Annotated in this window: 44 protein-coding genes and 2 tRNA genes (2 of these 46 cut by a window edge); 19 read left to right on the top strand and 27 right to left on the bottom strand. The window is 58.9% G+C overall.

All coding sequences use genetic code 11. The annotated features are described in order from the left end of the window. The 6 genes from ASG47_RS10955 to ASG47_RS20660 all read right to left on the bottom strand — a co-directional run. A protein-coding gene (locus ASG47_RS10955; RefSeq protein WP_061908811.1) for a hypothetical protein crosses the window boundary here: on the bottom strand, window positions 1-270 show its start. 438 nt of this gene lie to the left of the window's left edge; the window shows 270 of its 708 coding nt (coding positions 1-270); the start codon lies at window positions 268-270; its stop codon lies off the left edge, out of view. Between the two features lie 50 nt (window positions 271-320). After that, a complete protein-coding gene (locus ASG47_RS10950; RefSeq protein WP_082511674.1) occupies window positions 321-2621 on the bottom strand; it encodes a hypothetical protein in 2301 nt (766 codons plus the stop codon). Window positions 2622-2895: 274 nt separating this feature from the next. After that, entirely contained in the window at window positions 2896-4212 is a 1317-nt protein-coding gene (locus ASG47_RS10945) for an HlyD family type I secretion periplasmic adaptor subunit (protein ID WP_061908807.1), read from the bottom strand. Beyond that, window positions 4209-5858: a type I secretion system permease/ATPase gene (locus ASG47_RS10940; protein ID WP_061908805.1), complete on the bottom strand. Its 1650-nt coding sequence runs from the start codon at window positions 5856-5858 to the stop codon at window positions 4209-4211. Before ASG47_RS10940 ends, ASG47_RS10945 begins: the two co-directional genes overlap by 4 nt. A gap of 123 nt (window positions 5859-5981) precedes the next feature. Then, window positions 5982-18158, bottom strand: coding sequence for a hypothetical protein (locus ASG47_RS10935; protein ID WP_156464063.1), 12177 nt, complete (start codon window positions 18156-18158; stop codon window positions 5982-5984). Beyond that, a complete protein-coding gene (locus ASG47_RS20660) occupies window positions 18158-18931 on the bottom strand; it encodes a hypothetical protein (RefSeq protein ID WP_156464062.1) in 774 nt (257 codons plus the stop codon). Before ASG47_RS20660 ends, ASG47_RS10935 begins: the two co-directional genes overlap by 1 nt. Before the next feature lie 1241 nt (window positions 18932-20172). Between ASG47_RS20660 and ASG47_RS10915 the strand changes: the two genes are divergently transcribed. Then, entirely contained in the window at window positions 20173-20661 is a 489-nt protein-coding gene (locus ASG47_RS10915; protein ID WP_061908795.1) for a hypothetical protein, read from the top strand. Window positions 20662-21252: 591 nt separating this feature from the next. Here ASG47_RS10915 and ASG47_RS10910 read toward each other — a convergent pair. Continuing rightward, a complete protein-coding gene (locus ASG47_RS10910; protein WP_156464061.1) occupies window positions 21253-22893 on the bottom strand; it encodes a DUF6538 domain-containing protein in 1641 nt (546 codons plus the stop codon). A 99-nt stretch (window positions 22894-22992) separates the two neighbouring features. Then, window positions 22993-23082: transfer RNA gene (locus tag ASG47_RS10905), tRNA-Ser, on the bottom strand. Between the two features lie 224 nt (window positions 23083-23306). On the opposite strand from ASG47_RS10905, the gene ASG47_RS10900 reads away from it, so the two are divergent. From ASG47_RS10900 to ASG47_RS10890, 3 genes are all read left to right on the top strand, one after another. Then, complete coding sequence (locus ASG47_RS10900) at window positions 23307-23630, top strand: hypothetical protein (protein WP_061908791.1); 324 nt, start codon at window positions 23307-23309, stop codon at window positions 23628-23630. Between the two features lie 53 nt (window positions 23631-23683). Next, window positions 23684-24340 (top strand): peptide-methionine (S)-S-oxide reductase MsrA, encoded by a 657-nt coding sequence (gene msrA / locus ASG47_RS10895; RefSeq protein WP_061908789.1) that lies wholly within the window; start codon window positions 23684-23686, stop codon window positions 24338-24340. An 83-nt stretch (window positions 24341-24423) separates the two neighbouring features. Then, a complete protein-coding gene (locus ASG47_RS10890; protein ID WP_061908787.1) occupies window positions 24424-24792 on the top strand; it encodes an MmcQ/YjbR family DNA-binding protein in 369 nt (122 codons plus the stop codon). Between the two features lie 71 nt (window positions 24793-24863). Here the strand turns inward: ASG47_RS10890 and ASG47_RS10885 are convergent, their stop codons facing one another. Continuing rightward, window positions 24864-25766: a S1C family serine protease gene (locus tag ASG47_RS10885; RefSeq protein WP_061908785.1), complete on the bottom strand. Its 903-nt coding sequence runs from the start codon at window positions 25764-25766 to the stop codon at window positions 24864-24866. A gap of 195 nt (window positions 25767-25961) precedes the next feature. Here ASG47_RS10885 and ASG47_RS10880 point away from each other — a divergent pair, with 195 nt between their 5' ends. Continuing rightward, window positions 25962-26372, top strand: a complete 411-nt coding sequence (locus tag ASG47_RS10880; RefSeq protein ID WP_244487076.1) for a DUF4260 domain-containing protein — start codon at window positions 25962-25964, stop codon at window positions 26370-26372. A gap of 130 nt (window positions 26373-26502) precedes the next feature. Here the strand turns inward: ASG47_RS10880 and ASG47_RS10875 are convergent, their stop codons facing one another. Beyond that, on the bottom strand, window positions 26503-27102 hold the full coding sequence (locus tag ASG47_RS10875; RefSeq protein WP_061908783.1) for a dihydrofolate reductase family protein: 600 nt from the start codon (window positions 27100-27102) through the stop codon (window positions 26503-26505). A gap of 89 nt (window positions 27103-27191) precedes the next feature. On the opposite strand from ASG47_RS10875, the gene ASG47_RS10870 reads away from it, so the two are divergent. Continuing rightward, window positions 27192-27899, top strand: a complete 708-nt coding sequence (locus ASG47_RS10870) for a glutathione S-transferase (protein WP_061908781.1) — start codon at window positions 27192-27194, stop codon at window positions 27897-27899. A gap of 249 nt (window positions 27900-28148) precedes the next feature. Here ASG47_RS10870 and ASG47_RS10865 read toward each other — a convergent pair whose 3' ends face one another. Next, window positions 28149-28910 carry a TetR family transcriptional regulator C-terminal domain-containing protein gene (locus ASG47_RS10865; protein ID WP_244487075.1) on the bottom strand — a complete coding sequence of 254 codons (762 nt, stop codon included), beginning with the start codon at window positions 28908-28910 and terminating at the stop codon, window positions 28149-28151. A gap of 170 nt (window positions 28911-29080) precedes the next feature. Here ASG47_RS10865 and ASG47_RS10860 point away from each other — a divergent pair, with 170 nt between their 5' ends. The 9 genes from ASG47_RS10860 (at window position 29081) to ASG47_RS10820 (ending at window position 39513) form a co-directional block, all read left to right on the top strand. Further along, entirely contained in the window at window positions 29081-30361 is a 1281-nt protein-coding gene (locus ASG47_RS10860; RefSeq protein WP_244487083.1) for an aspartate aminotransferase family protein, read from the top strand. Between the two features lie 63 nt (window positions 30362-30424). Then, window positions 30425-31921, top strand: a complete 1497-nt coding sequence (locus ASG47_RS10855; protein ID WP_061908779.1) for a CoA-acylating methylmalonate-semialdehyde dehydrogenase — start codon at window positions 30425-30427, stop codon at window positions 31919-31921. Between the two features lie 70 nt (window positions 31922-31991). After that, the gene (locus ASG47_RS10850; protein WP_061908776.1) at window positions 31992-33242 is read left to right on the top strand and encodes a Zn-dependent hydrolase; all 1251 of its coding nucleotides are present in this window, start codon (window positions 31992-31994) and stop codon (window positions 33240-33242) included. A 152-nt stretch (window positions 33243-33394) separates the two neighbouring features. Continuing rightward, the gene (locus ASG47_RS10845) at window positions 33395-33898 is read left to right on the top strand and encodes an endonuclease domain-containing protein (protein WP_082511673.1); all 504 of its coding nucleotides are present in this window, start codon (window positions 33395-33397) and stop codon (window positions 33896-33898) included. 70 nt (window positions 33899-33968) lie between these two features. Further along, window positions 33969-35420 (top strand): dihydropyrimidinase, encoded by a 1452-nt coding sequence (gene hydA, locus ASG47_RS10840; RefSeq protein WP_061908774.1) that lies wholly within the window; start codon window positions 33969-33971, stop codon window positions 35418-35420. 160 nt (window positions 35421-35580) lie between these two features. After that, the gene (locus ASG47_RS10835) at window positions 35581-36366 is read left to right on the top strand and encodes an ABC transporter ATP-binding protein (protein ID WP_061908772.1); all 786 of its coding nucleotides are present in this window, start codon (window positions 35581-35583) and stop codon (window positions 36364-36366) included. A 160-nt stretch (window positions 36367-36526) separates the two neighbouring features. Further along, entirely contained in the window at window positions 36527-37393 is an 867-nt protein-coding gene (locus ASG47_RS10830) for an ABC transporter permease (protein WP_061908770.1), read from the top strand. Beyond that, the gene (locus ASG47_RS10825) at window positions 37390-38502 is read left to right on the top strand and encodes an ABC transporter permease (protein ID WP_082460699.1); all 1113 of its coding nucleotides are present in this window, start codon (window positions 37390-37392) and stop codon (window positions 38500-38502) included. The genes ASG47_RS10830 and ASG47_RS10825 overlap by 4 nt, the downstream gene beginning before the upstream one ends. Before the next feature lie 30 nt (window positions 38503-38532). Further along, window positions 38533-39513 (top strand): ABC transporter substrate-binding protein, encoded by a 981-nt coding sequence (locus ASG47_RS10820; protein ID WP_061908768.1) that lies wholly within the window; start codon window positions 38533-38535, stop codon window positions 39511-39513. 69 nt (window positions 39514-39582) lie between these two features. Here the strand turns inward: ASG47_RS10820 and ASG47_RS10815 are convergent, their stop codons facing one another. The 4 genes from ASG47_RS10815 to ASG47_RS10800 form a co-directional block, all read right to left on the bottom strand. Then, window positions 39583-39969: a GNAT family N-acetyltransferase gene (locus ASG47_RS10815; protein WP_061908766.1), complete on the bottom strand. Its 387-nt coding sequence runs from the start codon at window positions 39967-39969 to the stop codon at window positions 39583-39585. Window positions 39970-40256: 287 nt separating this feature from the next. Continuing rightward, the gene (locus tag ASG47_RS10810; RefSeq protein WP_061908764.1) at window positions 40257-40907 is read right to left on the bottom strand and encodes a GNAT family N-acetyltransferase; all 651 of its coding nucleotides are present in this window, start codon (window positions 40905-40907) and stop codon (window positions 40257-40259) included. After that, window positions 40904-41773: an SDR family oxidoreductase gene (locus ASG47_RS10805; protein ID WP_061908762.1), complete on the bottom strand. Its 870-nt coding sequence runs from the start codon at window positions 41771-41773 to the stop codon at window positions 40904-40906. Before ASG47_RS10805 ends, ASG47_RS10810 begins: the two co-directional genes overlap by 4 nt. A gap of 22 nt (window positions 41774-41795) precedes the next feature. Beyond that, a complete protein-coding gene (locus ASG47_RS10800) occupies window positions 41796-42473 on the bottom strand; it encodes a glutathione S-transferase family protein (RefSeq protein ID WP_061908760.1) in 678 nt (225 codons plus the stop codon). A gap of 112 nt (window positions 42474-42585) precedes the next feature. Between ASG47_RS10800 and ASG47_RS10795 the strand changes: the two genes are divergently transcribed. Next, complete coding sequence (locus ASG47_RS10795) at window positions 42586-43398, top strand: undecaprenyl-diphosphate phosphatase (protein WP_061908758.1); 813 nt, start codon at window positions 42586-42588, stop codon at window positions 43396-43398. Window positions 43399-43466: 68 nt separating this feature from the next. Here ASG47_RS10795 and ASG47_RS10790 read toward each other — a convergent pair whose 3' ends face one another. Further along, window positions 43467-44102, bottom strand: a complete 636-nt coding sequence (locus tag ASG47_RS10790) for a LolA family protein (protein WP_061908756.1) — start codon at window positions 44100-44102, stop codon at window positions 43467-43469. Window positions 44103-44199: 97 nt separating this feature from the next. On the opposite strand from ASG47_RS10790, the gene ASG47_RS10785 reads away from it, so the two are divergent. Continuing rightward, window positions 44200-44499 carry a hypothetical protein gene (locus ASG47_RS10785; RefSeq protein WP_061908754.1) on the top strand — a complete coding sequence of 100 codons (300 nt, stop codon included), beginning with the start codon at window positions 44200-44202 and terminating at the stop codon, window positions 44497-44499. A 171-nt stretch (window positions 44500-44670) separates the two neighbouring features. Here the strand turns inward: ASG47_RS10785 and ASG47_RS10780 are convergent, their stop codons facing one another. The 3 genes from ASG47_RS10780 to ASG47_RS10770 form a co-directional block, all read right to left on the bottom strand. Next, window positions 44671-47316, bottom strand: coding sequence for a DNA translocase FtsK (locus ASG47_RS10780; protein WP_061908929.1), 2646 nt, complete (start codon window positions 47314-47316; stop codon window positions 44671-44673). A gap of 436 nt (window positions 47317-47752) precedes the next feature. Then, window positions 47753-49123 (bottom strand): ammonium transporter, encoded by a 1371-nt coding sequence (locus tag ASG47_RS10775; RefSeq protein ID WP_061908752.1) that lies wholly within the window; start codon window positions 49121-49123, stop codon window positions 47753-47755. A gap of 20 nt (window positions 49124-49143) precedes the next feature. Next, window positions 49144-49482 (bottom strand): P-II family nitrogen regulator, encoded by a 339-nt coding sequence (locus tag ASG47_RS10770; protein ID WP_061908750.1) that lies wholly within the window; start codon window positions 49480-49482, stop codon window positions 49144-49146. A gap of 315 nt (window positions 49483-49797) precedes the next feature. Between ASG47_RS10770 and ASG47_RS10765 the strand changes: the two genes are divergently transcribed. Beyond that, window positions 49798-51012 carry an FAD-dependent oxidoreductase gene (locus ASG47_RS10765; RefSeq protein ID WP_061908748.1) on the top strand — a complete coding sequence of 405 codons (1215 nt, stop codon included), beginning with the start codon at window positions 49798-49800 and terminating at the stop codon, window positions 51010-51012. A 15-nt stretch (window positions 51013-51027) separates the two neighbouring features. Here the strand turns inward: ASG47_RS10765 and ASG47_RS10760 are convergent, their stop codons facing one another. The 3 genes from ASG47_RS10760 to ASG47_RS10750 are packed head-to-tail and all read right to left on the bottom strand — an operon-like array spanning window position 51028 to window position 52880. Next, window positions 51028-51258 (bottom strand): Trm112 family protein, encoded by a 231-nt coding sequence (locus ASG47_RS10760; protein ID WP_061908746.1) that lies wholly within the window; start codon window positions 51256-51258, stop codon window positions 51028-51030. Next, a complete protein-coding gene (locus ASG47_RS10755; protein ID WP_061908744.1) occupies window positions 51258-51923 on the bottom strand; it encodes an LON peptidase substrate-binding domain-containing protein in 666 nt (221 codons plus the stop codon). Before ASG47_RS10755 ends, ASG47_RS10760 begins: the two co-directional genes overlap by 1 nt. 12 nt (window positions 51924-51935) lie before the next feature. Beyond that, the gene (locus tag ASG47_RS10750; protein ID WP_061908742.1) at window positions 51936-52880 is read right to left on the bottom strand and encodes a thioredoxin family protein; all 945 of its coding nucleotides are present in this window, start codon (window positions 52878-52880) and stop codon (window positions 51936-51938) included. 295 nt (window positions 52881-53175) lie between these two features. Between ASG47_RS10750 and ASG47_RS10745 the strand changes: the two genes are divergently transcribed. Continuing rightward, a tRNA-Gly gene (locus ASG47_RS10745) sits at window positions 53176-53250 on the top strand. A 79-nt stretch (window positions 53251-53329) separates the two neighbouring features. Here the strand turns inward: ASG47_RS10745 and ASG47_RS10740 are convergent. From ASG47_RS10740 to ASG47_RS10720, 5 genes are all read right to left on the bottom strand, one after another. Next, window positions 53330-54493, bottom strand: coding sequence for an HPP family protein (locus tag ASG47_RS10740; RefSeq protein ID WP_061908740.1), 1164 nt, complete (start codon window positions 54491-54493; stop codon window positions 53330-53332). A 2-nt stretch (window positions 54494-54495) separates the two neighbouring features. Beyond that, window positions 54496-55311, bottom strand: coding sequence for an alpha/beta fold hydrolase (locus ASG47_RS10735; RefSeq protein ID WP_162243246.1), 816 nt, complete (start codon window positions 55309-55311; stop codon window positions 54496-54498). Between the two features lie 103 nt (window positions 55312-55414). Then, a complete protein-coding gene (locus ASG47_RS10730) occupies window positions 55415-56470 on the bottom strand; it encodes an ABC transporter ATP-binding protein (RefSeq protein WP_061908736.1) in 1056 nt (351 codons plus the stop codon). Between the two features lie 15 nt (window positions 56471-56485). After that, entirely contained in the window at window positions 56486-57565 is a 1080-nt protein-coding gene (locus ASG47_RS10725; RefSeq protein ID WP_061908734.1) for a Gfo/Idh/MocA family protein, read from the bottom strand. Next, on the bottom strand, window positions 57562-57671 hold the end of the coding sequence (locus tag ASG47_RS10720; protein ID WP_061908732.1) for a Gfo/Idh/MocA family protein. 910 nt of this gene lie beyond the right edge of the window; the window shows 110 of its 1020 coding nt (coding positions 911-1020); its start codon lies off the right edge, out of view; the stop codon is at window positions 57562-57564. Before ASG47_RS10720 ends, ASG47_RS10725 begins: the two co-directional genes overlap by 4 nt.

The raw sequence follows: 57671 nt of genomic DNA, 5'->3' as shown, positions 1-57671 counted from the left end.
GGAAGACGACAGAGAAGCGCTCATTGGGAGGAGGTTGTCTCGCAATGCGCTCAGGGCCAAGGAATAACGACTTCGACCGGAGGTAATGGACGCTACGTATTCGTACGGAATTAAAAGGAGTGTTACCTCGCCTTCGCCTGAGGTCATCTCATACGTGTAGACAGGCCCAGGAATTCTCGAGAAGTCGCACGAAGCTGCGACTTCTGTTGATTTGACGTTGGCCCCTCCGCAGAACACGAGGAAGATCAGCGCAATACCGAGTGCTCGCATTTTGCATCTTTCAATAAAACTAGAAGCCCGAGATGCGAAAGAACGGTGATCTATGCGATCAACAAGTATTCAGAGCTGATATTCGACAAAGCAACACCATAAAGTACAATCGTGTTCCCGCCAACGTTTAGCCAGCTATTGCCGCCCCATTCATTTGAGGCGTCGATGATGGAATCGAATGTCAACCCAGCGTGATTGCTAATACGCAGACTGTCGACCCCCAGTTCGAAATCGGCTACGCCGTCCGTGCCAAAAGTGCCGTCGAACACAAAAGTGTCGGCTCCCGCACCGCCGACGAGCCAATCGTTCCCTCTTCCTCCGTCGAGTGTGTCGACGCCCATACCACCAAAAAGCTCATCGGTACCATCGCCTCCGTACAGCTCGTCGTCATCCGCATCGCCGTAAAGGTAATCGTTGCCGGATCCTCCATTGAGTTTGTCTCTTCCGGAGCCACCATAGACCGTGTCATTGTCCGCGCCCCCCTCAATCAGGTCGTCTCCGCCGTATCCGAAAAGCGTATCATCTCCCGCATCGCCATAAATGCTGTCAGCGCCGCCGCTCCCAAAAACGGAATCATGTCCCGATTCGCCGAAAACGAACCCGCCGTCCCCTGCTAGAGTGACCGTGTCATCTCCTCCGCCGCCGAAGACATAAGCCCCATTCTCAACCAGGATGAGTTCGTCCGCATGCTCACTACCACGGATGGCTTCGAAATTCAGTATTCTGTCGCCCGCCGCATCGCCGGTATTTGCTTGAGGGTTGCCGGAATGAATGTAGATGCCCGCACCGGCACTGGCGTATGAAACGGTATCGAAACCGTCCCCTCCATCCATATAGTCCCCACCGGCGCCGCCAATGATTGTGTCATCGCCCGCATGACCCCAAATCCTGTCGTCGCCATTGTTTCCAACCAGAATGTCGTTCCCAGCGCCACCGACAATATTATCGTTTAAAGCCCCGCCGATCAGCGTATCGCTGTCAGCAGTTCCCTGCAGAATGTCTCCTGCACCATTCCCAGATGGCGGCGCGTTGCGCATCTCCCCATAGCCATCGATAAGGATGCCGAAGTCACCTTGGTAAAAGTTTCTGATGACGTACGATACCGTCACATACTCACTATGCTGGGCCAAAACCAGATCAAGAGCGTTAACGCCGTCATCCGGGTACAGATCAAGCAAGAACGCGTACATTCTCGTGCCATCGGACAGCTCTGTATAGAAACTGGAGGCATTGTTCGCCCATCTATCCGAGCTCGCCGCAAAGCTTGTTATTGTGCCGGTCTCGAACCAAACTGAATAAAAATAACCTTGCGCGTCGTCGAAGTAAGCGGAAGGATAGTAGATACTGCCGATGCCATCTTCATCGAAAATGTGGTCGACCTGGCTTGTGACCTCAGGGTTGAGGTCCCCAAACTGCCCCAACTCGGTCCAATAGTCGTCAACTAGGGCGAAAACCGTGCCTCCACCGCCATGATAGTGGTCGTGACCAGTTCCCCCGACCAGCCAATCAGCATCATCGTCGCTCGAGTGAAAGCCATCGCTTTCCATCGCTCCCGACCAGAGTTGGTCGTCGCCTTGGCCGCCATACAATCGATCTGCTCCATAGCCTCCATACAGGGTATCATTTCCCGCATACCCCATCAGCGTGTCCGCGAAAGCGGTGCCTGTGCCGACGTCAGGCGTGTTCATCAGGGCAATCAGCTTGCCGTCGCCAATCGAACGCTCAAAGCCACCAAGCTCGCCGGAGTCTCCGAGCAGACCTTCCAGAGAGGCATAACCGAGATCCCACGCATATTGAGCAAGTCTTTCAAGTGCTTGAGCCCCTGTTTCATTAGGGTTCAGCTCAAGCCAAGGGAGCGGTTGGAGCAGGGATGCGCCGCTGGACAATTCTCCGCTCGTTAGAAGCGAGATCCACAACGCACCGCGGTCTTCTTCATCAAGTTCATTTAATGCTCTGGTCGGCGTCCACGCATCGATATTGGCCCCAACCAGTTCGAACGCTTCCCGATGATATTCTGAGATTGCATGGTAGCCGATGTCGTTGCCATTGGCATCACGACGCGCTTCGAGGTCAAAGTTCATCAATGCAAGGCTTACCGTGGCCAGATCGTCTGGCTCAAAGACGCCCGATTGGTTTATGAAGAAGCGATTGGCTGTTCGCCCGGACAGCGTTTCTTGGGTGACCACTCCGAGCGCAAGTGCGCCATAGGCGTAACCCCACGCCGAAAGTTGCGAGTAGTAAGCCACACGATCGCCTGCATCAGCATGACTTTTAAGCAAGTCCAGGTCTGAAGAACTCAATATTCTTGACAAATTTCCATACCCCTCAAAAAATCTATACAGACTTTGCATACAAAAAACCGCACATCAACCGCGTTGTTTGCAAAATACATGGTTGAAAAATGTTAGAAATATCGATGGAAGACCCAAAACCATTTGTTCTGTACGAGCTCTGTAATTACGCTTCCAGCCTGAGTAGGACGACGGCTACAACAGTACCAGTCCAGCTGCTCAGCAGCACAAGCCGACTGCAAGTCCCATTCTGACGAGCTCTCGTGATGGCCTGCCTGAAGCTGCTTGATGGATCCGCCGAGAAATTAGCAGGATTCATCAGGGCTTTCCGCGCTCACTCCTCGCGCAGCGCCAGCCTCAAATGGTCCCAGAATGGCTGAAACATGTAGCTCAACACTGCGCGGTCCGAGAGCTGCACATAGGCTTCAACCGGCATGCCGGCTACCAACACGATATCTTCCGGAAGTTTCGCCAACTCATCGTCTGCTATCACCACTCGGACCGAGTAGAAGACAGCACCGGTGGCGGGATCGCGGGTAACGTCCGGAGCGACCGCACTGATTGCTCCAATCAGTTCTGGAGTGGTCCGAGGGTTCAGACCGGAGAACCGGAGAACAACCTCCTGGCCGACATGAACCTTATCAATATCGACGATCTCGATCCTGGAATTCACGATCAGAGGGTCATCGCTTGGCACGACGAGCATCAACGTTTGGCCGGCTTGAACGACGCCGCCTTCAGTGTGGATGGCAAGCTCGTGAATTATTCCGCTTTGGGGCGCACGTATCTCCGTGCGCTTGAGCCGATCCTGTTCTGCCAGCCTTCTCTGCGAAACCTCATTGATGCTTCTGCGAACCTGCGCCAATTCGTTCAGAGCGGCATTCAGGTGTTCATAGTCGATCTGAGAGATTTGCAACGTTTTCTCGGCGGATGCGGCGCGTCCCTCGGCTATGGATGCCGTGATCTGACCCAATTGCCCTTGTGCGACCGCCAGCTCTTTGTGCAACGCGGTTCCGCGACTCTCATTGACGAGTTGGCTGGCGAACAGGTGATCGAAGTCCGCTAGCTCGCTTTTAAGAATGCCAATTTGGTCAGAGATCGCCTTCTGCTGCTGAACCAGCCCATCTTCCTGACGATCGAGCTGGACCACCTGTTCCTGAAGTTGGGCGATGCTTCCCTTACGCGTGGCTTGACGAGCCCCGAGGATTCGCTCTTCGAGCAATTGCACGGGTCGCAAATCGTCCTCGGAGAAGGATTTGGTCGCACTCTCTGGAATTTCGAAAGTGGCGTCTCCAGACGCTTCGGCCAAGAGACGCGCTTCTTGCATCAGAAGCTGACGAAGTTGCGCGTCTGACGATTCCAAGGCCGCAGCAGCTGACGTTTGATCGATCGACGCAAGCAGTTGGCCAGCCTGCACCTTGTCCTCATTTTGCACGAGAAGCTGAGAGATGACGCCGCCTTCAGGGTGTTGGACCTGCTTGGCGCTGGATTGGACCATCAAGGACCCGTGGGAAATGATCGCACCTGAAACTTCTGTTGTGGCGCCCCAAGCGATCAACGCTCCGAACAGACCCACGATCGAAATCAAGCCGATCCAGCCATGAAGCTTGAGGCTCGCCAAGTCGTTTCGGTTTTGCACTGCATCGCTCATTGGGCGGGCACTTTGATCGGGAGGACGTTCTGTGCCGGCTGCATGATTTTCTTCAGGACTTCGTCCTTGGGTCCAAAGGCGGCTTGTCGCCCGTTCTGAACGAAAAGAACCTTATCGACCGTGTTCAACGCACTTGGTCTGTGTGCGACGATGATGACGACAGAACCACGTTCTTTCATCTTCTGGATGGCTGCTGAAAGAGCTGCTTCTCCCTCTGAATCCAGATTGGAGTTTGGTTCATCGAGCACGATGAGAAACGGAGAGCCGAACACTGCTCTAGCAAGGCCGATGCGCTGACGCTGTCCTGCGCTGAGCAGATCGCCTTGTTCGCCCACACGCGTGTTGTAGCCATCCGGAAGCGAGCTGATCAATTCGTGCGCACCGGCAGTCATCGCGGCCGCGATGATCTGCTCGCTGTCGGCTCCCGCTGCGAAACGCGAAATGTTCTCCGCGACCGAACCGTCGAACAACTCCACTCGCTGCGGGAGATAACCGCATATCCGCCCGATCTGACCGGACCGGTAGTGGGAGAGCAGCGCTCCATCGAAGCGCACCTCGCCTGCCAAATGGGGCCATATGTCGAGAAGACCTTTCGCCAGGGACGATTTCCCCGATCCGGATGGTCCCAGAACACCAACTGCCTCTCCGGCGGAAAGGTCAAAAGAGACGCCACCGACAAGAGCAGATTTTGAACCCTGAGGTGCCGTGGCCAACCCTCTGACTGTCAGCGTCTGTCGCGGCAAAGACAACTCGACTTCACGCTCGTTTCGTTCGGCATTACTCAAAACGGCCTTGATCCTTGACCAAGATTGCCGAGCCGTAACGAAAGCACGCCACTGACCCACGATTTGCTCCACGGGAGCGAGTCCGCGAGCCGTGACGACCGAAGCGGCGATCATTAGGCCGGCGGTCATCGAACCCTGGATGACAAGGTAAGCGCCGAGAGCAAGGACTGCCGACTGCAGAAAAAAGCGGAGACCTTTTGTTGTGGCTGAGAAGAAGGCTGCTCTGTCGCCGGCAGTAACCTGGGCCGAGAGCATTCGATCGGTCTGTTTGGACCATCGATGCTGAAGGGCCTCACCCATTCCCATCGCAACCACGGTTTCGGCATTGAGCCGAACGTCGTCGGCCTGCCTTTGCCGCAACTGCTGCTGCGACGTGGTCTCTTTGGCCGGATGCTTCGACAGAACTTCATTGGCGATCATGAGCATCACGACTACCAGGCTACCGCCCACCGCCAGCCATCCGAGCCAGGGATGAAAAAGGAAGACCAGACCCAAATAGAAAGGCACCCAAGGCAGATCCAGCAGCGTAAGTGGGACGGGACTTGCCAAAAATTGCCGCACGGCGTCTCCATCGCGTACGGGGTCGAGGTTGGACCGACTTCCGGCTGAGAGACGCATGCGGATGCCAGCCGAGAGGAGTCGCCCCGAGATCTTGGAATCGAGCACGTTGGCAAACCGTGCGGACATTCGCGATCGCATTGCATCTAAGAATGCGTAGAAAGCGAACAGCCCGGCTATCAAGATTGTGAGCACGACCAATGTGGGCACCGAACGACTGGCCAGCACCCGATCGTATACCTGCAGCATGAACAGTGGTCCGGTCAGCATCAGCAGGTTGGACACCACGCTGAGCACAACCATTGCCGCTATTGGGCCACGAAGGCCCTTCGTCAGAGACTTTGCGTTGGTAGTCAACTCATACACTCGGGCTGAAGCCTAGATGGTATTGCAGCGGGCATGCCCGCTGCAATTGCTGGATCGACTTCAGACGAAGCGGAAATCGCTGGCCGACAGATCGCTCAAGCTGATGTTGATGAGGGAAATCGTTCCGCCATCGTTCAGATGCAGCCAGGAATAGCCGCCGTACTCTTCGGCATTCGCGATCAGGCTGGCGAAGTTCATGCTTCCCTGATCCCGGATTTCAATGGTGTCGATCCCGAGCTGGAAATCGCCGATCAGATCTTCACCCATTCCGGAACGGAAAACGAACGTGTCCGCGCCAGATCCACCGTAGTGCGTATCGTCTCCCGCATCGCCGGATAGCGTGTCGTCGCCGTCCCCGCCGAAGAGAGTGTCGTTGCCAGCCCCACCAAAGATGATGTCGTTGCCGGCGTAGCCTTCGACGAGATCGTTTCCGATGCCACCATCTAGGTAGTCCGCACCATAATCGGACATCAGGTGGTCGTCACCGGCCTCTCCATACAGAGTTACGGCTGGCCCGTGCCAGATATTAATCAGGTCATTGCCAGCGCCGCCGTAAACGGTGACTCCAACATCCATGAGTTGGATGCTGTCGTCGAAGGCGGTACCAACGAAGATCTCGATGGAGTCGAATGTGTCGCCGGCGGCGTCGCCGGTGTATGTGCTCGGCGCCTTCTGATAGTCGATCGAAACAGCTGCAAGCGAACCTGCATACGAGACGGTATCTGTTCCGGCTCCGCCGAAGTGAGCGTCGGCGCCTGAACCACCTTTGAGGATGTCGTTCCCATCGCCGCCGTTCAACGTGTCATTGCCGGCACCGCCGTCGATGGTGTCGTTTCCGCCAAGACCGTTTAAGACGTTCGCCATGGCGTTGCCGGTCAGGACGTTGGCGAACTGATTGCCCGTTCCGTTGATCGACGCGTTGTCCGTGAGGATCAAGTCCTCAAGGTTCGTACTCAACGTGTAGGTGATCGAGCTTCTGACGACATCTGTGCCTTCGTTCGCATTTTCAACGATGACGTCGCCGACAGTATCGACGGTATAGGTATCGTTTCCGGTCCCACCCATCATCGTGTCATTGCCGGCAAAGCCATTGATTGTGTCGTTGCCAGTGCCCCCGTTCAGGTAGTCGTCGCCATAGTCGCCCCAGAGCGTGTCGTCTCCCGCTTCGCCATAGAAACTGACCGCCGGACCTGACCAGATATTGATAAGGTCGTTGCCGTTTCCGCCGTAGACCGTCGCCCCTTGTCCAATGAGATGGATGGTGTCGTCAAAGCCGGACCCAATGAAGATCTCGATCGAGTCGAAGGTATCGTTCGCTGCGTCCCCCGAATAAGTGCTCGGGTTCTGATTGCGATCAAACGCGATGGCAGCGGCAGCGTCGGCATATGTCACGGTGTCCACGCCATCTCCACCGAAGAAGGCATCTCCACCTGTCCCGCCCGACAAAAGATCGTTTCCATCACCGCCATAAAGCGTGTCGTTGCCGCCGCCCCCTATGAGCGTATCGTTGCCACCATTACCTCTCAGGGTATCGTTGTCGCCGCCGCCATCGAGATAGTCGTTGCCGGCATCGCCTCGTAGCGTGTCGTTCCCGGCTTCGCCGTAGAAGGCAATTGCTTGCCCGGACAGAATTTCGATGGTGTCGTCGCCAGCACCGCCTCTGACGGTCTGCCCTACGTTCAAAAGCGTGATCTGATCGTTGAAGGCTGAACCTTTTATCTCCTCGATGCTGCTGTAGGTGTCGCCTGCGGCATCGCCGGCGTTGGAGCTCGGTGTACCTGTGTGAATCGTCACCCCAGCGGTCGACGTCTCGTAGCTGGCGATATCGTAGCCTGCTCCACCGATCAGAACGTCCGCGCCGCCGCCGCCGATCAGCGTGTCATTCCCATCGCCGCCATTGAGCGTATTGGCGCCTGATGTGCCGGTGATGGTGTTGCTCAGGCCGTTGCCCGTGCCATTGAGCCCGGCCGAGCCCGTCAACGTGAGGTTTTCGACATTTGCAGAAAGGGTATAGGTGACTGACGAGAGGACCGTATCCATGCCTTCGCCCGAATTCTCGACGACGACGTCTCCGCTGTTGTCGACGACGTAGGTGTCGTTTCCGGAGCCGCCGAGCATAGTGTCGCTGCCCGTACCCCCGATCATCATGTCGTTGCCGCCGTAACCGTACATCTCGTCGTTGTCGGCTCCACCGTCGATGACATCGTCGCCGCCGGCGAGCGGGTTGCTGCCATTCATGGCGTGGATCACGTCGCTGCCAGTGCCGCCGTAGATGGTCGCACCGTTGCCCGATGTTCTCAGAACGTCGTTGCCGTCGTTTCCGTAGAGCGTCACCGCATCACCGTTGAGCGTGATGTTGTCGTTGAATGACGTGCCCTTGATCACCTCGATGCCGCTGAACGTATCGCCTGCTGCTTCGCCCGCACTCGATGTTGTGGTCGAAGTATTGAGGGTCACGCCCGCCGTCGCCGCCTCGTAGCTGACAGTGTCAATGCCATTGCCGCCATTCAGGACATCAGCACCGATTCCACCAATCAACACGTCATTGCCATCGCCGCCGTTGAGGGTGTCATTCCCGGCGCCACCATTGAGCGTGTTGGCTCCGGAATTTCCGGTGATGACGTTGTTGAGGTCGTTGCCCGATCCATTCAGCGAAGCCGAACCGGTCAAGGTGAGATTCTCGACGTTTGCCGTAAGCACGTAGCTGATCAAAGACTGGACGAGGTCCGTGCCTTCAGACGCTGCCTCTGTGACGACGTCGCCCGAGTTATCGACGACATAGGTATCATTCCCTGTGCCGCCCAACATGGTGTCGGAACCAGTTCCGCCATTCAGAGTGTCGTTACCGCCGCCACCGGTCAGCGTGTTGGCGCCAGAGTTCCCGGTAAGAACGTTGTCCAGGCTGTTGCCGGTGCCGTTGATGGCCGCCGAACCAGTCAAAGTCAGGTTTTCGACGTTCGAGGCGAGTGTGTAGGTGACCGAAGACTGGACGCTGTCCGTTCCTTCGCCGGTGAGCTCGTTCACGACATCGCCAATGTTGTCGACGACGTAAAGATCGTTGCCGCCACCCCCAGACATCGTGTCGGCGCCGCCTGCGCCATTCAGCGTATTTGCCCCAGCATTGCCTAGCAAAACGTTGGAGAGAGCATTGCCGGTAGCGTTGATCGAACCGGACCCAAGCAAGGTCATGTTCTCTACGTTGTCAGCGAGCGTGTACGACACGGTGGTCTGCACCAGGTCGGTGCCTTCTCCCGCATTTTCGACAACCAAATCACTGGCGCTATCAACAACGTAGGTGTCATTTCCCATCCCACCCATCATTGCGTCGTCGCCAGTGCCCCCAATCATCATGTCGTTGCCACCGAGGCCGTACATTTCGTCGTTGCCGGATCCGCCATCGAGGACGTCGTTCCCGCCGTTGAGGACATCGGGACCATCCTTTGCGCGCATCAGGTCATTGCCGGCACCGCCATAGATCGTGTTGCCGATACCATCTGCGATCAGATTGTCGTTTCCGTCGCCACCATGAAGCGTAACACCGTCGCCGACAAAAACGATCTCATCGTCGAAAGCCGTACCCTTGAGAATTTCTATGCTTGAGAAGGTATCTCCAGCGGCGTCACCGGTGCTTGAACTCGGGGAAGCCGTTTTGATGGTCAGCCCTATGGACGAGGTTTCGTAGCTCGCTGTGTCGGTGCCGTTACCGCCGTTAAGAGAGTCAGCACCTGCACCGCCGATGAGAATATCGTTGCCATCTCCGCCGTTCAGAACATTGGCACCGCTGTTGCCAATGATCGTATTGTTTAGCTCATTGCCTCGGCCGGTTATCGCGGCCGATCCAGTCAGCGTGAGGTTCTCGACGTTGTTGCCCAACGTGTAGGTCACGGACGATTGAACAAGGTCGGTGCCCTCAGCCGAAAGTTCGGTGACACCGTCTCCGATGTTGTCGACGACGTAGGTGTCATCACCGGTGCCCCCCGACATCAGGTCTGCACCAGTCCCGCCATTGAGCGTGTCGTTCCCGCCACCTCCGCTTAGCGTGTCGTCGCCCCCGCCGCCGTTCAACGTATTCGAAGCAGAATTGCCAATGAGGATGTTGGATAAGGTGTTGCCGGTACCGTTTATAGCGGCGGCCCCGGTAAGGGTCATGTTCTCGACGTTGTTGGCCAAAGTGTAGGTGACGGAGGAATAAACGAGGTCGATACCTTCACCCGGATCGCTGTTCTCAAGGACGACGTCGCCGACACTGTCGACGTAATAAATATCGTCATCAGCACCACCCAGCATCGTGTCGTCGCCGGTCCCACCGATCATGATGTCCTTGCCGCCAAGTCCATACATCTCGTCGTTACCGGATCCGCCGTCGAGGACATCGTTGCCGCCATTGAGGGCGTTTTCACCGTCTTTCGCACGCATCAAGTCATGACCGGCGCCGCCATAGATTGTGTTTCCAAGCCCATCGGCCACGAGGTTGTCATTGCCATCACCCCCGTCGATGGTGATGCCGCTGCCAACGAACACGATATGGTCGTCGAACGCTGAGCCGCGGATGGTCTCGATGCTCGTGTACGTATCGCCGGTAGCATCTCCGGTATTCGACGATAAGACGCCTGTGTTGACGGTCACACCGGACGTCGAGGTTTCGTAGCTGGCCGTGTCGCTGCCGGCTCCGCCGTTCAAAGCATCTGCACCGGACCCGCCGATCAAGACGTCGTTGCCATCGCCGCCATTCAAAGCGTCGTTGCCGGCGCCGCCTGAAAGCGTGTTGGCAGCGGAATTGCCGGTGATGACATTGTTGAGGGTGTTACCGGTGCCGTTGATCGCCGCAGATCCGGTTAGCGTCAGATTCTCTACATTCGAGGTGAGGGTGTAGTTGATCGAGGACTGAACGAGATCCGTCCCTTCAGACGCCAGTTCTGTAACGACGTCTCCGGAATTGTCCACCACGTAGGTGTCGTTGCCGGTTCCGCCAGTGAGTTGATCTGCGCCCGCGCCACCACTTAGGGTGTCGTTGCCGCCCCCACCGATGAGAGTGTTGTTCGCACTGTTACCCGTGATCACATTGTTCAGGCTGTTGCCAGTGCCGTTGGTGGCAGCAGAGCCCGTGAGCGTAAGGTTCTCCAGGTTGGCGCCCAGGGCATAGCTGATCGAAGACTGAACCAGGTCCGTGCCTTCGGAAGCAAGCTCGGTGACGACGTCGCCGGCGCTGTCGACGATGTAGGTATCGTTGCCCGCACCACCGGACATGGTGTCATTGCCCGCTCCACCGTTGAGCGTATTGGCTCCCGAGTTGCCAATAAGAACGTTGTTCAGAGAGTTCCCTGTGCCGTTGATGGACGCTGTTCCGATAAGCGTCAGGTTCTCTAAGTTTGCTGCCAAAGAGTAAGTTGCGGATGAGCGCACCAAGTCCAGGCCATTGTTCGCATCCTCAACCACAACGTCGCCGCCATTGTCGACGATATAAATATCGTTGCCTGACCCGCCAATCAGTTGGTCGGCTCCCGCTCCACCATCGAGCGTATCGTCACCGCCGTTGCCCGCAATGACGTCGTTCCAACGGCCACCGATCAAAACATCGTTTCCGTCTGTACCGACGATATTTAGCGACTGCCCATTTGCGTGAGTTGTCGTGATCGAATTGATCGTAAAGCTGCCGCTTCCCACACGCGTTGCAGTCGTTTTCACGGCGCTCCCGTCGACTCGAACCGTCACGATTTCCCGATAGTCGGCCAAGCCGTCATTGTTGGAGTCGCGGTCCAGTTGAGTGATCAGCCCGTCTGAACTGATAGTCATTACGCCACTCGCAACAACAGCTCCGGAAGCGTCCTTGTCTGACAGCAGACCTCTCTGAGAGCCATCGATACGCGTCGTCCAGATTTCACTGTGCTCGTAAGATCCGTTGCCATCGTAGTCGGCTCGCACCGTCTTCACCACGCCGTCCGCGGACACAACGACCTCGGTCGCGGCGGCCGCTGTAGCGCCCGTCACAATCGCAGAAACCCACTTCACCTCACTGGCAAGTGCCGGCTCACTTCTCGCCAGAGACGTAGTAGTCACAACCGTTCGACTTGAGCCGTCCAAATTGGAGGTTACTTGTGTGACCTCATCGAAGGTGCCATCGGCATTGAGATCGACCGAGGAAGTTTGCTCGCGACCATCAGCACTTGCCGTGACCTTTGCGGTTTGCAGCAGGAACGGCGTAATGACAACCACCGTGCCATCGCTCGCTCGAGCGCTGATTTGGTGGATTTGAATTGTCTCTTCGGTCGCACCATCGGCCCTATCGCGCCACGTATGTGTGGTCGAAAGATCGAAGATGCCATCCCCATCGATATCCTGCTGGGCAGTGCTCAAGCTACCATCGGCGGTCTTGGTAGTGGTTGTTCTGCTCGTCAGAACGCCAGCCGTGTTGAAGTCGCGAACATCGATGGTGGTGCTGCCATCTACATGCTGCACCATGTCCTTTATCTGATCATTTGCGCCATCACCATTCGTGTCGCGGCTGAACTTGACAATACGACCATCCGCACTGGTCTCGTTGACAGTGCGCTCCAGAAGTGTGGTGCCGGCTCCGTCGAATTTGGAAACCGTCACCACCGTCGAGCCGTCAGAAAGCGTAACGGTTTTGGTTGTTTTAGAGCGGTCGAAACCGCCCATGCCATCGGCGTCTTCTTTGACCGTGATGGTTCGACCGTCAGCACTGGTGGTGGTCACTGTCTGCGAGAGGGCCGCACCTCCAAAGGTTGTGTTGGTGACGGTTTCGCTGACGGCACCATTGGTATTCTTTTCTAGAAGCCGGACCGACACCTCGTCGAAATTGCCGTCACCGTTGGTGTCCCATTCCTGAGTTTCGCTGAGGCCATCCGCGCTGGTAGTCACCGCAAAACGAGAAGTGACTGTGGTTCCAGTTAGGTGCGTTGTCGTTCTGGTAGACGACCCATCTGCGTTGAAGGTCGTTACATCCGTTCGGCTTGCCTCGTTAACGCCGTTACCGTCGGTATCCCATGCGGAAGTGATATTGCGGCCGTTCGCACTCGTTGTAATAACAGCACGCTCAACAAGTGCAGCGGTGTAAGAGGGGTTGGCGTCGCTTGCATTGCCCCCGCTCAGATTGGAGCGGGTGATTGTCTTCACCGAAGTGCCGTCTGTCCCCAAAACCACGGACTCCACCACCTCGCTTTCCGCTAATCCATCGCCGTTGGCGTCGAAACGCGTGGTCCTCACCAATCCATTGCCTGATTCCAAAACATACTTGCCACCAGCGGAGCCATATTCTCGTCCCGACACCGACGAGACTGCTCCATCCATGTAAGATGTCTGAACCGAACCATTCGGCAGATGGACCTTCAAAATGGTTTCATCGATCGCGCCGTTGCCATCAATGTCCGTCGCCGTTCGGATGTGCGTGCCATCCGCGCTCACCGCTGAAACCGTCCGGTCCAGGAGAACGCCAGCAGCATTTCGATTTTCAACCGTCCGAGTCGTCGACCCATCCGCATTGACAGTCGTCACTTCGCTTCTGGTCCGAGTAGCTCCAGCACCGAGACCTTCGAATGTGATGTTGATCGTCAGTCCGTCGCCACTGGTCTGTGTGGTCGTCCTTCCTTCGATGACGTTCCCAGTCTTGTAATGGGTTTCAACTCTGGTGCGGGAGCCGTCAGCGTTCAGCGTCGAAATGTCGGTTGTTTTGCGATCCGTTGTACCATTGCCGTCGAGATCGGTTTCGATAGTGATCGACAGGCCGTTCCCACTGACAGTGCGCAGAGAGCTGGACTGCAGAGTCACTCCGTCGAAGGTCCGTGTATCTGTGGTCACAGACCCGTTGGTAGCAGTGGTTGTGGCGATTACCTTATCGTTCGCGCCATCGCCATCCAGGTCGATGTATGTAGTAGCCGAAAGGCTGTCACGACTGACGGTCGTTACGCTGCGGCTGACAACTGTGTTGTTGGCGCTGAACACCGAAGTCGTAATCGTCCGCGACCCGTCCTGCCCTAGAACCGTTGCTTCCGTCTGCTTTGTGTTGTGTGTCGGTGAATTACCGAGATAATTCCAAGACATCTTCGTCAACCCGTCATCGCTGACAGTCATCACCGAACGTCCCGTCTGGATAGTCCCCGATCCATTAAAGTTTGTCGTGGTTCGCGTCGTCGAGCCATCATTGTTGAGGACTGTGGCCTCCGTGATGCGGCTGTCGATTATTCCATCGCCGTTTGCATCGCGTCGTGTCGCCACGGAAAGTCCGTTTCCGCTGGTGGTCGAGACCGAACTCTCAATGCGGTTTGCTGACGCCGTACCAGTGCCGGCATACATTGTCTTGGTGACTTGTACTGTGCCGTCGGCGTTCAATACCTTGGATTCAACGGACGTGCTATCAAAGTCCCCGTCGCCGTCTGTGTCGGTCTTTCGAGTTACAACCAGACCGTTTGCACTATATGTGGTGACAGTTCTTCCTAGAAGCGATGATCCATTAGATCCATAACCCGCTGTTGTTTCGGTCCGGGAGCCATCCTGCGCAATTAATGTTGTTGCCACAGTTTCAGGGTTTGTATTGGACCCCACATAAGTGGATGTCGTGGACGTCAGTCTATCAGCGCTGATCAAAGTCACTGCGCGCGCTACCAGTGCGAGGCCAGCGCCGGAATACGTCGTCACGGTTTCAGTCAACGACCCATCTGGATTCACAATTCGCACAGATGTCACGGTTTTGTATGGTGCCACTTCAGCACCGGTGTAGCTCTCCACCTTCCCCGTCAAACCATTGGCACCAGTAGTGGTCACTGTACGGCTGATATCGATTGTCCCTGCTCCATTGCGGAGAGCTTCGGTCTTCACCGACGAACCATCTGCATTTATGACGACGGTTGTTTGGCGAACTGCATCGTACGAACCGTTTCCATCGGCATCGACCTGTGCGCTACGTACCAGGCCATTGTTACTGGTCGTCGTGACAACTCGAGAGAGTAAGTTGGAGCCGTTGGCCGAGTAGACCTCGCTGGTTTCAGTCGAGGAAGAACCCGAAGTGACTACGGACTGAATCCGATCAAACAAACCGTCGCCATCGCTGTCGTAGGAGGTACTTCTGGTCTTGCCGTCGGCGCTCCATGTCGAGACAGATCGACTCAGCAGGCCGTTTGAGCCATCGCGCGACGTGGTTGTCAGCGTCGTTGCACCATTTGCGGCGAAGGTACGTACGTCGCTGGTGACGACATCAGTATCACCATCACCGTCGAGGTCGGCACTTGTCGTGCGTGTGAAACCGTCATCGCTCAACGCGGTGACTGTACGACTACGGAGACTATCGTCCGTATTGCGGAGTTCAAGAGTAGTGGTTGTGCTGCCGTCCGCATTATGAACAATAGCGCTCGCGGTTTTCAGATCGACATCGCCATCACCGTCAAGATCGACGGAAACTGTTTTCTGACTACCGTCGGCAGAGACCGTTGAGATGCTACTCCCTATCCGATGAGCGGAGGAGACACTGCTGCCCGCGAAGTTTGTCACCGTTTCCGTACGAGTGCCGTTTCCGGAAACCGAGGTAGACTCGACCTTAGTGGCATCTGTTATGCCATCCCCGTTCATATCGGTCTGCATGGTCTTGTTCAGACCATTGGCGCTGGTCGTTGTCGTCGTTTCCGTGCGCGTCGAACCATTGCTGTTTAGAGTCTCGACGGTGACGGTCAGGCTGCCGTCGAGGCCAGTTTGACGGGTCTCTACTCTATCGAACCGAACGCCGGAGCCTGCTTCATCTAACCTAACGACTATAGTCTTGCCATCAGCACTAGTCTCAGTCACCTGTCGGCGTTGCAGAATGGTGCCCGATCCATCATAGTCTGCACGCGTATCTGTGACGACGCCACTCGAAGATGTGGCTTTCGTCTCAACTATGAGGCGATCGTAAACACCGTCGCCGTTGTCGTCGAATTGGGTCCTGCGCGTATTGCCGTTGGCGGCTACAGTCAAGACGGTCTTGTTAGCAAGGCTTCCGTCAGCATTGGCCCCAGTATTCGTAACAGTGGTAGAGCCATCTCCATTTTGTGTAACTGTCTTCGTTACGACTAGGCCGTTAGCGTCGTAGCTTAGTCGGGTATCAGCGACCATGCCGGTCGTGCCATCCCCGCGCTTGAAGATCGAGCCGCCGAAAATAGCAGAGCCATCACTGAATTCCCGACTCTGATTATTGCTTATCAGAGTAATCTCAACAATATTGAGCTCACCCAATGTTTTTAGAGTGTTCGTTCCATTTGCATTCGTTACCATTATTTTGAACAGCGACCAGTCAGCGTCACCCGCGTCAAGTTTGCCGTTGTTGTTGGTATCGAACATCGAGAGCAAGGCTTGGAGGTCAGATTTTGACGTACCATCCCAGTCTGTGAAAACGACCTCGGCGCGCTGGTCGATAATTCCGTCATTGTTGGCGTCGCGCACCAACACGCCGTCGCCAGCGCCTGCCCAAGCGGTACGATTGAGAGTACCGTCCCCATCCATGTCAAAGAAAATGTTTGAGGCAGTCAACTCGGTGAAGTTGATGCCGCCCCCGTTCAGATCCACTAGGATAGGCTTATCGGAGTCATCACCTCCATTGCTATCACTGCCATTGTCGCTGTCCTGATCAGCGGGTCGGTAAACCACGCGATCCTCGAATTGCAATGTATCAGGATTGTAGGATCTGACGGTCTGTCTGTAGAGTGGCTCACCGGTAGTGCCGGAAACAAAATTTGTTGCGGGCAGCGTATTGCCGGTCGAGTGGTCGGTGAATGAACCGTCTTCGTTCCGAGTATAGCTATTGCTGTCGTAAGTTCCGTCTTCGTAAGAAGTTTTTGGGCCTGCATTGGCTGGATTGAGCGAACTGGCGGACAGCTTAGAGGGATCTATACGGGCCCCTGTTTGGGGATCTTTCGTTACGACATTTCCTTGGGCGTCTGTGTACTGGACCACCCATTGAGACGAACCATCCGCATTCGTCATCTGCTTCAACAAGTCAGAGCGCCAGGCCTTTTCCTGCTGCGAGTACAACTCGCTACTCGACCCCGCATTGAAGACGACCCTGTCCGGACCGAAAGGACGATCCCGGATGGTGTCATAACGATTTTCTTGGCCCAAGTTCAGGAGTTCGGCAGCAAAAGCGCCCGCAACGCCATTGCCGCCAAGAACATCACTCAGCGTTCCAACTGAAACAGACTGATTGTGGACACGGATACCTCCTGCAACGTACGTGTGATAATCCTCGACCTCAAAATTGTGAGTGCGCCATCCAAGTCTGTCAGAAAGCTTGAGGACTGTATTTCCTAAGAAATTATAATGCTCGCCGTAAGCATTCGGCAACTTAAGTTGTGCGCTAGATTTATATGAAACCGCCACACCCGAGATATCAATGGCCTCCCCCACTTCGTCGATGAAGGATTGTCCTGCTAGAAGTACATGGGAGACCGGCCTGAAATGTCCATCTTCAGTTAGAACATGATGATCCGGCGTAATGAAAACATCTCCATCCAATTGAATGAATTCGGAAGTGATGTTTTCGAACGTTCTGGTTACTCTTTTGGGAACCAGATCGCCTCGACCACCAAGTGTCGCCGGATCGAAAGACATGACAAAGTCCCCGACCGCCACCTGTTCAATCGGTTTTACTTTATTATCCCCCATCAGCACTTGCGTTCCAGGAGCAAAGCAAAAATGCGGCGTAATAGCTTCGAAAACTTCTGACAGCGTAGCTCCAGGTGACGCGCCCTCAAGAACCAGCGATTCTTCAGCTATTCTCGCATCAGGAAGGCCTAATATTCGTGCCCATTCGGGGCTTCCGCCGAAAATGGTGTTCAATACCACATCAATAGCGAGCGAGGGCGGCAATCCATTTTGTTGCAGCGCATCGACATAAGACTGCTCTATTTGCAGTGTATTTGGAAGTCTGTAGTAATTTTCAGCTCCGCCCGCGCCGCGGATCGGACTATTAAATATCAGCTCTAAATAGTTTTCTTGATGCTGCGCAGCAACAGCTAGCCATGACGTTGCGACGGATCCTGGAGCATTGCGCTCCCATACTGAATCTACAGCATATCCGAGAACATCGAACAGGCTCCTATCGTCTACAATGTACTGCGCCGAATTCGCGTACTGGTCCCCGGCGGCAGCAAGAACATTATATGCCCCAGAAACTTGGCCAGCGCTGTGCAACTCAATAGCCCTGTTGAGCACGCTTTCTGTAACTGAAAGTCCAGAATTTCTGAGCAACTTAGCCATTATCTCGTCCCCCACGAATCAATAATTGATCTAGCATTTTCATCCATGGCCAATACCGCAATATTGCCATTGTAAAGTTCAAATTTAGGATAATAATCTTTGCTGTATAGAGCAACTCTTCTAACTACTGATTTCATGTTTCTTATGAATGATTGCGCTGCGTCAGCCGCGATCGAACGTATAGATAAATTAATACTGTTGCCAGGAAGGTCCTGATCTGAGTCATCAACAACAAGGTTGAAATTGCAAGCACGGCCCTTACACTCTATCCAGGCCTGGACCGACCCAGATTGCCACAGCAAGATCAATTCTCTGTCGAACTCGTTAGTTACCAATCCTCCGGCAAAACATCTTGTAGCCTCTAAAGAGAGGCCGTTTGCATAGAATCCATCGTAAGCGGCAGAGTTTTTGCGAGCGACGGTCAGCTCCGAAAAAAGCACATGTCGCGAACATGTTTCGATCGCTGTTGAAGTAGTGAATATTACTGCATTCAGCAACTTATCCGGAAGAATCTTCAGGTATTCATCTCGTTTAGACACTAAATCTGCATCGTATTCAAAACTATATATACTTACAGCTAAATCATAACTGCATTGAAATTCATTAGGATTGCCACATTCTGGAAATACATAGCTAGTAGGCATCCTCGCAAAAAATAAATCGTCACCAAGCACTCTAACGGTCGGTATTAGGACGATTAGAGCAAAAAATAGGACTGCTGTTAAACGCACCAAAAGATTAACATTAATTTCTGTCGCGCCATGCAAATTCACTACTCCTTGAAAGAAGAATTGCCTTCATAATTTAATCGATTACCGAGCGAAGGGGAAATAATGAGATTATTGAAATCGATAGTAGCGACAGTAGCATATGTAGGGGTTATGCCAACGCATTTCAGTACTCAGAGTGGCGCCATCTAATCTTGCTTTTCCTGCGTATTACCTTAGATACGGGGCGAATGTGGCGATCAATCTAGAAAATTTCCGTCAACGTTTTTTTGCTCTATATTTGGTATTTTCATCTGTTGGCATTGGTGTTACGCATTGTCGATTTGAAGCTAGGACGCACTAGTACTTTCGTTTCAAAGAAGAGGTTGGAGGGGTCGCCAATTTGAGTATAGGTCGTGGTAAACTTGAAGTTCAGCAACTGACGAGTGGGGACCAGATATCCTTTCTTCTTCCGTTGGCTGAGGCATGGCATGCCGGAAGCCGTTACGCACACCTGCCATTCTCAAAGGAAAAATTCTTCCGATTAACTGCGCCAGTACTCGCGCGTCCACACAAAGCGACGGCGCTTTTTGTGAGCAAGGACGGACAGGCTGTGGGCGTGATCGCACTCGCAACTGGCGAGGCCGTCCTTGGGGAAGGGGGGTGCTTTGCGACCTGTCAAGCCCTTTTTGTACATCCCAGGATTCGCGCATCTTTCTTGGGAGGCAAAGTTACAACCTTGCTGCTGCAGACCGCTCGGGGCTGGGCCAAAGCACAAGGCGCCACCGAGTTGTTGATCCACGGTGTATATGGCGGCGATAACGGCCTTGCTAAGCGAGGGACAGTGCTTGGAGCAAACGTCGTATTAGCAGTGTAGGTAGAATTGCCTAGTCTTCGCGCGGCTCTGCGACATGCGCGATCCTACTATGCAGCATCGCTTGTCAGCTTTGAGCACGACATAAATGGTCCCAGCGGTACGCGAGTAGCTTGTTTAATTCTCGCCGTATGCAAAGCAAACCATAGTCCGCCGAGCGACGGATGAACCTGTGCATGTCAACTGATGGGCCCCTGTTTCACTGATAGGTTGATCGCAGTGTTTAGGCAGCGAGGCGAAGGCACCTGAGAGTGAGCGACGTGTGGCAAGAGTGCAGTTGGACTCACCGTTGTCCTCGATCCATTCTGGCAGCAAGGCGGCGATGTGGCAGCGGTTGTGAAAGACTTCGTTTTTCACCGGGCGAAGCCTCCCTCGCCTTTTGATCCGAAATGCATCCTCGGCGACGTCGTCCTTGCCTGCAAACCTAATCGGCATGCGTATCTTGCCTGACCAGCTCTTAATTGTCTTCGGTGCTGCCCCGCTGCCATTTAACGAAAATAGATGCCGCGACCGTTTTGCCGCGATGATCGAACCAGAGCTTGGACGTTTTGGAGTGCTGCGCATCACAGAGGCCGACATGCCCAGGTCCAAACGCGCCGACCTGGCGCTTGCAAAAGGGGCGATGCACCAGCCGATGGAAGTCAAAGGCCAGTGGATCGACGACGTCTGGGATGCGGCTACAGGTCAGTTGGACCGGCAGTACCTAATCGACTGGCGCTCGGAGGGCCGGGGCATCTACCTAGTGTTGTGGTTCGGAACCGTAAGGGCGGATAGCGGACGGCGATTGAAAGTGCATCCAGACGCGCATCCCGCTCCTGCCGACAAGGAAGAAATGCGCCGCATTATTATCGATCGCATTCCAGCATCTCGCAGGGACCGCATCGATGTTGTCGTGTTGGACCTTTGCTCGGGCCGAAAGTAGCCACCAAACGTCCACTGGTAAGCGCTTCTAGTCCAAACGGCAAATCGCGTAAGAGCAATGTGTCGGGGCCCGAAACTCTTTAGCAACCGAATATTTCTGGGCATCTCAAGAGAACTGGCCTTCAGAATTCGAGGCTGAGCGTTGTTAGGCTTCACTTGCCTACAACTAGGGAGATACGGGTCCTAGAATAATAGAATAATAGAATAATAGAATATGAGCCGAGCTCACCGATAGCCGAGCGGTCTGACGAACATCGACCAGAACCGGCCGCATGAGCTCCGATCCGAACGCTCGCCGTGGTGCTCTCTCCGGCGAAGCATGACGTGCACATTGGGTGTCCGATGCGATCGAAGTGCGCTCACCCCTCAAATCCACCGGCTGAAGTGCGTGAAATCGACATCAATGCCGTTTTCGACACTGACGTTGCGTCTTGAGGCGGCTCTCCAGAGCAAGATAGTGGCGAGTCGACTGCCTATCTATGCATAGAGCGCCAAGAGCTTGGTGTCGGCGCTGCCCCTTCAATCTGCGTATTCCGACAATCGCCGTAGACTGGCGGCAGACTGATGGGCATGCGGAGATGGGCTGTTGGATCTAAGACACAACCGACGTTGTGAAAGTCAAGCCGTTGTGACGAGGCATCGCTTCAATGGCGTCCGACAACGTCTCCACCAGATAGTCGCCGTACTTCCTGGAGATGTCCTCTCCCGAATGTCCAGTGATGTGATCGGTGATATCCTCTCTGATCTTGAGAGAGCGATGGAGGGTCTCGAAACGGTGCCTCCAGGCGTGGTTGGGCTGCACGCCGCGGATCTTGAGATCGTTCCGCACCCATTCTGCCAATCGTTCGCCGACCTTGTCGGCCTGTCGATGCATATCGGACCCTCCGTTCAGCTCGGGTTCGTAGAACAGCGGCTTGTCGAGCTTCTGACGCTTCTTCACGTAATTGAGGAAACCCTGCTCGATGATATGCGAGTGAATGGGGATAGTGCGGGCCTCGTTGTTCTTGGTGCTGCCGTCCTCGGGCGTGATCAGCATGCACCAGTACTTCCTGCCGTTCGGCGTAGCCTTCTCGAAGATCCTCGACGAGTGCATCTGACCGATCTCGCCGACACGAGCCCCGGTGTACGCGCAGATCCATGGCACCCAGCGCCGCGCGGCTCTCCGGGCCTCGGTGAAGCGCGGGGGCGACTCCATCAGCGTCGCGGACAGGATGGCGTGGGCCTCCTCGAACGTGAAGCTGCTCTCGCGCAGCTTGATGGTCTTCTTTCGGATCTTGAGCTTCACGTCGGCAGCGACATTCGTCCTGATGCTCGGAAAGGCGGTGTTCCCCGCAGCGAAACCCAGAATATTGCGAACGGCCGCGAGATCGCCGAGCGAGACGGTCTTTGGATTGATGCCGTCCTCTAGGCGCCGGTCGCGCCATCTCTCGACGTCGAGGCTGGTGAGCGTTGCGACATCGGTCTTCTTGGCAAATGCCATCAGCATGCGCAGCTTGCCGGACCAGCTCTTGTAGGTCTTGTCGGCGACCTTGGAGATAGTGCGCCACTTCTTCAGCAGCACCTCCGGATCGACCTCGCCACCGGCGTCCTTCGAATTGGCCATGGTCGGCGGAGGCGGCGCGGGTGGAAATCGGCCGGCCTTCGGGTCGTCCGTGAAATCGCCCATCGAATTGCGGAGAAGCTGTGCGTAGGCATCGCGTTTCGCCAGCGCTACGGCGCTGCACAGTTTCACGAACGATGGGGCATCGAGGTTGTCGTTCCTGGCATCGAGGAACGCCCGGACCTCTGCGCCGAGAATACGAGCAGCGCTGTTGGCCCCCACCGACCACGGTCCCATGATGACGAAATGAGCCCCCGGCGTCCTCTCGCGGGCCGGCAGCACGCGCTGCAGCTCCGCGATCTCCTTCTCCCATTGCTCCGGATGTCCGGGGTTCGCTCGATGGAGTTCGACGATCGATCGATAGATCTCGCCGGCGAGCCCATGCGCCTCCATCTGGCTCAGCGAGCGCTCGGGAAGATGTGGCTTCACGAACTCGGCAGCCTCTCGCATCTGCTGCCACTCGGCCTCGATCTCGGCGACGACTTGGGTGAACCGTCGCTTGGCCTCCGGGAGCTCCTTGGTGCGCAGACTGCGCCGGATCTCGTCCTTTTTTACGATGGGCTTGAACTCGACCGGCACCCATAGACGGGCGTACCAGACCTTGGTCGTCGGATGCATCCAGGGGAGAGTCATTTTCGGGGCCATCCTGTATCACCTTCCTGTATCACTCGGACCTTATGAAGTCCTTGCTACACGGTGCTTTTCAGGATCTCTGCGGCTCTTGGGCCGAAGTGGCGGAGAGAGAGGGATTCGAACCCTCGAGACGGTTACCCGCCTACACACTTTCCAGGCGTGCGCCTTCGACCACTCGGCCATCTCTCCGCATCGCCGTGCAAGTCCGGAACCGGACTGCGCGCGACCACGTTGGGCCGTTGCGAGCGTGGCGCAATATAGCGATGAACTTTGCGGGCGCAAGCCAGAGATTGGACCTGTTACCCATGTTTTTCGATATGGCGCCAATCTCTTGTGGAGCGAAGGCAGGACGTGGCACAATCATTGAGTGCAGGGGCGGAGCGGTCGCCGCCCGCGAGCACGGGACGGGGTAAATGCGGATAGCCTTGCGTATCATAGGCACATGGCTCATCGGGCTTGCACTGGTGTTGCTGGTCATCGATGGCACAAAGACATTGGCAAGCAATGTCGCCACCTTCACGTCTCTGGGCGATGTGTGGATGCAGGTCAGCGCGCAAAACCTTGATGCGCTTCGACAATTTTTGCATAGCCGGTTCTTCGCGACGCTGCTCGACAATGCGCTCGATGTGCTTTTGACCTATCCGGCCTTTGCCGTCATCGGCTTGCCCGGCATTCTCTTTGCGCTGCTGGGCCGCTCGCCACGTCGTGAACGGTTTTTGCGCGCCGAAGAAATCTGAGCCTACAAAAGAGACCCGCAAATCCCCATATCATGGGGCGAAAGGAGCATTTCATGTTCTTCCGCACCAAGCCGACATCTATTCCTTCTGCTGCTGAGGCCCTGCCGGGCCGGACGGTGGAAATGCCTGTGGCACCTGAACATTTCGTCAATGGCAAGAGCCTAAAAGGCCCCTATCCCGAGGGGTTCGAGACCGTCTATTTCGGGCTCGGCTGCTTCTGGGGCGCCGAGCGGCTGTTCTGGAAACTGCCAGGCGTTTACGTGACCGCCGTGGGTTATCAGGGCGGACATACGCCGAACGCCTCTTATGAAGAGGTATGTTCAGGCAAGACTGGGCATACCGAGGCGGTCAAGGTGGTCTATGACCCCAAGGCTATCTCATTGGAAACACTGCTGAAAACCTTTTGGGAAGAGCACGATCCGACCCAGGGCATGCGGCAGGGCAATGATGTGGGGACCCAGTATCGGTCTGCCATCTATACGACGACGCCCGAGCAGGCAGACATCGTCGCCCGCAGCAAGGACGCTTACCAAAATGCCTTGCGTGAAAAGGGCTTAGGTCCGATCACGACGGAAATTGGTGAGGCTGGTCCGTTCTATTATGCCGAGACCTATCACCAGCAATACCTCGCCAAGAACCCGAACGGCTATTGCGGGTTGAATGGCACCGGCGTCTCTTGCCCGATCGGGCTGGGCGTCGCTGCCGAGTAGCATTTTTTCACGGCGTAGCGGTTATCCGCTGCGCCGTTTCTGTTAGCAGTCCGTTAACATTGAGCACCCCCTACCTCACTATCATGACCCGGCCGGGCTTCGAAGCCTTCGTCGCGCGCCTGCCCGCCGTTTCCGTGGTGCGGCAATGGCGTGACGATTCGGTCGCCAAGGTCGGGGATAAGATTTTTGCGCTGCTCGATCGCGACCCCGGCGAGGTGTGGTGCAAGGTGTCGGAGATGTCGTTCGATCTGCTCACCGAGATGCCAGGAATCCGACCGGCGCCTTATTTTGCGCGGGCGGGTTGGGTGGCGATTTCGGTCGATAGCCCGCTGACGGGTGACGAGGTGGAAGCCTATGTGGTCGAGGCGCACCGGATTATCGCGGCAAAGATGAGCGCGCGGAAACGACGTGCGCTCGGGCTTGATCATCTGGAGATCAAGGGGCTGGATTAAGGCCCCCTCACCCGCCGCGTTGCGGCGACCTCTCCCCCAGAGGGAGAGGTGCGCTTCGCGCTCCACCAGCTCTACTGCAGTTGCGGCTTGACCAGAAAATCGTTGCGGTCGGCGGTTTTGACGCGGACCCAGGATTCGCGGCCGGAGCGGACGATGCGGAGGGCGAATTCGGAGCCGGCCGGAGCCTTGGCCCAGAGTTTTCGGTAAAAATCGCCGAGGCCTTCGATTTCCTCGCCGTCGAGTTCGGAAATGATGTCGCCGCTCTTGAGGCCAGCTGTATCGGCCGGGCCGCCATCGGAAACGTTCATCACCACGACGCCATTGTTGCGCTCGGCAGAAAAGACGCCGAGCCATGGCCGTGCCTCGCGCGCGGCCTGGCCAGTCGTGACGAGATCATCGAGAATGGGTTTGAGGAGATCGATGGGCACGACCATGTTGATATCGGTCGTGTCGCCGGCATTCATCATCTGGAGGCGCAACGAGCCGATGCCGATGAGATTGTCATTGTTGTCGAGCAGCGCGGCCCCGCCCCAAGAGGGGTGGAAGGGCGAGGTGAAGATCGCCTCGTCGAGCATATATTCCCAATAGCCGGCAAATTCCTGGCGGGCGACGACCTCGTTGACGACCTCTTCGCCCTCGCCGTCGATGATGCGGCCGATATCGCTGACACGCGCGCCGGCCGAACTGCCAAGCCGCAGGGCCGGCAGGTCGAGATCGCCCATGGCCTGGACGAGGCCAAAGCCGGTGACCTGGTCGATGCCGACGACATGGGCGGGCACGACGCGCTCGTCATGGGTCGTCAGCCACACTTCCTCGGCTTCGGTGACCAGATAGCCGATGGTGACGATGAGACCCTTGTCGTTGATGACGGCGCCGCTGCCTTCGCGCACGGTGCCGAGGGTCGAGGCCGTGAACGCGGTTTCGGGGATTTGAGCCCGCAAGGCGACGACGGAATGGCGCGGATTGGTGGACATGGGGCACTCCCCTCGCTTTGGTGTTGCTCCATTAGATATGCCGCGATGCGGCCAAAGCAAGGTGAGCACACGGAGGGCTGATCTGCAGGACGGGTCAGCGAGGCATTCAAGAGTGAATAGCCAGCCGCCACATTTGGTCAATTCTATACGGGGATGGCGAGAACTATACCTTGTTCAACAGAACAGGAGCTTGCCATGACCATCGACGGAACGACGATGTCCCTTTCTCAGCCTGCCGCCAACCCAATCAAGGGCACCGCCTTGCTGCTCCGCCTCGAAGCCCTTGCGGCCGTGGTTTTTGGCGTGACCGCCTATGCCATGCTTGGCCAGTCATGGATCGTTTTCGCGGTTCTGTTTCTCGTGCCCGATGTCTTCATGGCCGGCTATCTGGTGTCACCGCGCGTTGGCGCGTGGAGCTATAATCTCGTCCATACCTATGTGACCCCGGCGCTTGTTGCGGCCAGCGGCTTTGTGTTCGGGCCGATCGCCTTTGGAATCGCGGCGATCTGGGTGGCGCATATCGGCATGGACCGCATGCTGGGCTATGGGCTCAAGAAGGAAACCGGCTTTCATGATACGCACTTGGGTCGTATTGGGAAGAAGTGAGTTTTCCAACGTCCACTGCGTCATTCCCGCGAAAGCAAGTATCCCTTGGATCTGGAATAGAGCTTCTCGCTTGCGCGGGGATGACCCGGAGGTGGGTTATTGGCTTGAGTTTGCCGGGGGGCCAAAATTCCTACTTCACCATCCGATAATCCACATGTGTGGCAAAGCGGGAGTGCCGGGCGCCGGTCGTTTCGAGCTTCGCGTTAAGCCCATCCCAGAGCCGTTCGCCGTCTTGGGCGATGAGCGGGACGAATTTGAGGTGCAGTGTGTCGACGAGGCCGAGATTGAGATAGTTGCGCAGTGTCGTGACGCCGCCGGCGATGGAGACATTGCGATCCCCGGCCGCAGCGCGAGCGCGTTCGAGGGCGACGGCTTCGCCTTCGGTGACGAAGTGGAAGGTGGTGCCGCCCTCCATTTCGATCGGGTCATGGGCGTGATGGGTGAGGACGAAGACCGGCGCGTGGTAGGGCGGGTTTTCATCCCACCAACCGCGCCAGGACTCTTCCCAGACAGTTTCGCCGGGGGCGGCGAACATGTTGCGCCCCATGATGAAGGCGCCGTAATCGGTGACGGCTTTGACCTCATCGGCATTGTTGGCGCCGTCTTCAAACATCCAGCGCGCGAGGTCACGCGGATTGATCGTGCCGAACGGATTTTCGCGGGTCTGGTTGAGCCCCGTGCCGAAACCGTCGAGCGTCAACATCATATGGGCGGAAACGGTCTGGGGCATGGCGCACTCCTCAATGTCTGCCTGTGAGGAAAGGACAGCGCTTCAAAACTGTCAAGGAACGGCTCTCCGCCCCCGCGCATTTCGGGCCTATGGCTTACGAACTTTATTATTGGACCGGCATCCAGGGCCGGGGCGAATATGTGCGGCTGGCGCTCGAAGAAGCGGGCGCGGCCTATGAGGACATGGCGCGGGTCGAGGGCGATGGTGTCATCGAGGCGCTGGCGGAAAAGATCGCTACGCCAAGCTTTGCGCCGCCAGTGCTGCGGCATGGCGATGTGGTGGTCGGGCAGACGAGCGCCATTCTGTTTTATCTCGGCGGCACGCTTGATCTGGCGCCAAGAGATGAGCGGCTCAAACTTTGGACGCACCAGATTCAACTCACCATCGTCGACTTCGCGCTTGAGGGGCATGACGTGCACCATCCGGTAGGGATGGGCAAATATTACGAGGAGCAGAAGCCGGAGGCGCGGCGTCGGGCCGCGGAATTTCGCGACGAGCGGGTGCCGAAGTTTCTAAAATGGTTCGAGATGATCTTGGCGCGCAATCCGGCGGGACCTGAGTTTCTGGTCGGGGAGCGGCTGAGCTATGCAGACCTCTCGCTGTTTCAAGTGATGGAGGGGTTGCATTATGCCTTCCCCAAACTGATGGGGCGGATCGCCGGGGAGTTTGAGCGGGTCGAGGACCTGCGCGAGCGCGTGCGGGCGCGGCCGAATGTGGCGGCGTATTTGCGGAGCGAGCGGCGGCTGGCGCCGAATGAGAGTGATTTGTTCCGGCATTATCCGGAGCTGGATGGGTAAGGCTGGTTAGGGTACATCGGGGCTCACCCTTTTCAAGAGCACAGCGTCATCCCCGCGAAAGCGGGGATCTCTCTTTGGCGCCTAACGGTAGGATTCCCGCTTTCGCGGGAATGACGTCGTGGGTGAGAAGATGCGGTTCGGCAACTTGCTGTCATCCCGGCGCAGGCCGGGATCCATCCTGAGATCTCAAGATGGGCCCCGGCCTTCGCCGGGGTGACACTCAATTGATTGGGGAGAATTCGACGCCTTCTATCCCTTCGGCCTAGGCGTCAGCCCGTGCAAGAAGAGCTGTTCCAGATATCGCGCTGCATCCTCGAAACGCCCTTCCCCGCCGCGGCCCTTGCCGAGGATTGCCCGCACCTGGACGTCGAAATCGGCATAGTGCTGGGTGGTCGCCCAGATCGAAAAGATCAGGTGATAGGGATCGGTGCGGGAAATCTTGCCCTGGTCCATCCAGGTCAGCAGCACCTGGGCTTTTTCCTCGACCAGGGCCTTCAAATCCACTTCGAGCATATCGATGATATGCGGCGCGCCGCGCAGCATTTCATTGGCAAAAAGCCGGCTTTGGCGCGGAAAATCGCGCGCCATTTCGAGCTTTCGCCGGATATAGGAGCGGATTTCGACGAAGGGATCGCCATCAGCGCGCATTTCTTCGAGGGGAGCGAGCCAGGTGACGAGGAGCTCGGACATCAGGCGGCGATGGATCTCTTCCTTCTTCGGGAAATAATAGAGCAGGTTGGGTTTGCTCATGCCGGCCACTTCGGCGATCTGATCAATCGTCGCGCCGCGAAAGCCGTGGACCGAAAAGACCTCGAGCGCGGCTTCGAGAATGATGTCCTGTTTTTCGCGCTGGATGCGCGTGACCGGCCGCGGCTTTGCGGGGGCCGTGGCGACTTTGGCGTCCGCCTTGTGCTGGCGCTTCGGAGCGGGCGATGAGCCATCCGTTGCCATCACCTTCGGTGACGCTGCGATCACCTTCTGTGACGCTGGAGATTTGTTTTTGGGCGCCATTTTCGTCTTGCGGGAATGAACAGGAGTGCTAACATTTTTCCAACTGGTCAAAAATCTGGCGAATGCGCTTCCCTGTCAAGCGCCCGCGCAAAATGACCGGACCATGCCAAGGGAGCGACTTCGCCGTGTCCACTTCAACCGTCGTGCCGAACGATCTCAACGCGTTCTGGATGCCGTTTACGGCGAACCGGCAATATAAGAAGGCGCCGCGCATGTTCGTGGCCGCCAAGGACATGCACTATACGACATCGGACGGCCGCCAGGTGCTCGACGGCACGGCCGGGCTCTGGTGCTGCAATGCAGGCCATGCGCGGCCAAAAATTGTCGAAGCGATCGCCAACCAGGCGGCCGAACTCGACTATGCGCCAGCTTTCCAGATGGGCCATCCCAAGGCATTCGAACTCGCCAATCGCATCATCGACATCGCGCCCACGGGGCTCGACCATGTGCTGTTCACGAATTCCGGTTCAGAATCGGTCGAGACGGCGCTCAAAGTGGCGCTCGCCTATCACAAGGTGAAGGGCGAAGGCTCGCGCACCCGCCTCATCGGGCGCGAACGCGGCTATCACGGCGTCAATTTCGGGGGCATTTCGGTGGGCGGCATCGTCACCAACCGCAAAATGTTCGGCACGCTCCTTACCGGCGTCGATCATCTGCCCCATACGCATAACCTTGCCAAGAACGCGTTTTCGAAGGGCCTACCGGAGCACGGCGTCGATCTTGCCGACGAACTCGAACGCATTGTCACTCTTCATGATGCCTCGACCATCGCGGCCGTCATCGTCGAGCCGGTGGCCGGGTCGACCGGCGTACTCATCCCGCCAGCGGGCTATCTGCAGCGCCTCCGCGACATCACCAAGAAGCACGGCATCCTGCTGATTTTCGACGAAGTGATCACCGGCTATGGCCGTTTGGGCACGCCGTTCGGAGCCGACTATTTTGGTGTCGTGCCCGACATCATGGTTACCGCCAAGGGCCTGACCAATGGCGTCATCCCGATGGGCGCGGTGTTGGTTTCGGCCGAAATCCACGACGCGTTCATGAACGGGCCGGAACACGTCATCGAATTTTTCCACGGCTATACCTATTCCGGCAATCCCATCGCGTCGGCCGCAGGGCTCGCCACGCTCGAAACTTATCGCGAAGAAGGCCTTCTCACCCGCGGTGCGGAACTGGCGCCGAAATTCGAGGCGGCGCTGCATTCGCTAAAAGGCCTGCCGCACGTGATCGACATTCGCAATATCGGTCTTGTCGGCGCCATCGAGCTCGAGCCAATCGCCGGCCAACCGACCAAGCGCGCCTTCTCGGCTTTCCTCAAGGCGTTCGAACAGGGTCTCCTCATTCGCACGACGGGCGACATCATCGCGCTCTCGCCGCCGCTGATCGTTTCGGAAAGCCAGATCGACGAAATCGTCACCAAGCTTGCAGGGATCCTCAAAACGCTTGAGTGAAATGGAACAAATATTCTACACACTCTAAAATAGAATTTTTGTTCCCAAGGAGGGGCGGCCAAAATGCAGATCATCGAGAATGCCGTAGGCGGCAAGCGCTACACATCGAGTTCGACGCGGCGCGTCCCCGTGTTCAATCCAGCAACGGGCGAGCAAAGCGCCGAACTGCCGCTCTCGACCCTCGACGAGCTGAACGCGGCCGTCGCCAATTCGGTCAAGGCGCAGGTCGCCTGGGGCAATACCCCGCCGATGAAGCGGGCGCGCGTCATGTTCAAGTTCAAGGCGCTGCTCGATCAGTATTCCGACGATATCGCGCGCGAAATTTCCAAAGAGCATGGCAAGGTGCATGACGATGCGCTGGGCGAAGTCGCGCGCGGCATCGACTGTGTCGATTTTGCCTGCGGCATTCCGCAACTGCTCAAGGGCGAATTCTCGCGCAATGTGGGCCCCTCGATCGATTCTTATTCCGATCGCCAGCCGCTCGGCGTCGTTGCGGGCATTACCCCGTTCAACTTCCCGGCCATGGTGCCGATGTGGATGTTCCCGGCAGCCATCGCCTGCGGCAATGCGTTTATCCTGAAACCATCCGAGCGCGATCCCTCGGCCTCGCTCCTGATCTGGAACCTCTTCATGGAAGCGGGTCTCCCCGAGGGCATTCTCAATATCGTCCATGGCGACAAGGAAATGGTCGATGGGATTCTCGACCATCCCGATGTGAAGGCCGTCAGTTTCGTCGGCTCTACCCCAATCGCCGAATATGTCTACCAGCGCGGCACCAAGGCCGGTAAGCGCATGCAGGCGCTCGGTGGCGCCAAGAACCACATGATCATCATGCCCGATGCCGATCTCGATCAGGCAGCCGATGCGCTGATGGGCGCGGGCTATGGTTCGGCCGGCGAGCGCTGCATGGCAATCTCGGTGGCGGTGCCGGTGGGTCAGAAGACGGCCGATGCACTGGTCGCCAAGCTCAAGCCACGCGTTGAAAGCCTCAAGATCGGCCCTTCGACCGACAGGGACGCCGAAATGGGTCCGGTGGTCACGAAAATGCACCGCGACAAGATCGTCGGCTATATCGACTCCGGTGTCGAACAGGGCGCCGAGCTCGTCGTCGATGGCCGCGGCTTCAAGCTGCAGGGATATGAAAACGGCTACTATGTCGGCGGCACGCTGTTCGACAATGTCACCGAAGACATGACCATCTATAAGGAAGAAATCTTTGGGCCCGTCCTCTCGGTCGTGCGCAAAAACTCGTTCCAAGAGGCGGTCGATCTGATCCACGGGCATGAATATGCCAATGGCACGGCGATCTTCACCCGCGATGGCGACGCGGCGCGTGAATTTGCCGACAAGATCGAAGTCGGGATGGTTGGCATCAACGTGCCGATCCCGGTGCCGGTGGCCTATCACTCCTTCGGCGGCTGGAAGCGATCGCTGTTCGGCGATCACTCCATCTATGGGCCCGAAGGGGTTCACTTTTATACGCGGCTCAAAACCGTCACCACCCGCTGGCCCGCCGGCATCAAGGGTGGAGCGGAGTTTACGTTCCCAAGCCTGAAATAGCATTCCCGGCCCTGCCCTCGCGCTGCGATGGCGGGGCCTTTTGTTTGACCACGAGACTAACGAGCGACACATGACCTCTCCCGGCGAAAACCTTCGGATCAATGGCGACCGGCTCTGGGAGAGCCTGATGGACATGGCCAAGATTGGTCCCGGGATTGCGGGCGGGAACAATCGGCAAACGCTGACCGATAGCGACAAGCAAGGCCGCGAGCTGTTTCAGCGCTGGTGCAACGCGGCCGGGCTCACCATGGGCGTCGACAAGATGGGCACCATGTTCATGACGCGCGCCGGGACCGACCCGGATGCTCTGCCGGTCTATATCGGCTCGCACCTCGATACGCAGCCGACGGGCGGCAAATATGATGGCGTACTGGGCGTCTTGGCAGGGCTCGAAGTCGTGCGTTCGATGAATGATCTCGGGATCAAGACCAAGCACCCGATCGTCGTGACCAACTGGACCAATGAAGAAGGCGCGCGGTTTGCGCCGGCCATGGTGGCGTCGGGCGTGTTCGCGGGGGTCCTCAGCCTCGACTATGCCTATAGCCGCAAGGACATGGACGGAAAGCTCTTCGGCGATGAGCTGAAGCGCATCGGCTGGCTCGGAGAGGAAGACGTCGGCGCGCGAAAGATGCACGCCTATTTCGAATATCACATCGAGCAGGGGCCGATTCTCGAGGCCGAGGAAAAGCAGATCGGCGTCGTCACCCATTGCCAGGGGCTGTGGTGGCTCGAATTTACCCTGACGGGCAAGGAAGCCCATACCGGCTCGACGCCGATGACCATGCGGGTGAATGCCGGCCTCGCCATGGCCCGCATCATGGAGATGGTGCAGGACGTGGCAATGGGCGAGCAGCCGGGGGCTGTGGCGGGCGTCGGACAGGTGAAATTCTCGCCCAACTCGCGAAACGTGTTGCCGGGGACGGTGGTGTTCACGGTCGATTTGCGCACGCCGAGCCAGGAAAAGCTCGACCGCATGCGCGCGACGATCGAAGCCAAGGCGGCGGAGATTGCGGCGGAGCTCGGGGTCGGGTGTTCGGTCGAGGCTGTGGGCCATTTCGATCCTGTCACCTTTGATCCGACGCTGGTGGGCCGCGTGCGCTCTGCAGCAGAAAAACTGGGTTACAGCCACATGAACATCATTTCCGGCGCCGGGCACGATGCGTGCTGGGCGGCGAAAGTGGCGCCGTCGACGATGATCATGTGTCCGTGTGTTGGCGGCTTGAGCCACAACGAGGCGGAAGAGATTTCGATTGAATGGGCAGCGGCCGGCTGTGACGTGCTGTTCCACGCGGTGGTGGAGACGGCGGAGATTGTGGAGTGAGAGCAGTGCGCTCCGACAGCCTCCCCTCACCGACTTGGCTCCGCCAAGCCACCTCTCCCCAATGGGGAGAGGAAAGGTTCGACCGGCCTGTCGGTTCTTCTCCCCATCGGGGAGAAGGTGCCCCGGTAGGGGCGGATGAGGGGGCGGACTGAATGACCACCCGCCCCCGCCAATTGCGCCGAAACGCTACCGATGCCGAGAACCGGCTTTGGTATGTGCTGCGCAATCGCGGGTTGGATGGCCGTAAATTCGTTCGTCAGTTTCAGATCGGTCCTTACATCGCAGATTTTGCCTGTCGTGAGGCAGCCTTGATTGTCGAGCTGGATGGCGGGCAGCATGCTGACAACGCCAATGACCTCAGTCGAACGACGTATCTGAACGCCCAGGGTTATGGGGTATTGCGGTTTTGGAACAATGAGGTGCTGCAAAATCGCGATGGGGTTTTGGAAGCGATATCGCGCGTCATTGATAGTACCCCCTCACCCGACCTCCGCTTTGCTCCGGCCACCCTCTCCCCGAGAGGGAGAGGAATAAGAGGCGTGCGTGCGGCTAACGGCGCAAATTTCATCCATGAGGCACGTTCTATTCTTCTCCCTCTCGGGGAGAAGGTGGCTCGCCCAAAGGGCGAGACGGATGAGGGGGCCACTCCGGCTTAGAAATATAACAGACTCGCCGATGCGCTGAGGGGCGCGGGTGGGTTTTCGAGAAACTGCAAGGGAACGCAGAATGAGTAAAGTTATCAAGGGCGGGACGGTCGTTACGGCTGACTTGAGCTATGTCGCCGATGTCAAAATCGATGGCGATGTCATTGTCGAGATCGGGCAGAACCTGTCGGGCGATGAAGTTTTGGACGCGACCGGCTGTTACGTGATGCCTGGCGGCATCGATCCGCATACCCATCTCGAAATGCCGTTCATGGGCACCTATTCCGCCGACGATTTCGAAAGCGGCACGCGGGCTGGGCTTGCCGGTGGCACGACGATGGTCGTCGATTTCTGCCTGCCCAATCCCGATCAGTCGCTGCTTGAAGCGCTGCAGATGTGGGACAACAAGACGTCGAAAGCTTCGGCGGATTATTCGTTCCACATGGCGGTGACCTGGTGGGGCGAGCAGGTTTTTGATGAAATGGCCGAGGTAGTCGATCGCGGCATTACCTCGTTTAAGCATTTCATGGCCTATAAGGGCTCGCTGATGGTGAACGACGACGAGATGTTCGCATCGTTCCAGCGCTGCGCCGCGCTGGGCGCCCTGCCGCTGGTGCATGCCGAAAATGGCGATGTGGTTGCGGCGATGACGGCCAAGCTGCTTGCCGAGGGCAATAATGGGCCGGAGGGTCACGCCTATTCGCGCCCGCCGGAAGTGGAAGGCGAGGCAACCAATCGGGCGATCATGATCGCCGACATGGCTGGCGTGCCTCTTTACGTGGTGCACGTCTCCTGCGAGCAAGCGCACGAAGCCATTCGCCGGGCGCGGCAGAAGGGCATGCGCGTTTATGGCGAGCCGCTGGTGCAGCATCTGACGCTCGACGAGAGCGAGTACTTCAATGCCGATTGGGACCATGCAGCGCGGCGGGTGATGTCGCCGCCGTTCAGGAACAAGGCGAATCAAGATTCGCTTTGGGCAGGTTTGCAGGCGGGATCGCTGTCGTGTGTCGCGACGGATCACTGCGCCTTCACCACCGCGCAGAAGCGCAATGGCGTCGGCAATTTTGCGAAAATTCCGAATGGGACGGGTGGGCTTGAAGATCGATTGCCGGTGCTGTGGACGGCGGGGGTCAATACCGGGCGGCTGACGCCGAATGAGTTCGTGGCCGTCACGTCGACGAATATCGCCAAGATTCTCAATATGTACCCCAAGAAGGGTGCGGTGATGGTTGGTGCGGATGCCGACCTGATCGTCTGGGACCCGAAGCGCACGAAGACCATTACGGCGAAGAGCCAGCAATCGGTGATCGATTATAATGTGTTTGAGGGTTTTGAGGTGACTGGGATGCCGCGGTTCGTTCTATCCCGCGGCAAGGTTTCCATCATCGAGAACGAGGTGAAGGCCGAGCCGGGCCACGGCAAGTTCGTGGCCCGCGAGGCGACGAACCCGGTCAATCGGGCGCTGAGCCAGTGGAAGGACATCGTCGCGCCGCGCAAGGTGGAGCGCACGGGCATTCCGGCGACGGGGGTTTGATGCCTTTGGACTGTTCAACCCTGCAGAACGCCCCCTCACCCGTCTCGGCCTACGACCGATCCACCCTCTCCCCAAGTGGGAGAGGAATGGCGGGTCCCCTCTTTTCTTCTCCCTCTCGGGGAGAAGGTGGCGCGCAGCGCCGGATTAGGGGGCCCTTGGCATGACCCCCGTTGTCCAGGCCCAAAACCTTGGCCTCACCTTCCCCGCTGGCGACGGGGATATCGTTGCGCTCAGCGACGTCAACCTGACCATCGAGAAGGGCGATTTCGTTTCGTTCATCGGACCTTCGGGCTGCGGCAAGACAACCTTCCTCCGCACGATTGCCGATCTCGAACAGCCCACCTCGGGCACGCTGCGAATCAATGGCCAGACGCCGGAGAATGCGCGAAAAGACCGGGCCTATGGCTATGTGTTCCAGGCGCCGGCGCTGTATCCTTGGCGGACGATCGAGAAGAACATCGCGCTCCCCCTCGAAATCATGGGGCATTCGCAGGCTCAACAGGCCGAGCGGATCAAGCGGACGATGGATCTGGTGAACCTTTCGGGGTTCGAGAAGAAATATCCCTGGCAGCTTTCGGGGGGCATGCAGCAGCGGGCGTCGATTGCGCGGGCGCTGGCATTTGATGCCGATCTCTTGCTGATGGATGAGCCCTTTGGGGCGCTCGACGAGATCGTGCGGGATCACCTTAATTCTGAACTTTTGAAGCTGTGGGACCGGACCAAAAAAACGATCTGCTTTGTGACGCATTCGATTCCCGAGGCGGTTTATTTGTCGACGAAGATCGTGGTGATGTCGCCGCGGCCGGGGCGGGTGACAGATGTCATCGAGAGCAATCTGCCTCGCGAGCGCCCGCTCGATATCCGCGAGACGCCGGAGTTTTTGGCAATTGCGGCGCGGGTGCGCGATGGGCTGCGGGCCGGGCATAGTTATGAGGAGGTGGTGTGATGGGGCATCGTGGCTCACGTCACCCCCTCCCATCCTCCCCCATCAAGGGGGAGGTGCCACATCGCGTTTTTGGCACGATCCTGCCTCATGTGCTGTCCCTTCACCTCCCCCTTGATGGGGGAGGTCGGGAGGGGGTGATGGCAAGCGCGGGAGCGGCGACATGAACCGTGTCATCCCTATCCTCACCATTCTGCTCGCCATCTTCGTTTTCTGGTACGCGGCCGCCATATGGATGAACGCCCCCTGGCAGAGCATTCTCAATGGCCGCGCCAATCTCACCAATGTGCCGTTCCTCGAATTCGCCCAGCAGACCTGGGCGCAGGACAAACCGATCCTTCCGGCGCCGCATCAGGTGTTTTCGGAGATCTGGAATGCGACGATGGGGCTCGAATTTACCTCGCGGCGGTCGCTCGCGCTCCATGCCTGGATCACGCTGTCGGCGACCCTCCTCGGCTTTGTGCTCGGCACGGGGCTCGGGGTCATTCTTGCGGTCGCGATCATTCACAACGATGCGGCAGATCGCTCGCTGATGCCTTGGATCATTGCCAGCCAGACGATTCCCATCCTCGCCATCGCGCCGATGGTCGTCGTGGGGCTCGGCGCGATCGGGCTGACGGGGCTCGTGCCAAAATCGCTGATTTCGATGTATCTGAGTTTCTTCCCGGTCGTTGTCGGCATGGTGAAGGGGCTGCGCTCGCCGGAGGCCATTCAGCTCGATCTGATGCGGACCTACGATGCCAATCCCTGGCAGGTGTTCTGGAAGCTTCGCTGGCCGGCGGCGCTGCCGATGCTCTTTGCCTCGATGAAGGTGGGCATTGCCATTTCACTGATCGGCGCGGTGGTGGCTGAACTCTCCAATGCCGCCGGTGGCGGGCTTGGCGTGCGGCTGCTTACCGGCTCCTATAATGGACAAACCATTCAGATCTGGGCGGCTTTGTTCATTGCGGCGGGGCTGGCGGCTGTGCTGGTGGCGATCGTCGGTGCGGCTGAAAAGTTCGTCAATGCGCGCAATGGGGTGCGGGCATGAAGAGCGGGCTGACACTGTTGCAAATTGTGCTGGCAGGCCTTGCTGGCGGCATGGCGCTGTTGGGGCTGGTCGGCGCGGCGCTTTCTGCGGATGCACAGATCTTGCTGACACTTGCCTTCGGCCTTGGGGCGCTGACCCTAGTGCGGTTCGTGTTTCGGCCGGTCAATTTCTGGCTCGATGGTCTCGCCGCCGTGCTGATTGCGACGGCGCTGGTGCTGGCCTTGCCGCGCGGGACTGCTATGCCCGGCCATTATTGGTTTGGCATGGGCGCGGCCTGGGCCTTTGCCTGGCTGTTCGTCGATCAGCTTTCGGGCGAAATCCGCAAGGGCACGGTGCCGCGCCGGTCGATGGGGCTGCTCATTCCGGCCGTGTTCGGGGTGGCGTTGCTCGTCATGTGGGAGGTGATTGCGCGCGGGGCTAATGTGCCGCCCGTGATCCTGCCAGCGCCGTCAGCCATCGGCGCGCAATTGGCCAATTCGGGGACGATCCTCTGGGCCGATTTCGTCCAGACATTCGTGAAATCGGTCATTCCCGGCTATATCATGGGCTGCCTTGCCGGGCTCGTCGTCGCCATTGCCGTCGATCGCTCGCCTTTCCTCAAGGCCGGGCTGATGCCGATCGGCAATTTCATGTCTGCCCTACCGATCATCGGCATCGCGCCGATCATGGTCATGTGGTTCGGCTTCGATTGGCAATCGAAGGCCGCCGTCGTCGTCGCGATGACGTTCTTTCCCATGCTGGTCAATACGGTGGCGGGGCTCAATGCAGCCTCGAATATCGAGCGCGACCTAATGCGAACCTATGCTGCCTCCTATTGGCAGACGCTGCTTAAACTGCGCCTCCCCGCTGCGGGGCCGTTTATTTTCAATGCCCTCAAGATCAACTCGACACTGGCCTTGATCGGCGCAATCGTAGCGGAATTCTTCGGGACGCCTGTTGTGGGGATGGGCTTCCGAATTTCGACCGGGGTGGGGCGTCTCGCCATCGACCTGGTCTGGGCGGAGATCGCTGTTGCCGCGGTCGCGGGATCCGCCTTTTACGGGGTGCTCGCCCTCATCGAAAGGGGCGTCACCTTCTGGCATCCGTCAGTCCGTGGTGGACGGGCGTAAGTTGAGAAACAGGGAAAAGGGAACGACAGAATGAAAACTTTTATCACAGGGCTCCTCGCCGGAACCATGGCCTTGGCTGCTCTGCCTAGCGCCTTTGCTGCCGATGCACTCACTTTGCAATTGAAGTGGGTGACGCAGGCGCAGTTCGCCGGCTATCTCGTCGCCAAGGAAAAGGGCTTTTACGACGAAGAAGATATCGACCTGACCATCCTGCCCGGCGGCCCGAACATTGCCCCTGAGCAGGTAATCGCCGGCGGCGGTGCCGATATCATCGTCACCTGGATGGCCGCGGGTCTTGCCGCGCGCGATACCGGCGTGCCACTCGTCAATATCGCCCAGCCGTTCAAACGCTCGGGCCTGATGATGATCTGCCCCAAGGAAAAGGAGATCAACACGGTCGCCGACTTCCCGGGCCATACGCTCGGCGTCTGGTTCTTCGGCAATGAATATCCGTTCTTTGCCTGGATGAACAAGGAAGGCATCAAGACCGATGGCTCGCCCGAAGGCGTCACTGTCCTCCAGCAGAGCTTTGACATCCAGCCGATGATCCAGGGCCAGGCCGATTGTATCTCGGTGATGAGCTACAATGAATATGGCCAGGCGCTCGATGCCGGTTATGGGCCGGATAACCTGACCATTTTCAACTATACCGAAATGGGCAATGACCTTCTCGAAGACGGTCTCTATGTCATGGAAGACACCCTCGCCGATCCGGCCAAGGTCGATGCCTATACCCGCTTCGTCCGCGCCTCGATGAAGGGCTGGGATTATGCGCTGAAGAACCCCGAAGAAGCCGCCGAAATCGTTGTCGAGATGGACGAAACCGGCGCGGCCGAATTGGCGCATCAGCTTTACATGGTCGGCGAGGTGTCAAAGCTCGTCGATGCCAATGACGCGGCGCTCGATATGACGACCTATGATCGTACGGTGAAGGCGCTCCTTGATCAGAAGATCATCAAGGCTCAACCGGAAGGCGCTTACACCACCGCGGTGACCGACGCTCTCAAGTAGAGTTTTCCGGTTTTCTGTGAAGCGGGTGGGGAGCGATCCCTGCCCGTTTTCATTTGCATGGGCTTAACGCTAAAGCCCGATCAATCCGGCCTCGGTCGCCCGAAAGCCGCAGGCGCGATAAAACCCCGCCAGATGCGGTTCGAAATCGACATGCAGCCATTGCGCCCCGCGCGCCCGCGCCGCCTCTGTCGCAGCCTTCACCAGCCGTGTCGCAATACCCTGTCGCTGAAAGTCGCGATGGACAGAGGTATCGAGCAGAAAGGCATGGATGCCGCCATCCCAGGCGACATTGACATAGCCCACGAGCTGCTCGCCCTCATAGGCTCCGACATGCACAAGGCTCCGCGCCAGCACGGTCTGCCAGGTCGCCGGCCCCTCGTCGCCCCAGGCGGACCGCCAAAGCGCCCGCAAGGCATCGTCGCTCGGGAACGGATCGGTCAGAAGAGAAATGGTCATGGTCGCTTCCGGCGGGGTTTTTATCTTTTGAGCTGAACAGCTCCAAACGCGAATTCATCCACGCGCCAGCGGCACTTTTCTTTAAGCGTATTTAGCCAACCCACCGGCCTTCCCTCGGGCTTGACCCGAGGGTCACTCGCCTAAGCCCAAACACCTGTGGCTCCCGCACTGGCCCTCGGGTCAAGCCCGAGGGAAGGATAGTGGGCGGGGGATTTCGGAATGGGTCCCGGCCTGCGCCGGGGTGACAACCGTGGGTAGATCGGCCAGTACATCCAGCGATCAAAAAGTCAGCGCACAGCCAGCTTGCTCTTCTGCTGCCCGGCCGCATCAAAATTGTCCGGGTTCAGCCAGCGCTCATATTCGGCGCGCAGGGCCGACCATTCGCTATCAATCATCGAGAACCAGGCGGTATCCCGGCTTTCGCCCTTGAGGATCATGTCGTTGCGAAAGACGCCTTCGAATGTAAAGCCGAACCGCGTCGCCGCAGCTTTGGACGGTTCGTTGCGGTCGTTGCACTTCCATTCGAAGCGCCGGTAACCGAGGTCGTCGAAGGCGTGGCGCGCAAACAGATAAAGCGCTTCGGTCGCAAGACGGGTGCGTGCCATCGGCAGGCCCCAATAGACGCCGCCGATTTCGATGGAGCCGTGTTCAGGCCGAATGCGCATCCAGCCCTGTTGGCCCAGCGCCTTGCCGGTCGCCTTATCGACGATGGCGACATAGCGGTCCGGACCGGCACCCGCCTCGGCAATCCGCGCTTCGAGCTGGGCCAACGACGTCGGCGCGTCGCTGAAAAGCCAGCGATAGCGCTCGGCGCCGCCATCCATGGTGGAGACCGCGTAGAGATCGGCGGCATGCTTTTGCGCGAGCGGTTCGAGCCGCACATAACGGCCGTCGAGCACGATCTTTTCGGGCGCAGATTTAGCCGGCTGCAGCGTCATGACCGCGCCTCCCAGATGGCATCGAGCCCGGCGCGATAATTGGCATAGAGCATCTCGATCCCAAGCGCGGTCTTGATCGCCTTGTTCGAAACGCGCTTGTTGTCGCGATAAAAACTCTTGGCCATCGGCGACATTTCCGCCCGTTCGAACGGCACCTCGGGGGGCGGCTCAATGCCCATCTTGCCCGCCGCATAGTTGATCAAATCCTGCGGCGGCGCCGGCTCGTCGTCGGCAAGGTTGAAAACCCCATCGAGCCGTTGCTCTGCCGCGAGCTTGGTCACCCGCGCGATATCGGCCACATGGATGCGATTGAACACCTGCCCCGGCTTGATCACCCGCCGCGCCGTGCCGTCCGCGAGCTTGTCGAAACTCGACCGCCCGGGCCCATAAATACCGGCCAGCCGCAAAATGGTCAGCGGCACGCCACGCGCCTTGGCATAGGCGATCCATTCTTCCTCGGCCTTGACGCGAAAGTCAGAGCGGAGATTGCGGGGCACCAGTTCAGCCGTTTCGTCGATCCAGGCGCCGTCGAAATCCCCATAGACCCCAACCGTGGAATAATAGCAGAGCCACTGCAAATTCGGCATGGCGTCGAGATCGGCGCGGTGGTGGCGGAGCACCACATCGCCCTCGGCATCGGGGGCAATGGAGATGACGACATGGCTGGTCTCGCGCAGCGCTTCGGCCACTGCCGGACCCGGCTGCGTGCCATCAAAGACCACGGCTTCAAGCCCGCTTGCTTTTAGCCGATCCGCCTTGTCGGGCGTTCGAACCGTTCCCCAAATGCGAACAGCTTCGCCGCCATTCCGGAGCAGATGCGCACTTGCTTCCGAGGAATAACCCAGCCCGAAAAACCCCACGCGCATGATTTATCCCCGGCCGAAAATTCTAAAAGTCGAGGTCGGCATATCCCTTGCTCGGCTGCATGGCAACGACGCGATCGTTGAGCAGCGTGCGGAAGGCGGGACGAGACTTTAGGCGAGAATACCAGTCGGCGGTCTCGGCGGCCTTGGACCAATCGATATCGCCCATATAGTCGAGCGTCGAGAGATGCGCAGCGAGCGCAAAGTCGGCCAGCGTCATCTCTTCGCCGGCGAGCCACTTCCGGCTCGCGAGCAGCCAATTGAAATAGAGCATGTGCTCGGCAAGGTTGGCCTTGGCGGCGCGCAGCACGGAGGGCTCAGGCGTCGCGCCCTTCAGGTCGCGCTTGGAAATCTTTTCTTCAAAGAGATAGCGCGTCACTTCGTCGTTGAACTTGACCAGCATCCATTCGACTAGCCGCCACATTTCGGCGCGATCGAGCGGATGGGTCGGCACCAATCCGCCAACGGTTTCAAGCGTGTAGATATCTTCCACCGCATGGATCGCGGCCAGAATGCCGATGATCGGCACCTCGTCGTCAGTGACGAGAATGGGCAGCGTCGCGGCGGGATTAAGATCGAGCAGATGCGGCTCGCGCAGCCAGGGCTTTATTTCTTCGACATCCAGCGGCACCCCATATTCGGCACACATGAGCCGGATAAGGCGCGAGGCGGGATCGAGCGGATAATGCACGAGCGTTGGCATGTACGGAACCTGGTTGACGCGCAGCTGACTTGCTAGTCCCCCGCTTGGCGCTCAAGTCGAACACGGATAAGAGAGGGGCGCAAACCAGCCCATAAACGAGTTAGGGGATCAGATGAACGCCGATCAAGGTCTTTTTGTGCCGCTGATCTTGGGAATTCTGGAAGGCCTTACCGAATTCCTACCAGTCAGCTCCACCGGCCATCTCCTTCTGGCTGGTCATTTCTTCGGTTTGACGCAGCCGGCGACCTTCATCGTCCTCATTCAGCTTGGCGCCATTCTCGCGGTGGTCACTGTCTATTTCGCCAAACTCGGCATGCTCATTCGCGATGCGCTGACCGGCAAGCGCTATGCCTGGCAGTTCGCGCTCTCGGTCATTCTCGCCTGTTTCCCCGCCGTCATTGCCGGCGTGCTGCTGCGCGATTTCATCCAGGGCGATCTCTGGGAAACTGCTGCGCTGATCTGCTGGAGCCTGCTGATCGGCGGCTTCGTGCTGCTCATCGTCGACCGGCTCAATCTCAAGCCGAAATACGATGATATCTATACCTTCCCTTGGCATCTCGCTGTGATCATTGGTCTTTTCCAGATGATATCGCTGATACCCGGCGTCTCGCGCTCGGGCTCGACCGTGGTCGGCGGCATGCTGTTTGGTGCGTCGAAGCGCGCCGCGGCCGAATTCACCTTCTTCGTCGCGCTCCCCATCATGGTCGGAGCCTTCGGCTACGATCTCTACAAAAGCCGCGACCTGATCGACACGTCCATCGCCCTCAACGTCGCAATCGGCTTTGCCGCCGCCTTCGTCGTCGGCGCGGTGGTCGTGCGCTACCTCCTCAATTTCGTCTCCCGCTATGGCTTTGCCCCCTTTGCCTGGTGGCGCATTGCGGTCGGTGTTTTCGGCCTTGTCGGCATCTACTTCTTCGGCCGCTGAGACACGGTTGGTGCCAAACAAAAAGCCCTCCAGACGGAGGGCTTTTTTTATTCCAGTGATTGGAAAACTTAGCGGCGCGTCGAGGGATCGAGACCCGTATAGGTCGCGGGGATCGAGAAATAGGAGCGCGGAATTTCAACGCCCTTCTCAACATCGTAGAGCGAGAAGGTCAGCTCCGCACCGCTGGGCTCGACCAAGCTCCACTGCGCGAGATCCTTGGTCTCCGTATCGAAGACCAGCGACACCTGCACGGTGCCCGCTACCGTTTCATCGACCACGGTGATGGTCATATAGCCATCGGACGATGCCACATCGAGCACATTGGCATTGAGCAGGTCGATCTTGTCGCCGATGAACTGGCGCAGCGGGATCGTGTCCTGCGGATAGGCGTAATAGGTCTCGTCCTGGCGGTTGAGGACGTAGAAACCGCGGCCGACAGAAACGATCTCTTCGCGGCTCGGCGGATTATAGCGGAAGCGCACCTTGTCAGGGCGCTCGAGGAAGAACGTGCCTTCGGTGCGCCCGCCATTGGTATCGATCTGCAGGAACCGGCCGACCATGGTGCGGATGGCCGAATTGTGCGCGTTGATTTCGCCGATCAGCGTCTGCTCTTCGGGGGTCAGGGTGCGTCCCTGCGCAAAGGCTGGCATTACGGGCGCCAGGGCAGCAGCGACACCGAGCAAAAGAGCGTGGCGGCGAATCATGGACAGGGTATCCTCGCGGGTTTTTAGTCAGTCAAACTAGCGTAGGCAGCAATTGCGGCAAGAGGTGGAAAGTTCCACCAAAGGCGGGAGAAGAGACATGCTGAAGATCATGACGTGCTTAACGCTTCTCGTGGCAGCGACCACGCCGACCCTTGCCGCGTTGCCGCCGCAATATCAGCGGCAGGCCGAATTCACCGCCGTGCTGGATGCGGCGACTGAGGCGTTGGGGGTCAGCCGGTTGATCCAAGCGATCGAGATGACTGAGCCCGATGTTTTTGTCGTGAGATCGGGCGAGTGCTCGGTGACCGTCCGCATTGTGGATGCGCCGAGCAAGAGAGAGCCAGGCTGGGTGGGGCCAATGGCGTTCGAGGCTAAGGCTGATGCGGTGGTTTGTTGAGCTTGCCAGCCCTTGCACCGCGTCATTCCCGCGAAAGCGGGAATCTCAGTCTTGGTGCAAAGGGATTCCCGCTTTCGCGGGAATGACGCCGAGATTGTTGAGAACGTTGAGCAATCGATAACAAAAAGCCCCGGCTAAACACCGGGGCCTTCCGCTCAAATCGCAAAATTCTCAATACCCGTCGGCATTGTTCCCGACGAGGATTTCGCGCTTACCAGCATGGTTGGCCGCGCTGATGACGCCTTCGCGTTCCATCCGCTCGATCAGCGTTGCCGCCTTATTGTAGCCAATGGCGAGGCGTCGCTGGACGTAAGACGTGGACGCCTTCTTGTCGGTCAAGACGACATGGACGGCCTTATCGTAGAGTTCGTCGCCTGAGCCGGCATAGTCGTCGCCGCCACCTGCAGAGCCGGCATCGCTGCCGCCGTCTTCCTCGTCATCGATGACCGAGTCGAGATAATCCGGCGCGCCCTGGCTCTTGAGGTGATTGACCACGGCTTCGACTTCGGCGTCGGAGACGAAGGCGCCGTGGAGGCGCTTGGTGCGGCCGCCCGAGGCCATGTAGAGCATGTCGCCATTGCCCAGCAGCTGTTCGGCGCCCTGCTCGCCCAAAATGGTGCGCGAGTCGATCTTGGACGTCACCATGAAGGAGATACGCGTCGGGAAGTTGGCCTTGATCGTACCGGTGATGACGTCCACGGACGGACGCTGGGTGGCGGTGACGATGTGGATGCCGGCGGCACGGGCCATCTGCGCGAGGCGCTGGATGGCGCCTTCGATGTCCTTGCCCGCGACCATCATGAGGTCTGCCATTTCGTCGACGATGACGACGATATAGGGCAAGGGTTCGAGGTTGAACTCTTCGCTTTCGTAGATCGCTTCGCCGGTTTCGCGGTCAAAGCCGGTCTGGACCGTGCGCGAAATGACGCGGCCTTCCTTGGCGGCCTCGGTGACGCGCTGGTTGAAGCCGTCGATGTTACGCACACCGATCTTGCTCATCTTGCGATAGCGATCTTCCATCTCGCGAACGGCCCATTTGAGGGCCACGACAGCCTTCTGCGGATCGGTCACGACAGGCGTGAGCAGATGCGGAATGCCATCATAGATCGAGAGTTCGAGCATTTTGGGGTCGATCATGATCATGCGGCACTGCTCGGGCGTCATCTGGTAGAGCAGCGAGAGAATGAACGTGTTGATACCCACCGACTTACCCGAGCCGGTGGTACCGGCGATCAGCAAGTGCGGCATGCGCGCGAGGTCGGCGATGATCGGCTCGCCGCCAATGGTCTTGCCGAGGCAGATCGGCAGCTTGCCCTTCATCTTCTCGAAATCGGAAGAAGCCAGCATTTCGCGGAAATAGACGGTTTCGCGCGTCTGGTTTGGCAGTTCGATGCCGATGGCATTGCGGCCCGGCACCACAGCAACGCGGGCCGAGATCGCCGACATCGAGCGGGCGATATCGTCGGCGAGCGAAATGACGCGGCTCGATTTGATCCCTGGCGCCGGTTCGAGTTCGAAGAGGGTGACGACGGGGCCGGGGCGGACATTGATGATGTCGCCCTTGACGCCAAAATCGCTGAGGACCTCTTCAAGGCGGCGGGCCATGGCCTCCAGACGCTCCGGCGCATGTTCGGGCGATGGGCCCAAGCGCTTGGGTTCGGCAAGAAGGCTCAGCGCCGGCAGTTCAAAACCCTGCGGCTCATCGAGAAGGCTTGGCTGGGCTTCGCGGAACACGCGCTGGCCCTGGGCCGGGCGCGGTGCGGGCGCCGCAACGGCCGTGCGGGGCGCGGTGTGGTCGACCGGTTGAAAGCGCGAATCGCCGCGCTGGGTGTGATTGACGACAGCCGGATGCTGGACGATCGGCATTTCGGGCACGAAGGGCACCACGTCGTCTTCGGCTTCGTCGGGATAATCGATTTCGGTTTCGTCATAGGCCGGGCGCGCATTGACACGTGGCGACGCAACGATCGGCTCTTCATCGAATGCCGGCTCGACCGGCGCATGGATGCGGCGCTGGGCCGGCGCCATGACCGGCTCGACCTGCACGACGCCACGGCTTACGGGCGCGCCATCGAGATTGGGCTCGATATCGTGTTCGTGGTCCTGTTCGTCCTCGCGGCGGGCCGCATGTTCGGCCCGGGCACGGCGCCAGGCGGTGCGCAGCGAATAGCCCATGTGAAAGAGCGAACCGAGCGCCACTTCGACGAGCGGATTGGCTTCGCGCTCGTCATCCTCCTCGAGCGCAGCGGCCTTGCGGCCAGCCTTGGCCGGCTTTACGGCAACAGCAGTGCCGATGCCCATGGCGACCCAAAGCATGGCGAGCGAAGGCACGGCGAGAATAACGCCAAACAGTGCGCCGGTGATCGGCTGGGGGTCGGCGCCGGCGATCATGCCGGCAAGATTGGTGAAGAGCATGCCCGAGAGCCCGCCAATGCCCGTCGGCAGCGGCCAGGTGGCGGGCGCTGGCAGAAAGGCGAAGACGCCGGTCGAAACGACTGTCGCGCCGATCCAGCACAGCGTGCGCAACACCATATGCGTCGGGCGGCGCTTGCGCGCCATGGCCCAACCCCAAAGGGCAAGCGGCACGGACATGACGATGCCGCCGAGCCCTAAAAACTGGAAGACCAGATCAGCAATCACCGCGCCGGGATAGCCAAGCCAGTTTTCCGCGATCTTGCTCGTTGCATAGGAGAGCGATGGATCATCGACGCTCCAGGTGCTCAGCGACACCAGAATCACCGCCACGAGGCCGAGCATGATCATGCCGGCGATGCGGAGCGGGATGCGGATTGCGATGACGGGCGCCGGCTTTGGCATCGCCGCCGCCGTTTTCTGGCGGGCCGCACGGGGCGGCACGGGGCGAATATCGTCGAGCGTCGGGACGGGATGGCTGGGCATGACACGCATTACTGTTCCGGGGCAGCGACCCATTCGCGGCGCCCCGTATCGTCCTGCATGCTAAACTTGTGTGGTTAATCGGGTGCTAACCTTCGAACCGGCCCGGAGGGGCAAAATCGTCCCAGTGGGACGATTTTAGGTGAGAAGGCCATGAGAGCTACGCTCGAATGGCGCGGCCAGATGCACCGTTTACATAACCGGTGCGAAAAATCGGGATGTGCCCCTGCCACGCTTTTCCGAGGAGTGCGGCCCACCGGTGTGCGTGGGAAGCCTCTGTGGCGGGCCAAGAGGAAGTAGGCCGCACACCACGGAAAAGTGGGTGCAGGCGGCGCCGGAGCGCCGCCCACGGGGAGGATTAGTTGTAGGCGCGTTCGCCATGGCTCGAGAGATCGAGACCATCGCTTTCGGCAGCTTCGCTGACGCGAGCACCACCGAAGATCGCCTTGACGATGAGCATGGCAACGAAAGCCACGACACCGGACCAGACGACGGCGATGGCAACGCCGGTCAACTGCACCATGAACTGGCCGCCGATCGAGTAGGCTGCCGCATCGCCGAGCGGGTAACCGCCGAGGCCGGGCGCAGCAACGATGGCTGTACCAAGCGCGCCGATGATGCCGCCAACGCCGTGGATGCCGAACACGTCGAGCGAGTCGTCATACTTAAGGAGCGGCTTGAGCGTGACGACGGCCCAGAGACAGACGACGCCGGCAATCGCGCCGAGAACGATGGCGCCACCGACACCGGCAAAGCCGGCAGCCGGGGTGATGGCGACGAGACCGGCAACAGCACCGGAGACCGCACCAAGAGCCGACGCATGGCCACGGGTAATGCGTTCACCGAGGGCCCAGGCCAGAGCGCCGGCAGCGGGAGCGAGAACCGTGTTGATCAGGGCAACGGCGGTCAGCGCATTGGCTTCGAGGTTCGAACCGGCATTGAAGCCGAACCAGCCGAACCAGAGGAGGCCAGCACCAATATAGGTGAGGACGAGGTTATGGGGCGGGATCGGCTCTTTCATGAAGCCGAGGCGTGGCCCGAGAACGATGGCAGCGACGAGGGCGGCAACACCGGAATTGATGTGAACCACGGTACCGCCGGCAAAGTCATAGGCGCCCATGCCAAAGAGAAGGCCCGGACCCGACCAGACCATGTGGGCCATCGGGATATAGGAGAAGGTGAACCAGATGGCGAGGAAGGCCATCAGCGCGCCGAACTTCATGCGCTCGGCGATACCGCCGACGATGAGGGTCGAAGTGATGCAGGCAAAAGTGAGCTGGAACACCACGAACACCATTTCGGGCAGTTCGAAACCAGCCGAGAAGGTCGCCGCGCGCGAATCAAGCGTCACGCCATTGAGGAAGAACTTTGAGAGATCGCCGACAAAAGCCGAGAGACCGCCTTCGGTCGGGCCGGCAAAGGCGAGCGAGTAGCCATAGGCCACCCAGAGAATGGAGATCATCGAGAAGCCGAGGAACACCTGGGTCAGGACCGAAAGGATGTTCTTGGCGCGGACGAGACCGCCATAGAAGAGCGCGAGACCCGGAATGGTCATGACGATGACGACCATGGTCGAAACCAGCATCCAGGCGACGTCGCCCTTATCGACAACGGCAGTGACTTCAGCGGCAGCTTCGGCAGCCGGCGCGGCGGCGTCCTGGGCAAAGGCTGGCAGGGCCAGCAGCAGGGAGGCCAGTGCGGCGCCTCCGAGAACCTTGTTTAGCTTCATCTTGTTTCTCCCCAAGACACTTAAAGGGCGGACGCGCCGGTTTCACCGGTGCGGATGCGGGTCACGGCCAAGAGATCGAGCACGAAAATCTTTCCGTCGCCGATGCGGCCGGTCTGGGCCGAATCGCGGATGGCGTTGCTCACCGCGTCGGCGAGCGCGTCATCGACGGCGATTTCGAGTTTGAGCTTGGGCAGGAAGTGCACGGCATATTCGGTGCCGCGATAGATTTCGGAATGACCCTTTTGGCGCCCATAGCCTTTCACTTCGGTCACGGTCATGCCGTGCACATCGAGTGAATTGAGCGCCTGCCGGACCTCTTCCAGCCGGGACGGCTTGATGATGGCAACCACCAGTTTCATTTGACCCCCTTGGCGCCGCTCTGGCGCATTTTGGATGCACACTCAGAGTCAAACCGCGTGCCAAACTCGGCGAGGCCCAAAAAGCCAGCGTTTACAGAGCCTTAATCTTACCGCATTGAAACCGACTCAGAAATGGGCACGAAATTGCCCATTAAATGCGCAAATTCCGCCAAGCCTGCACACCAATTAAGCGCATGATGCCGACTGAGGCAGATCAGAGCTGTTTGCGCGCAAAGATGCAGCGCGTTGCGGCAACCCGCGCACTTGTTCTTCCCGTAGCCGCGCGCGAAAATGGCGCGCAACAGGAGACCGAACATGTCCAATGCGCAGCCCGAAAAATTCGACGTCGTCATCGTCGGCGCCGGGCCCGTGGGCATGACGCTAGCGCTGGCGCTTGCCCAATCCATGCGTGGCCTCCGCGTCGCGCTGGTCGATCGCCGCGAGCTTTCGGTACCCAAGGACAATCGCGCCTCGGCCATTGCCGCGGGTGTGCGCCGCATTTTCGATGCGCTTGGCGTCTGGTCGGACATGGCGGCTGAGGCTCAGCCGATCACCGCCATGCGCATCACCGATTCAGGCAATGGCGATATTTCCCGCCCGCTGTTTTTGACTTTTGAAGGCGAGGTCGCGCCGGGCGAACCCTTCGCCTATATGGTGCCCAATCAGGCCAGCTCCGCAGCGCTGATGGCCGGCATGGCCGATCTCGTCACCATCATTGCCCCCGCCGAAATCGCCGATTGGTCCGAAGGTCGCCTCACCCTCGCCGATGGCCGCGTGCTCACCGCGCCGCTGATCGTTGCCGCCGACAGCGCCCGCTCCGAATTGCGTGAGCGCTCCGGGATCGCCACCACGGGCCACGATTATCGTCAAACCGGACTTGTCGCGAGCATCACTCACCAACTGCCCCATGACGGCGTCGCCTATGAGCACTTTCGTCCGGCCGGCCCCTTTGCGAGCCTCCCCTTGCGCGGCAATCGCTCGTCCCTCGTCTGGACCGAAAGCGCCGAGGGCGCCAAGCGCTTTCTCGCCATGGACACGGCGAGCCAAGAGGCCGAAATCGAAGCGGCCATGGGCTCGACGCTCGGCAAGGTCACGCTCGAAGACGAGCTTAGGGGTTTTCCCTTGCATCTCCAGATCGCCCGCAGCTTTGTCGGGCCGCGCCTGGCGCTGGTCGGCGATGCGGCCCATGTCGTCCACCCGATCGCCGGGCAGGGGCTCAATCTTGGCCTTAAGGATGTGGCAGCTTTGGCCGAAGTCATCGTCGATGCCCTCCGCCTTGGCATGGATCACGGCAGTGGCGAGATTTTGGAACGGTATCAGGCCTGGCGCCGCCTCGACACGGCGAGCATGGTCGCTGTCACCGATGGCATGAACCGGCTCTTTTCCAACGACTTGCCCCCCGTCCGCGCTCTGCGCGACTTCGGCCTCGGCCTCGTCGACCGCGCCGAGCCGCTCAAGGGCGCCATGATCCGCGCCGCATCGGGATTGTCGCAAAGCGGTCCGAAACTGCTGAGCGGGCTTCCTATCTAGCCGATATGGCCCCCTCTATGACCTACGTGAAAGCGCCTGAACTTCTTCCGGCTCAACATTCCGCGCTTCATCCAAGCTCAGCAGCGGCACGCCCTTCACAATCGGGAATGCCAGCCGGGCCGCGATCGAAATCAGCTCCTTGCGATCTGCCGAGAGCGTCAGGCGGGTCTTGGTGAGCGGACAAACCAGCATCTCGAGCACCTGCCGCTCGATCGTGTGGCGCTTGTCTTCGGCCGTCTCGGCCATCAGTTGAGCGGAACGGCGCCTTTGCCGCCGCGCGCCATTTCATATTCGGTCATGGCGATCAGCGTCTCGGCCCGATCGTTGAGCGTCTGCGCTTCGAGCAAGAGCTGCTTTTCCTTGGGCCCATAGGGCGAGACCATGGCGCAGAAATTGACGAGATCCGCCGTGCCGGTGCGTTCGATTTCTTCCCAGTTGAGATCGATGCTGGCAAATTCGGCATAGTCGCGCATCATCCTAACGAAGCGCGCGCGATCGACAGCCTCCTCGCCGACATTGCGGGTGAAGTCCTCGGCGAATTCGCCGGTCGAAATCGCCGCCATGCGGTAAGGCGTGCCGCGATCGGCCTCTTCGCCGAGCCGGAAGCGCGAGAGACCTTCGAGGATGATGAAATAGCGGCCATCGCCGCTTTCCTCGAAATGCGTCAGGCGTCCGAGGCACCCGACCTTCTTGAGGGCTACCTGCCCCTGCGGGCTTTCTTCGCTCTCGTCCTCGGGCTGCACCAGACCGATCAGCCGATCGGTCGAGAGCGCGAAATCCACCATCTCGAGATAGCGCGGCTCGAAAATGTTGAGCGGACGATGCGAATAGGGCAGCAGCAGCGCCCCGCTCAGCGGAAAGATCGGGACGATATCGGGCACCTCGGCTGGGCTGGTCGGGCGCTGCGGCATAAAAAAGTCCTTTTACGAGAAAAGCGCGGCCGAGAGCAGGCGCCGGCCCTTGAGCGTTGCCGGATCCTTGGCGCCCCAAGCCTCGAAGAATTCGAGCAGCTTCTTGCGCGCGCCATCTTCATTCCAGGTGCGGTCGCGCTTGAAAATCGTCACGAGCGCTTCGGCAGCTTCGACACGCTTGCCCTCGGCATTGAGCACCACCGCAAGATCGAATCGCGCCTGATGATCATCCGGGTTCGCCGCGACGGCAGCTTCGAGCGCGGCCGATTCGGAAAGGCCCGAGGCCTCTTCCTTGAGGCGGATGGTGTTGGAAACAGCGGTATAGGCTTCGCCCTTCCGCTTGTCCTCGGGCACCATATCGAGCGTTGCCTGAGCCTGCTCGAATTCGCCGGCTTCGACATAGACACGGGCGAGCCCAATCAGGGCCACGTCGTTTTCCGGGGCATGCTGCAGCACCATGCCAAAGATCTGCGCCGCCTGGCCGAGATCACCGGCGCCAAAAGCCTCCTCGGCAACCTTGAGCGCATCGGCGATCTGGGCTTCGATCGAATCGGCAGGTGGGGCGCCAGCGGGGGCCGCCGAAATCACGCGATCGGCAAATTTGCGCACTTCGCCTTCCGGCATCGCGCCCATGAAACCGTCGACCGGACGGCCGCCCGAAAAAGCAAAGACGGCAGGAATCGACTGCACGCCCAACTGCCCGGCAACGCCGGGATGGTCGTCGATATTGATTTTGACGAGCTTAATCTTGCCCGCCTTCTCGTTGACGACCTTTTCAAGCGTCGGGGTCAATTGGCGGCATGGGCCGCACCAGGGCGCCCAGAAATCGACGAGAACCGGCGTGTCGCGCGAAGCCTCGAGCACATCGGTGCGGAAACCGGCATCCGACGATTCGCTGATCAGGGCGACTGGGGCGGCATTGGCAGCGCTTGGAGCGCCATTGAGAGAAATCGACATAAGGGGCTCTCGCGAATGAGCAAAGTGAGCAGTCGCGGGCCTTTTTGCGCCCGCACCATCCCGGTTGCAAGGTTTAACGCATATCTCTCGGGAAACCCTAGAGCTCCGATGAAAGAGACATGCGCCGAAACAGAGAGTTAGGGCGTTGTGGCGCGATCTTAAAGGGCGAGGCAGAGGTTAATTCCCACAGGCATTCAACAAGATGACATGAAAGCGCAAAACTGGGGTTGCAATCGCTCTGCTGATTGGGCATATAGCGCCTCGTTGACGCGCTGCACGGCGCTGCGACACGGATGCGGGTGTAGCTCAGGGGTAGAGCATAACCTTGCCAAGGTTAGGGTCGAGGGTTCGAATCCCTTCGCCCGCTCCAATTCTCTCAGGTTGGCAAGCCGAGAGAGAAACAAAGGGTCCTTCGGGACCCTTTTTGTTTTTCTGAGGTTTTGTTCGGTTCAAGCCGGTCTTGGCAGGCTCGTCATTTCGGCGCCCATGAAGGCGGCGTTGAGGTCGACCTGGGTGACCATGCCCGCCAGCGTGCCGTCGTCGTTGACCACCGGCAGATGGTGGTGGCCGGTTTCCAGCATCACGCGCAGCACCATGACGATGGGCATGGCGACGGGGACCATGGAGACGACAGGGGTCATCACGTCCTGCACCTTGCCGCGGAGGGGCCGGTCCGAATTGCTCATGGCCCGCAGGCGCCAGCCGAGACCGGACGAGGCATGGATAGGACCCCAGGTGGCTTTTTCGATGAGATCGGTCTGGGTCAGGATACCCACGACCCTTTCGCCTCCGTCAACGACCGGAAGAGCCTTGAGGTGATGCTCGCGCATCTGCCGCAGCGACACGCGCAGCGTCGTCTTGGGCGAGATGGTGATAACGAGCCGCTGCATGACCGCGCCTGCCGTTACACCGCCTGAGCGCCGCGCAAAGGCGAGCATGGCCGCCTGCTGCAACACCTCGTCGAGATCCCTTGGATCGACCGACAAGACTTCGTCCCGCGCTTCCATGGCGCCGCGGAGATCATCGACGGTGATCCCGAGCCCGGCATTGGGCGAAAAGGGCAGCACATTGGCGGCCATGGGCACTGCGGGCGCCGGCCGATGCGGATAGGTCTTGCCGGTCATGCGGTTGAAGAGAATCGCCGAGACCAAGAGCAGCAGCGAATTGATCCCCACGGGCCAGAGCACGAAGGCATAGCCAAGCGCCGAAATCACCGGCCCACCAATCACCGCCGTCAGCGCCACCGCCCCGCTTGGCGGATGGAGGCATCGAAAGGTCAGCATGAGCCCGATGCTGACGGAAACAGCGACCGCGGCAGCAAGCGTCACATCGCCGATCAGGAGATGGGCGGTGACGCCCGCGACTGCCGCAATGCCATTGCCGCCAAGGATCGACCATGGCTGCGCCAAGGGGCTCGATGGCACGGCAAAGAGCAGAACCGCCGATGCCCCGATCGGCGCCATCAGCAACGGTACGGCCGGCCCATGTCCGAGAATAAGCGTCGTGACAAAGGCCGTCACCATTATCCCGACAAAAGCGCCTATCGCGGCGCGTAACCGCTCCCGGGCGCTCACCGGCACAAGATTGGGGAGCCATTGACGGAAACGCGCCACTTTTAATGCACCTGCACCGAGCCGCGCTCGAAAAACACCGTCAGGAGCGGCGCGAGGACTGCCGGATCATATTCGTGCCCCTGATCGGCGAGCGTGACCCGCTCGACATTGTGGAGGGTGGAGGCGACCCAATCGGCCCCCGCGGCCATGAAGGGCAGGCTTTTGTCACCGTCGAGCACCAGCACGGGCATGATGGCATTCTGCCAGCGCTCGGGCGGGACATCGCTCGCCCGCGCATCGGCGAGAACCCGATAATCGTGCTCCAGCGTCAGGCCAGCGGCCGCATAGATCGGCCAGATCGGGTCATCCTGAAAGCCTTTGAGCACGTCCTCGCTCATCCCCATGCCAAGGACAAACCGGCTCATCATATCGCTCGCACGCCCCTCGGCCGCTAGCGTCGCCATGGTTTTGTGCTCATCCCGATAATGCGCGACGCTCGCCGCCGGATCGATCGGCGGCTCATAGAGCGCGAGGGATTTTATGACCCGCGGCATGGCAGCCGCCGCTTCCATGGCCAGGACGGCCCCGGACGACATGCCGAAAATCCGCGCCTCGCCACCATTTGCTGAAATCAGCGCGGCAATATCCTCGATCTCGCGCTGGACAGCATAGGGCCAGGTGTCGCTCGAATCGCCGCGGCCCCGCCGGTCGTAATTGATGACGGTAAATTGCCGCGCCAATTGCTTTTGGAGGTTCGGCGTTCGCGTCCGGTCGATGGCACGATACTGCGTCGCTCCGGCCACGAGAATGACGAGCGGCCCATGCCCCTCGATATCATAGCCGATCACCGTGCCGTCTTTTGAGATCACCTCAGGCATCTGCGCCTCCATTTGCCTTGGCACTAATCACGCGCGCTCAGCTTCGGCCAGCAAAAAGCCGGCCCCGGATGTCCGGAGCCGGCCATAAATCGAGACGCCGATCTTAGCGGATCACAGCGCCTTCGGCATTGAAGACCTGAACCTTGGCCGGATCGACATAGGCGGTAACGGTCGAGCCGAGTTCCACCTGCCGCTGGCCTTCGAGCACGACGGTCATGGCCTGGCCGTCCGATGTCGTTGCATAAACCACAGTCTGCCCGCCGAGATTTTCGACGAGATCAACGCGTAGATCGGCAAAGCGCACGCCCGAGCCTTCGGTCAGCGTGATGTGTTCGGGGCGCACGCCGAAGGTTGCCGCACCCGCCACATTGCGCCCGAGCGCCACGCTGGCGCCCGCCGTCTTGACCGTCTCACCCTCACCCGAAGCGGTAAGAAAGTTCATCTTCGGGGAGCCGATGAAGCCGGCGACGAAGAGATTGCGCGGATTGTTGTAGAGGTCGAGCGGCGCGCCGGCCTGTTCGATGATGCCTGCACGCAGCACCACGATCTTGTCGGCCATGGTCATGGCTTCGACCTGGTCGTGGGTCACGTAGATCATGGTGTTCCCAAGATCATTGTGCAGTTTGGCAATTTCGACGCGCATGGCGACGCGCAATTCGGCGTCGAGATTGGACAGCGGCTCGTCGAACAAAAAGATCTTCGGCTCGCGCACGATGGCGCGGCCGATGGCCACGCGCTGGCGCTGGCCGCCCGAGAGCTGCTTTGGCTTGCGCTTCAAGAGCGGCTCGATCTTCAGGATCTCGGCCGCGCGCTGCACGCGCTTTTCGATCTCTGCCTTCGGCATTTTGGCCGTTTCGAGCCCGAATGCCAGGTTCTGGTAAACCGACATATGCGGGTAAAGCGCATAGGACTGGAACACCATGGCAATGCCGCGCTTGGCTGCCGGCACTTCGTTCATGCGCTGACCGTCGATCAGGAGGTCGCCCCCGGTGATCGGCTCGAGGCCGGCGATCATGCGCAGAAGCGTAGATTTACCGCAGCCCGAAGGACCGACGAAAACGGTGAAATCGCCCGGCTCGATAGTGAGGTCGACGCCATGAATGACTTGGACATCGCCATAGGCCTTCTTGAGCTTATGCAGTTGAATGCTCGTCGCCATATCTGTTTCCTCAGCTTATCGGAACGCGGCCGGCACCCAGCTCTCATAGAGCGGATGATCCGGACCCAGGGGGAGAACGACCTCCTGGTGCGTCGATGATGAATGATAGAAGGCCGTGACCAGTTCGAGCGAGCGGCGCGAATCGGCCGACGTCACGGGCAGCGGGCGCTTGCCCTCGATGGCTTCATGGAAGCGCACCATTTGCGTCTGGAACCGGCTCGGCACATGCGTCCAATTGGCGAGCAGCGCGTCGATCTTGGCTTTCACCTCGTCATTGCGCGGCAGGATTTTCCAGAGTTCCTTGCCCGGATTATAGGGGGCGTGGTCGCTTTCGATGGTCACATGCTCGAACTGCAGGCGGATACGGGTGATTTCGTCGACCGACCCCAGCGTCGCCGTAAAGCTCGCCAGCGCCCCGCTCTGCATTTCGAGCGAGGCGGAAATCGTGTCTTCCACCTCGATCGGGTTCACCCGGGTCGCGACCCGCCCGAAGATGCGCGCGATATCGCCCATCAAATACGTAAAAATGTCGTGCGGATGGATGGCGTGACCCATGAGGACGCCACCGAGTTCGGTCTTCCACTTGCCGCGCCAGGGCACGGCGTAATAGGGCGCTTCGCGGCGCCACATGGTTTCGACGGTTCCGGCATAAGGCTTGCCCGCCAGCCCGGCATCGATGACGGCCTTGGCCTGTTCGATCCCGTCGCCGAAGCGATACTGGAAGACCGGCATAAGCAGGCCCTTGGCCTTCTTTTCCGCTTCCATGATTTCATCGACCTGGCGGAGCGAGCCGACCAGCGGCTTTTCGCAAACGACATGCTTGCCCGCTTCAAGCGCCTTGATCACCATCGAATAGTGCACGCCCGGCGGGGTGCAGACATCGATGATGTCGATATCGTCCATGGTGAGAAGATCGTCGAAATTGGTGATCCGGCGTTCGACACCGAATTCATCGCCGACCTTGGCCATGCGTTCCGCATCGAGATCGCAGAGCGCCAGAACCTTGAACTTATCCGAATTGGGCTGGTAGCCCTCGACGATATGCGAGCGGCCGATGCCGCAACCGACGATGGCGACGTTGAGGATACGGCTCATTTCACCCACTCCGTGCCGGCTTCGGCATTGGCCTGCGCGGTCAGCGCCATCTTCATGGCATTGTAGCAGCGCTCCTGCGGCATCGCGGTCTCGGTGCGGTTGCGCA

The organism is Devosia sp. Leaf420 (assembly GCF_001425445.1).
GTDB lineage: Bacteria > Pseudomonadota > Alphaproteobacteria > Rhizobiales > Devosiaceae > Devosia.
This window is presented reverse-complemented; position numbering and strand designations above follow the sequence as displayed.

Coding starts and splice junctions, on each gene's coding strand:
- ASG47_RS10950 (WP_082511674.1), bottom strand. CDS start 2,621: ATGCAAAGTCTGTATAGATTTTTTGAGGGGTATGGAAATTTGTCAAGA.
- ASG47_RS10945 (WP_061908807.1), bottom strand. CDS start 4,212: ATGAGCGATGCAGTGCAAAACCGAAACGACTTGGCGAGCCTCAAGCTT.
- ASG47_RS10940 (WP_061908805.1), bottom strand. CDS start 5,858: ATGGTTGTGCTCAGCGTGGTGTCCAACCTGCTGATGCTGACCGGACCA.
- ASG47_RS10935 (WP_156464063.1), bottom strand. CDS start 18,158: ATGGCTAAGTTGCTCAGAAATTCTGGACTTTCAGTTACAGAAAGCGTG.
- ASG47_RS10915 (WP_061908795.1), top strand. CDS start 20,173: ATGCGTATCTTGCCTGACCAGCTCTTAATTGTCTTCGGTGCTGCCCCG.
- ASG47_RS10910 (WP_156464061.1), bottom strand. CDS start 22,893: ATGACTCTCCCCTGGATGCATCCGACGACCAAGGTCTGGTACGCCCGT.
- ASG47_RS10900 (WP_061908791.1), top strand. CDS start 23,307: ATGCGGATAGCCTTGCGTATCATAGGCACATGGCTCATCGGGCTTGCA.
- msrA (WP_061908789.1), top strand. CDS start 23,684: ATGTTCTTCCGCACCAAGCCGACATCTATTCCTTCTGCTGCTGAGGCC.
- ASG47_RS10890 (WP_061908787.1), top strand. CDS start 24,424: ATGACCCGGCCGGGCTTCGAAGCCTTCGTCGCGCGCCTGCCCGCCGTT.
- ASG47_RS10885 (WP_061908785.1), bottom strand. CDS start 25,766: ATGTCCACCAATCCGCGCCATTCCGTCGTCGCCTTGCGGGCTCAAATC.
- ASG47_RS10880 (WP_244487076.1), top strand. CDS start 25,962: ATGACCATCGACGGAACGACGATGTCCCTTTCTCAGCCTGCCGCCAAC.
- ASG47_RS10875 (WP_061908783.1), bottom strand. CDS start 27,102: ATGCCCCAGACCGTTTCCGCCCATATGATGTTGACGCTCGACGGTTTC.
- ASG47_RS10870 (WP_061908781.1), top strand. CDS start 27,192: ATGGCTTACGAACTTTATTATTGGACCGGCATCCAGGGCCGGGGCGAA.
- ASG47_RS10865 (WP_244487075.1), bottom strand. CDS start 28,910: ATGGCGCCCAAAAACAAATCTCCAGCGTCACAGAAGGTGATCGCAGCG.
- ASG47_RS10860 (WP_244487083.1), top strand. CDS start 29,081: ATGCCGTTTACGGCGAACCGGCAATATAAGAAGGCGCCGCGCATGTTC.
- ASG47_RS10855 (WP_061908779.1), top strand. CDS start 30,425: ATGCAGATCATCGAGAATGCCGTAGGCGGCAAGCGCTACACATCGAGT.
- ASG47_RS10850 (WP_061908776.1), top strand. CDS start 31,992: ATGACCTCTCCCGGCGAAAACCTTCGGATCAATGGCGACCGGCTCTGG.
- ASG47_RS10845 (WP_082511673.1), top strand. CDS start 33,395: ATGACCACCCGCCCCCGCCAATTGCGCCGAAACGCTACCGATGCCGAG.
- hydA (WP_061908774.1), top strand. CDS start 33,969: ATGAGTAAAGTTATCAAGGGCGGGACGGTCGTTACGGCTGACTTGAGC.
- ASG47_RS10835 (WP_061908772.1), top strand. CDS start 35,581: ATGACCCCCGTTGTCCAGGCCCAAAACCTTGGCCTCACCTTCCCCGCT.
- ASG47_RS10830 (WP_061908770.1), top strand. CDS start 36,527: ATGAACCGTGTCATCCCTATCCTCACCATTCTGCTCGCCATCTTCGTT.
- ASG47_RS10825 (WP_082460699.1), top strand. CDS start 37,390: ATGAAGAGCGGGCTGACACTGTTGCAAATTGTGCTGGCAGGCCTTGCT.
- ASG47_RS10820 (WP_061908768.1), top strand. CDS start 38,533: ATGAAAACTTTTATCACAGGGCTCCTCGCCGGAACCATGGCCTTGGCT.
- ASG47_RS10815 (WP_061908766.1), bottom strand. CDS start 39,969: ATGACCATTTCTCTTCTGACCGATCCGTTCCCGAGCGACGATGCCTTG.
- ASG47_RS10810 (WP_061908764.1), bottom strand. CDS start 40,907: ATGACGCTGCAGCCGGCTAAATCTGCGCCCGAAAAGATCGTGCTCGAC.
- ASG47_RS10805 (WP_061908762.1), bottom strand. CDS start 41,773: ATGCGCGTGGGGTTTTTCGGGCTGGGTTATTCCTCGGAAGCAAGTGCG.
- ASG47_RS10800 (WP_061908760.1), bottom strand. CDS start 42,473: ATGCCAACGCTCGTGCATTATCCGCTCGATCCCGCCTCGCGCCTTATC.
- ASG47_RS10795 (WP_061908758.1), top strand. CDS start 42,586: ATGAACGCCGATCAAGGTCTTTTTGTGCCGCTGATCTTGGGAATTCTG.
- ASG47_RS10790 (WP_061908756.1), bottom strand. CDS start 44,102: ATGATTCGCCGCCACGCTCTTTTGCTCGGTGTCGCTGCTGCCCTGGCG.
- ASG47_RS10785 (WP_061908754.1), top strand. CDS start 44,200: ATGCTGAAGATCATGACGTGCTTAACGCTTCTCGTGGCAGCGACCACG.
- ASG47_RS10780 (WP_061908929.1), bottom strand. CDS start 47,316: ATGCCAAAGCCGGCGCCCGTCATCGCAATCCGCATCCCGCTCCGCATC.
- ASG47_RS10775 (WP_061908752.1), bottom strand. CDS start 49,123: ATGAAGCTAAACAAGGTTCTCGGAGGCGCCGCACTGGCCTCCCTGCTG.
- ASG47_RS10770 (WP_061908750.1), bottom strand. CDS start 49,482: ATGAAACTGGTGGTTGCCATCATCAAGCCGTCCCGGCTGGAAGAGGTC.
- ASG47_RS10765 (WP_061908748.1), top strand. CDS start 49,798: ATGTCCAATGCGCAGCCCGAAAAATTCGACGTCGTCATCGTCGGCGCC.
- ASG47_RS10760 (WP_061908746.1), bottom strand. CDS start 51,258: ATGGCCGAGACGGCCGAAGACAAGCGCCACACGATCGAGCGGCAGGTG.
- ASG47_RS10755 (WP_061908744.1), bottom strand. CDS start 51,923: ATGCCGCAGCGCCCGACCAGCCCAGCCGAGGTGCCCGATATCGTCCCG.
- ASG47_RS10750 (WP_061908742.1), bottom strand. CDS start 52,880: ATGTCGATTTCTCTCAATGGCGCTCCAAGCGCTGCCAATGCCGCCCCA.
- ASG47_RS10735 (WP_162243246.1), bottom strand. CDS start 55,311: ATGCCTGAGGTGATCTCAAAAGACGGCACGGTGATCGGCTATGATATC.
- ASG47_RS10730 (WP_061908736.1), bottom strand. CDS start 56,470: ATGGCGACGAGCATTCAACTGCATAAGCTCAAGAAGGCCTATGGCGAT.
- ASG47_RS10725 (WP_061908734.1), bottom strand. CDS start 57,565: ATGAGCCGTATCCTCAACGTCGCCATCGTCGGTTGCGGCATCGGCCGC.